Origin of the sequence: Natronorubrum amylolyticum, assembly GCF_052040145.1 — an archaeon.
In the GTDB taxonomy this organism is placed as follows: Archaea; Halobacteriota; Halobacteria; order Halobacteriales; family Natrialbaceae; genus Natronorubrum.
Map to the genome: position 1 here is coordinate 55,222 of NZ_JBPPFW010000001.1, position 55,984 is coordinate 111,205.

General features: G+C 64.1%; 56 protein-coding genes (2 of these 56 running past the window's edge). 28 read left to right on the plus strand and 28 right to left on the minus strand.

What is annotated here, in order from left to right; translation table 11 throughout:
• The 7 genes from ACSFDB_RS00280 to ACSFDB_RS00310 form a co-directional block, all read right to left on the minus strand.
• Positions 1–426 carry the 5' portion of a ribosome assembly factor SBDS gene (locus ACSFDB_RS00280; protein WP_440769069.1) on the minus strand. The gene continues 300 nt to the left of window position 1, outside the view, so 426 of the gene's 726 nt are visible here — the first part of the coding sequence; it begins with the start codon at positions 424–426; its stop codon lies off the left edge, out of view.
• A gap of 118 nt (positions 427–544) precedes the next feature.
• A complete protein-coding gene (gene psmA / locus ACSFDB_RS00285; protein ID WP_440769070.1) occupies positions 545–1,303 on the minus strand; it encodes an archaeal proteasome endopeptidase complex subunit alpha in 759 nt (252 codons plus the stop codon).
• A 4-nt stretch (positions 1,304–1,307) separates the two neighbouring features.
• Positions 1,308–1,793, minus strand: coding sequence for an Rpp14/Pop5 family protein (locus ACSFDB_RS00290; protein WP_440769071.1), 486 nt, complete (start codon positions 1,791–1,793; stop codon positions 1,308–1,310).
• A complete protein-coding gene (locus tag ACSFDB_RS00295; RefSeq protein ID WP_440769072.1) occupies positions 1,790–2,452 on the minus strand; it encodes a class I SAM-dependent methyltransferase in 663 nt (220 codons plus the stop codon). Before ACSFDB_RS00295 ends, ACSFDB_RS00290 begins: the two co-directional genes overlap by 4 nt.
• Positions 2,436–3,140 (minus strand): RNase P subunit p30 family protein, encoded by a 705-nt coding sequence (locus ACSFDB_RS00300; RefSeq protein ID WP_440769073.1) that lies wholly within the window; start codon positions 3,138–3,140, stop codon positions 2,436–2,438. The genes ACSFDB_RS00295 and ACSFDB_RS00300 overlap by 17 nt, the downstream gene beginning before the upstream one ends.
• Positions 3,141–3,549: 409 nt before the next feature.
• Complete coding sequence (gene tbsP / locus ACSFDB_RS00305) at positions 3,550–4,368, minus strand: transcriptional regulator TbsP (protein ID WP_440769074.1); 819 nt, start codon at positions 4,366–4,368, stop codon at positions 3,550–3,552.
• Positions 4,369–5,173: 805 nt separating this feature from the next.
• Entirely contained in the window at positions 5,174–7,288 is a 2,115-nt protein-coding gene (locus ACSFDB_RS00310; protein ID WP_440769075.1) for a hypothetical protein, read from the minus strand.
• Positions 7,289–7,502: 214 nt separating this feature from the next.
• Between ACSFDB_RS00310 and glyA the strand changes: the two genes are divergently transcribed.
• Positions 7,503–8,750: a serine hydroxymethyltransferase gene (glyA, locus tag ACSFDB_RS00315; RefSeq protein WP_440769076.1), complete on the plus strand. Its 1,248-nt coding sequence runs from the start codon at positions 7,503–7,505 to the stop codon at positions 8,748–8,750.
• 125 nt (positions 8,751–8,875) lie between these two features.
• On the opposite strand, the gene ACSFDB_RS00320 is transcribed toward glyA, so the two are convergent.
• Positions 8,876–9,577, minus strand: a complete 702-nt coding sequence (locus tag ACSFDB_RS00320; RefSeq protein WP_440769077.1) for a class I SAM-dependent methyltransferase — start codon at positions 9,575–9,577, stop codon at positions 8,876–8,878.
• Between the two features lie 208 nt (positions 9,578–9,785).
• Positions 9,786–11,234, minus strand: coding sequence for an APC family permease (locus ACSFDB_RS00325; protein WP_440769078.1), 1,449 nt, complete (start codon positions 11,232–11,234; stop codon positions 9,786–9,788).
• A gap of 147 nt (positions 11,235–11,381) precedes the next feature.
• Between ACSFDB_RS00325 and ACSFDB_RS00330 the strand changes: the two genes are divergently transcribed.
• Positions 11,382–12,194 carry an alpha/beta fold hydrolase gene (locus ACSFDB_RS00330; RefSeq protein WP_440769079.1) on the plus strand — a complete coding sequence of 271 codons (813 nt, stop codon included), beginning with the start codon at positions 11,382–11,384 and terminating at the stop codon, positions 12,192–12,194.
• Positions 12,195–12,315: 121 nt separating this feature from the next.
• The gene (locus tag ACSFDB_RS00335) at positions 12,316–13,209 is read left to right on the plus strand and encodes a bifunctional methylenetetrahydrofolate dehydrogenase/methenyltetrahydrofolate cyclohydrolase (RefSeq protein ID WP_440769080.1); all 894 of its coding nucleotides are present in this window, start codon (positions 12,316–12,318) and stop codon (positions 13,207–13,209) included.
• A gap of 27 nt (positions 13,210–13,236) precedes the next feature.
• Here ACSFDB_RS00335 and ACSFDB_RS00340 read toward each other — a convergent pair whose 3' ends face one another.
• The 3 genes from ACSFDB_RS00340 to ACSFDB_RS00350 form a co-directional block, all read right to left on the minus strand.
• Positions 13,237–13,749: a hypothetical protein gene (locus ACSFDB_RS00340; RefSeq protein WP_440769081.1), complete on the minus strand. Its 513-nt coding sequence runs from the start codon at positions 13,747–13,749 to the stop codon at positions 13,237–13,239.
• A 5-nt stretch (positions 13,750–13,754) separates the two neighbouring features.
• Positions 13,755–14,480, minus strand: a complete 726-nt coding sequence (locus tag ACSFDB_RS00345; RefSeq protein WP_440769082.1) for a DUF7117 family protein — start codon at positions 14,478–14,480, stop codon at positions 13,755–13,757.
• 110 nt (positions 14,481–14,590) lie between these two features.
• Complete coding sequence (locus ACSFDB_RS00350; protein ID WP_440769083.1) at positions 14,591–15,601, minus strand: lysylphosphatidylglycerol synthase transmembrane domain-containing protein; 1,011 nt, start codon at positions 15,599–15,601, stop codon at positions 14,591–14,593.
• 288 nt (positions 15,602–15,889) lie between these two features.
• On the opposite strand from ACSFDB_RS00350, the gene ACSFDB_RS00355 reads away from it, so the two are divergent.
• The 6 genes from ACSFDB_RS00355 (at position 15,890) to ACSFDB_RS00380 (ending at position 20,302) form a co-directional block, all read left to right on the plus strand.
• Positions 15,890–16,690, plus strand: coding sequence for a hypothetical protein (locus tag ACSFDB_RS00355; protein WP_440769084.1), 801 nt, complete (start codon positions 15,890–15,892; stop codon positions 16,688–16,690).
• A 566-nt stretch (positions 16,691–17,256) separates the two neighbouring features.
• Positions 17,257–17,403, plus strand: a complete 147-nt coding sequence (locus tag ACSFDB_RS00360) for a DUF8555 family protein (RefSeq protein ID WP_440765222.1) — start codon at positions 17,257–17,259, stop codon at positions 17,401–17,403.
• Positions 17,404–17,857: 454 nt separating this feature from the next.
• Positions 17,858–18,133, plus strand: a complete 276-nt coding sequence (locus tag ACSFDB_RS00365) for a PadR family transcriptional regulator (protein WP_076578009.1) — start codon at positions 17,858–17,860, stop codon at positions 18,131–18,133.
• A gap of 57 nt (positions 18,134–18,190) precedes the next feature.
• Positions 18,191–18,409, plus strand: coding sequence for a hypothetical protein (locus ACSFDB_RS00370; protein WP_440769085.1), 219 nt, complete (start codon positions 18,191–18,193; stop codon positions 18,407–18,409).
• 147 nt (positions 18,410–18,556) lie between these two features.
• Positions 18,557–19,852 carry an MgtC/SapB family protein gene (locus tag ACSFDB_RS00375; RefSeq protein ID WP_440769086.1) on the plus strand — a complete coding sequence of 432 codons (1,296 nt, stop codon included), beginning with the start codon at positions 18,557–18,559 and terminating at the stop codon, positions 19,850–19,852.
• 78 nt (positions 19,853–19,930) lie between these two features.
• Entirely contained in the window at positions 19,931–20,302 is a 372-nt protein-coding gene (locus tag ACSFDB_RS00380) for a hypothetical protein (protein WP_440769087.1), read from the plus strand.
• 41 nt (positions 20,303–20,343) lie between these two features.
• On the opposite strand, the gene purD is transcribed toward ACSFDB_RS00380, so the two are convergent.
• From purD to ACSFDB_RS00400, 4 genes are all read right to left on the minus strand, one after another.
• The gene (purD, locus tag ACSFDB_RS00385; RefSeq protein WP_440769088.1) at positions 20,344–21,636 is read right to left on the minus strand and encodes a phosphoribosylamine--glycine ligase; all 1,293 of its coding nucleotides are present in this window, start codon (positions 21,634–21,636) and stop codon (positions 20,344–20,346) included.
• A 75-nt stretch (positions 21,637–21,711) separates the two neighbouring features.
• The gene (locus tag ACSFDB_RS00390) at positions 21,712–22,131 is read right to left on the minus strand and encodes a universal stress protein (RefSeq protein WP_440769089.1); all 420 of its coding nucleotides are present in this window, start codon (positions 22,129–22,131) and stop codon (positions 21,712–21,714) included.
• A 78-nt stretch (positions 22,132–22,209) separates the two neighbouring features.
• Positions 22,210–24,996: a DEAD/DEAH box helicase gene (locus tag ACSFDB_RS00395; RefSeq protein ID WP_440769090.1), complete on the minus strand. Its 2,787-nt coding sequence runs from the start codon at positions 24,994–24,996 to the stop codon at positions 22,210–22,212.
• A 3-nt stretch (positions 24,997–24,999) separates the two neighbouring features.
• Positions 25,000–26,613, minus strand: a complete 1,614-nt coding sequence (locus ACSFDB_RS00400) for a ribonuclease H-like domain-containing protein (protein WP_440769091.1) — start codon at positions 26,611–26,613, stop codon at positions 25,000–25,002.
• 129 nt (positions 26,614–26,742) lie between these two features.
• On the opposite strand from ACSFDB_RS00400, the gene ACSFDB_RS00405 reads away from it, so the two are divergent.
• From ACSFDB_RS00405 to ACSFDB_RS00445, 9 genes are all read left to right on the plus strand, one after another.
• Positions 26,743–26,988 (plus strand): antitoxin VapB family protein, encoded by a 246-nt coding sequence (locus ACSFDB_RS00405; protein ID WP_440769092.1) that lies wholly within the window; start codon positions 26,743–26,745, stop codon positions 26,986–26,988.
• 29 nt (positions 26,989–27,017) lie between these two features.
• Entirely contained in the window at positions 27,018–27,377 is a 360-nt protein-coding gene (locus tag ACSFDB_RS00410) for a PIN domain-containing protein (RefSeq protein ID WP_440770160.1), read from the plus strand.
• A 48-nt stretch (positions 27,378–27,425) separates the two neighbouring features.
• Positions 27,426–28,442 carry a thymidylate synthase gene (gene thyA / locus ACSFDB_RS00415; protein WP_440769093.1) on the plus strand — a complete coding sequence of 339 codons (1,017 nt, stop codon included), beginning with the start codon at positions 27,426–27,428 and terminating at the stop codon, positions 28,440–28,442.
• Positions 28,439–28,978 carry a dihydrofolate reductase gene (locus ACSFDB_RS00420; protein WP_440769094.1) on the plus strand — a complete coding sequence of 180 codons (540 nt, stop codon included), beginning with the start codon at positions 28,439–28,441 and terminating at the stop codon, positions 28,976–28,978. Before thyA ends, ACSFDB_RS00420 begins: the two co-directional genes overlap by 4 nt.
• Positions 28,979–29,173: 195 nt before the next feature.
• Positions 29,174–31,900 (plus strand): aconitate hydratase AcnA, encoded by a 2,727-nt coding sequence (gene acnA / locus ACSFDB_RS00425; RefSeq protein WP_440769095.1) that lies wholly within the window; start codon positions 29,174–29,176, stop codon positions 31,898–31,900.
• A gap of 142 nt (positions 31,901–32,042) precedes the next feature.
• Complete coding sequence (locus ACSFDB_RS00430; RefSeq protein ID WP_440769096.1) at positions 32,043–32,642, plus strand: HdeD family acid-resistance protein; 600 nt, start codon at positions 32,043–32,045, stop codon at positions 32,640–32,642.
• 154 nt (positions 32,643–32,796) lie between these two features.
• Complete coding sequence (locus tag ACSFDB_RS00435) at positions 32,797–34,974, plus strand: thioredoxin domain-containing protein (RefSeq protein ID WP_440769097.1); 2,178 nt, start codon at positions 32,797–32,799, stop codon at positions 34,972–34,974.
• A gap of 104 nt (positions 34,975–35,078) precedes the next feature.
• Positions 35,079–35,309 carry a hypothetical protein gene (locus tag ACSFDB_RS00440; RefSeq protein WP_440769098.1) on the plus strand — a complete coding sequence of 77 codons (231 nt, stop codon included), beginning with the start codon at positions 35,079–35,081 and terminating at the stop codon, positions 35,307–35,309.
• Positions 35,306–35,698, plus strand: coding sequence for a PIN domain-containing protein (locus tag ACSFDB_RS00445; protein WP_440769099.1), 393 nt, complete (start codon positions 35,306–35,308; stop codon positions 35,696–35,698). Before ACSFDB_RS00440 ends, ACSFDB_RS00445 begins: the two co-directional genes overlap by 4 nt.
• A 94-nt stretch (positions 35,699–35,792) precedes the next feature.
• Here ACSFDB_RS00445 and ACSFDB_RS00450 read toward each other — a convergent pair whose 3' ends face one another.
• Positions 35,793–36,167 carry a TlpA family protein disulfide reductase gene (locus tag ACSFDB_RS00450; RefSeq protein WP_440769100.1) on the minus strand — a complete coding sequence of 125 codons (375 nt, stop codon included), beginning with the start codon at positions 36,165–36,167 and terminating at the stop codon, positions 35,793–35,795.
• 160 nt (positions 36,168–36,327) lie between these two features.
• Between ACSFDB_RS00450 and ACSFDB_RS00455 the strand changes: the two genes are divergently transcribed.
• From ACSFDB_RS00455 to ACSFDB_RS00465, 3 genes are all read left to right on the plus strand, one after another.
• On the plus strand, positions 36,328–37,380 hold the full coding sequence (locus ACSFDB_RS00455) for a Leu/Phe/Val dehydrogenase (RefSeq protein ID WP_440769101.1): 1,053 nt from the start codon (positions 36,328–36,330) through the stop codon (positions 37,378–37,380).
• 175 nt (positions 37,381–37,555) lie between these two features.
• Entirely contained in the window at positions 37,556–38,533 is a 978-nt protein-coding gene (locus ACSFDB_RS00460; protein ID WP_440769102.1) for a PLP-dependent cysteine synthase family protein, read from the plus strand.
• 122 nt (positions 38,534–38,655) lie between these two features.
• Positions 38,656–39,306 (plus strand): hypothetical protein, encoded by a 651-nt coding sequence (locus ACSFDB_RS00465; RefSeq protein ID WP_440769103.1) that lies wholly within the window; start codon positions 38,656–38,658, stop codon positions 39,304–39,306.
• A gap of 28 nt (positions 39,307–39,334) precedes the next feature.
• On the opposite strand, the gene ACSFDB_RS00470 is transcribed toward ACSFDB_RS00465, so the two are convergent.
• From ACSFDB_RS00470 to ACSFDB_RS00495, 6 genes are all read right to left on the minus strand, one after another.
• A complete protein-coding gene (locus ACSFDB_RS00470) occupies positions 39,335–39,973 on the minus strand; it encodes a DUF5804 family protein (protein WP_440769104.1) in 639 nt (212 codons plus the stop codon).
• A 70-nt stretch (positions 39,974–40,043) separates the two neighbouring features.
• A complete protein-coding gene (locus ACSFDB_RS00475; RefSeq protein WP_440769105.1) occupies positions 40,044–40,250 on the minus strand; it encodes a hypothetical protein in 207 nt (68 codons plus the stop codon).
• A gap of 82 nt (positions 40,251–40,332) precedes the next feature.
• A complete protein-coding gene (locus ACSFDB_RS00480) occupies positions 40,333–40,995 on the minus strand; it encodes a helix-turn-helix domain-containing protein (RefSeq protein ID WP_440769106.1) in 663 nt (220 codons plus the stop codon).
• A gap of 55 nt (positions 40,996–41,050) precedes the next feature.
• Positions 41,051–42,229 carry a tRNA sulfurtransferase gene (locus ACSFDB_RS00485; protein WP_440769107.1) on the minus strand — a complete coding sequence of 393 codons (1,179 nt, stop codon included), beginning with the start codon at positions 42,227–42,229 and terminating at the stop codon, positions 41,051–41,053.
• 102 nt (positions 42,230–42,331) lie between these two features.
• The gene (locus tag ACSFDB_RS00490) at positions 42,332–42,817 is read right to left on the minus strand and encodes an ester cyclase (protein ID WP_440769108.1); all 486 of its coding nucleotides are present in this window, start codon (positions 42,815–42,817) and stop codon (positions 42,332–42,334) included.
• A 149-nt stretch (positions 42,818–42,966) separates the two neighbouring features.
• On the minus strand, positions 42,967–44,355 hold the full coding sequence (locus ACSFDB_RS00495) for an MFS transporter (RefSeq protein ID WP_502260884.1): 1,389 nt from the start codon (positions 44,353–44,355) through the stop codon (positions 42,967–42,969).
• A gap of 83 nt (positions 44,356–44,438) precedes the next feature.
• Here ACSFDB_RS00495 and ACSFDB_RS00500 point away from each other — a divergent pair, with 83 nt between their 5' ends.
• Positions 44,439–45,122 (plus strand): DUF4336 domain-containing protein, encoded by a 684-nt coding sequence (locus ACSFDB_RS00500; RefSeq protein ID WP_440769110.1) that lies wholly within the window; start codon positions 44,439–44,441, stop codon positions 45,120–45,122.
• A 33-nt stretch (positions 45,123–45,155) separates the two neighbouring features.
• On the opposite strand, the gene ACSFDB_RS00505 is transcribed toward ACSFDB_RS00500, so the two are convergent.
• Both ACSFDB_RS00505 and cyaB read right to left on the minus strand, forming a co-directional pair.
• Positions 45,156–46,361 carry a methionine adenosyltransferase gene (locus ACSFDB_RS00505; RefSeq protein WP_440769111.1) on the minus strand — a complete coding sequence of 402 codons (1,206 nt, stop codon included), beginning with the start codon at positions 46,359–46,361 and terminating at the stop codon, positions 45,156–45,158.
• A 125-nt stretch (positions 46,362–46,486) separates the two neighbouring features.
• Positions 46,487–47,032 (minus strand): class IV adenylate cyclase, encoded by a 546-nt coding sequence (cyaB, locus tag ACSFDB_RS00510; RefSeq protein ID WP_440769112.1) that lies wholly within the window; start codon positions 47,030–47,032, stop codon positions 46,487–46,489.
• A 94-nt stretch (positions 47,033–47,126) separates the two neighbouring features.
• On the opposite strand from cyaB, the gene ACSFDB_RS00515 reads away from it, so the two are divergent.
• Positions 47,127–48,092: an FKBP-type peptidyl-prolyl cis-trans isomerase gene (locus ACSFDB_RS00515; protein WP_440769113.1), complete on the plus strand. Its 966-nt coding sequence runs from the start codon at positions 47,127–47,129 to the stop codon at positions 48,090–48,092.
• 333 nt (positions 48,093–48,425) lie between these two features.
• Positions 48,426–48,560 (plus strand): DUF7503 family protein, encoded by a 135-nt coding sequence (locus tag ACSFDB_RS00520; protein ID WP_281245266.1) that lies wholly within the window; start codon positions 48,426–48,428, stop codon positions 48,558–48,560.
• 21 nt (positions 48,561–48,581) lie between these two features.
• On the opposite strand, the gene ACSFDB_RS00525 is transcribed toward ACSFDB_RS00520, so the two are convergent.
• Both ACSFDB_RS00525 and ACSFDB_RS00530 read right to left on the minus strand, forming a co-directional pair.
• Positions 48,582–50,669, minus strand: a complete 2,088-nt coding sequence (locus ACSFDB_RS00525; RefSeq protein WP_440769114.1) for a hypothetical protein — start codon at positions 50,667–50,669, stop codon at positions 48,582–48,584.
• An 87-nt stretch (positions 50,670–50,756) separates the two neighbouring features.
• Positions 50,757–51,983 (minus strand): DUF7504 family protein, encoded by a 1,227-nt coding sequence (locus ACSFDB_RS00530; RefSeq protein ID WP_440769115.1) that lies wholly within the window; start codon positions 51,981–51,983, stop codon positions 50,757–50,759.
• A 188-nt stretch (positions 51,984–52,171) separates the two neighbouring features.
• On the opposite strand from ACSFDB_RS00530, the gene ACSFDB_RS00535 reads away from it, so the two are divergent.
• The gene (locus ACSFDB_RS00535; RefSeq protein WP_440769116.1) at positions 52,172–52,621 is read left to right on the plus strand and encodes a DUF7344 domain-containing protein; all 450 of its coding nucleotides are present in this window, start codon (positions 52,172–52,174) and stop codon (positions 52,619–52,621) included.
• A 27-nt stretch (positions 52,622–52,648) separates the two neighbouring features.
• Here ACSFDB_RS00535 and ACSFDB_RS00540 read toward each other — a convergent pair whose 3' ends face one another.
• The gene (locus ACSFDB_RS00540) at positions 52,649–53,275 is read right to left on the minus strand and encodes an RAD55 family ATPase (protein ID WP_440769117.1); all 627 of its coding nucleotides are present in this window, start codon (positions 53,273–53,275) and stop codon (positions 52,649–52,651) included.
• Positions 53,276–53,549: 274 nt separating this feature from the next.
• Between ACSFDB_RS00540 and pyrB the strand changes: the two genes are divergently transcribed.
• From pyrB to ACSFDB_RS00555, 3 genes are all read left to right on the plus strand, one after another.
• Positions 53,550–54,479 (plus strand): aspartate carbamoyltransferase, encoded by a 930-nt coding sequence (gene pyrB, locus ACSFDB_RS00545; protein ID WP_440769118.1) that lies wholly within the window; start codon positions 53,550–53,552, stop codon positions 54,477–54,479.
• Entirely contained in the window at positions 54,466–54,978 is a 513-nt protein-coding gene (pyrI, locus tag ACSFDB_RS00550; RefSeq protein ID WP_440769119.1) for an aspartate carbamoyltransferase regulatory subunit, read from the plus strand. Before pyrB ends, pyrI begins: the two co-directional genes overlap by 14 nt.
• Before the next feature lie 359 nt (positions 54,979–55,337).
• On the plus strand, positions 55,338–55,984 hold the 5' portion of the coding sequence (locus ACSFDB_RS00555) for a hypothetical protein (protein WP_440769120.1). The gene runs 193 nt beyond the window's last position; 647 of the gene's 840 nt are visible here — the first part of the coding sequence; it begins with the start codon at positions 55,338–55,340; its stop codon lies beyond the right edge, outside the window.

Consider the following 55,984-nt stretch of genomic DNA (forward strand, 5'->3'; position numbering starts at 1 on the left):
TTCCATCGGATCGACGGTGAAGCCGGCCTCCTCGAGCGCGTTCTCGATGCGCTCGGGCGGGTGTGGCGCGTTGTCCATCTGCGGGTTGACCGCGTTCCGCGTGATGGTGTCGATCAGCTGTCTGCGCTTCTGTTCTTGCATCTCGCGGCGTTGGTCGGCCGTGATCTGGATCTCCCCCTGCTTGATCACTTCCGGGATGATCTCGAGCGGGTCCGTCGTCTCGAAGACCTTTTCGAGATCCTCCTCGGCGGGGCGGTCGCCGCGTGAGGCGTCCTCGAAGACGTCTTCCGCGGCGATCACTTCCTCTAAGTCGCCGTCGAACTCGTCGCGTTTGATCGAAAGCGCCGCATCCGGGTCTACGAGCACTTCGAAGCGCGCCCCGTGTGACTCGAGTCGCGCCGTCACCGCCTCGTCGAGCGATATCATACCAGGGAGTACCCCCGGCCGCCTAAAAGAGCTTTTCCTGACGGCATCCGCCGCGACCGTCCGGCTTTACGCGGGCCGATCGGTACGAAACCGCGAGGAGTGCCGCCGTCTCGATTACTTACTCTTCGGGTTCGTCGTCCTCACCGTCGTCGAGGAGGCCGTTCTCCTCGAGGTGGGACTCGATCTTGTCGTGGTCGAACTGTTCGAAGGACTCGCTCTCGACGTCGATCGTCGCGAGACCGACTTCGTTGGGCAGCAGCGAGCCTTCGTTGACCGACGCGAGCGCGTCGAGGGCGAGCGCGATGCCGCCGTCGAGGTCGGCTTCCTCGTCGTAGTTCTCCTCGAGATACTCCTGCAGTTCACCGCGGTCGGAGCCGACGGCCAGAGCCTTCCACTCGTATGGAGTCCCCGACGGGTCGGTCTCGAACAGGCGCGGTTCGCCGTTGTCGATACCGCCGACGATCAGCGCGACGCCGAACGGGCGGGCGCCGCCGACCTGCGTGTACTGCTGAATGTGGTCGGTGACCTCCTTGGTCAGCGTCTCGACGCCGATCGGCTCGCCGTAGCGCAGTTGGTTGACCTGCGTCTGGCGACGGGCGAAGTCGATCAGCTGGCGCGCGTCGGCGACGTGGCCGGCGCTCGCGATGCCGACGTGGTTGTCGGCCTTGTGGATCTTCTCGACGCTCGAGTCCTCGAGCAGCGGGGAGGGGACTCGCTTGTCGACGGCGAGGACGACGCCGTCCTTCGTTCGGACGCCGATACTCGCTGTTCCTCGTTTGACCGCCTCGCGGGCGTACTCGACTTGGTAGAGTCGGCCGTCCGGCGAGAAGATCGTGATACCTCGGTCGTATGCCTGCTGTTGTTGTTGTCCCTGCATAGTCTCACACTAAATCGTAATCGAGGTCTGTCGCGCCCGCAAACGCCTCATCGAGTCGCACGTCTGCACCGCATTCCCGCAGGACGGCGACTCGCTCCTCGTTCCCGAACACGACGTTTCTCTCTTCCGAATCTTGCCGGCGTTTACCTAAATAGTTTTCTTCAGCGGCACGGATCGTGCCACTGATACCGCGGACCCGAATTCCGACCGCAGCGCCGTCGATACCGTCGATACAGGCGACGGCTGCGCGAGCCGGTTCGGTCTCCCCCCGTCGGACCCGAACGATCGCCTCGCCGAGTCCGCCGGCGAACTCGAACCTGACGACCGTCATATCCGCGCGTGCGCTTCCGGGATCGCCCAACAGGTTCTGGGCCGCGTACCAACACTCGCGCTGGAACGCGCGGCGATCGATCGACGCATCGGGCCAGCTCTCGATTTCGACGGCGAGGTATCGCCAGCGCGGCTGGAGATGTTTCGGGAGGTGTTTCATGCGTCCGCGGCGGTCTCGTCGTCCGCGTCGTCGCCGGAGACGGCGTTGGCCTCGGTCGGATTCCGCTCGGCGACCAGGACGCCGACCTGATCGTGGACGCGCTCGACCGCGGTGAGCGAGAAGCCGGCGTCGGTGAAGGCATCTGCGAGGGTGCCGACGGTCGCCGGGTCGTCGACCTCGGGTGAGTAGAACGGCTCCTTGGGATCCGGTTCGCCGAAGAACATCACGTCTCCGAGGACGAATTTCCGCGGCTCGAGAGCCGCGATGACCTCGATCGCCTCGCGTTTTTCCGCGTCCGAGAGGTGGTGAAGCGCGAAGTTCGAGGTGACGACATCGACGTCGCCGTCGTAGTCGGGCTCACGGAAACTGCCGGTGGCGAACTCGAGGTTCTCCAGACCGTCTTCCTCGGCCTTCGCTTCGGCTTCGGCCATCATGCCCTCGCTGATGTCCCGGCCGACGACGCGGTCCGCGTCGGGTGCGAGCGCGAGCGCAATGGCTCCCGTTCCGGTACCCAGATCGAGGACGACGTCGTCTTCCTCGGGGGCGGCGTGCTCGATCACGAGGCTCGCACAGGCGCGATACTCGTCGGAGTTCGAGTCGTCGTACTCGCCCGCTTGCTCGTCGAATCTGGCGGCGTGATCCTCAAGGCTCTTTTTCATATCTCCCCCGTTCGACCCCCGGCTCAATGAACGACTCGGACTGGATCTCTCGGTTGCGCTCGGCGAGTCGGCCCCACTCCGCGAGCCCGTCCTCGATAAACTCGCTCGAGAACCCCAGTCGCTCCCCCACCGCGATCAGTTCGCGGGGAGCGCGCAACTCGAGGTGCGAGGCGGGGTCCGCGCTCACGACGTAGGGGGCGTCGTAGTAGTCGACGATCTCCTCGAGCTTTCGCAGCGACTGGATCTCCCTGACTCGACGACCCCCGCTCTTGCGGAGGACTCCCGAGAGGGAGAACTCGAGGCGAACGCCGTTCTCGACGGCGGCTTTCACGAGGACGTGGTTAATATCGCCGCGGTCGGCCATCGGATGGGCGAGGACGTCGAGTTTGTCGTTTTCGACCGCGAACCGATTCATGTCGTTCGTCCCGCCGTGAAGCGCGACGATGGTCTGGTCGGTGCGATAGTTGCCGACGGAGCCGCCGGCCTGCTGCGGGCTGTCGGCCCGGATCTCGACGCCCTCGACGACGTCGATGTCGTACTCCTCGCGGATCGCAGCGGCGTCGTACTCGGCCCGCGAGCCGTGGTGGTTGCGGACGACCACGCCCTCGAAGCCGTAGTCGGCCGCCGTCTTCGCGAGTCTGGCGACCGTGCTCTCTCCGTCGGGATGGGCGTGGACGGCCTCGTACATACTCGAGTCGTCTCACGGCGGCGACTTGGGGTTTGCGCCATGTACTGAGAAAATTGGAACGGAGTCGAATGGCCGGGAGCACGCCCGAACGACTGTGAGGGCGTGCGACCCAACGGAAGACGCTGCGCGTCTTCCGAGTATCGCGGAGGCGAAGCCTCCGCTCAACGGGGGAGGGCAGGCCGTCACCCGACGCGCACCGCGAGCGAAGCCGTGCGCGGCGCCACGCGCCGCGAGAAGTCGAACGGCCGAAGGCCGTGAGACGGGGTGAGCGAGCGGGCCGACGACTGATGTGAGTGAGGACTGAAAGGACGAACGAACGGAAGGAGGAGTGCTTTTGATCGAAATTTTATCGAGGGACATCGCGGTCGCGGCGTTTCGCGACCGCGATAGACCGCAGAATAAAATTTCGTTAGTTGAGAATCGACTGTGCGACCGTTGCGAGCTGGCCGTTGTCGGCCTCGTTGAGTCGGTCGTCGCCGATCTTGAGGCGGAGTCGCGGTCGGCCGACGTCGATGGGGACCTTCTCGGTGTCGATGAGGCCCATGTCCTCGAGTTTGGTCTTCGTTCGGCTAAAGGTCGCCTTGGAGGCGATGCCGACGTCCTCGCCCCACTTGCTGATGTCGTACAGCAGCGCTTCGTTCTTGGCCGCGACGAGCAGCGAAATCGTCACTTCGTCGAGCCCGTCGCCGTCGCCGCGGGCGGTCTCGAGCGAGTTGAGAATCGCCGTGAAGTCCTCCTCGGCTTCGGGACTGATCTCGTCGGCGAGCGTCTCGCGAACGGCCGTGATCGGCGGCGTTCGGAGGTTGAACTTGGAAGCGTCCGCCCAGCGACCCGCGTAGGTGTCGAACGTGTCCTCGACGAAGCTGTCGTCGTCGGTGACGAGTCCGCCGACGCGGTCGCCGGCGTGGACGACGGCAATGACGCGGTCGTCGGTGACGAGCAGTGAGTTCTCGGGGGCTTCCTCGAGCGTTCGCAGGGCGAGTGCGTCCTGGCTGATGAGGTCGGCGGCGTTCGAGGCGACGATGAAGTCGTCCATGACGTCTTTCAGCGTCCGTTCGTCGGCGAGCATGTGTACCGTCGGCAGGTCACCGTCGAACGCGGTCGCGACTGAAACGAACTCTTCGATCGCATCTGCGGACGGGTTGACCATGTACACGTCGCCTGACGCGTCCTCGAGGATGGAGTCGAGGATATCGTCAATCTGGTGGTTGAGTAAATTCGAGGTCATGTCTATACAGAAGTAAGCGTTAGCGAAGCACTTAATTTTGTTGGCCGATTCACCGCTACAACTTGAACTCTGCCGATGTTTGCGGTAGGATTTGTCGATTCTTCCATCGAATTTTCAGTACGCTTTCAAGATACAATGACGATCGCGGAACACATTGCGGCGGAGTCGTGCGATGGGCGACCCCTCGGTCGACTGTGCAGTTCACGCTCGGTTCGTGCGGATTCCCAAAAGCGGTCAGTGTGCGATCCGTGTTAGGGTCCGCTGTACGTGCTGACTCGGTTGAGAACGTTGAAATCTCCGCCCAGTGATGCCGTGACTGTAACTGTCTCGTACAGCGCCGTACTAACCTCGAGTATGAGCATCGGTTCCATACGGTACCATAGTGCACGGCGTTCTATTTAACTATACTGGGCGAGTTAAAAAATCAGCAGACACTACAAATCAATTAACAGTGGTGGCGGGTTATGGGTCGGACGCGGTACGTCGCCGACGGACAGGGTTCGATCGGCCACTGCGAAACTATCGACGCGTTCGCCATCCACGGACGGAGACTCCATTTCCCCGTACACACGCGGTAGGATCGCAACTCGCGGAAACGTTCTCGGATACGGCGATAAATTGAGCACGAGCGCGCCTGTTACCGATCCACTACGTATATGAGCGCGTCGGCCAAAGGCGGTTGCATGCGTGACACGTACCCCTGTTCTCGAGATGTGCTGGTCGACGCCGTTGATCTGTCGTCGCAGGCGACGATGCGGTCGGAGCGGCTGGGGACGAAGGGGTCACGATCTACAGTGGACCGTGATCAGCGATCGAACCGGTCTGCGAGTTCTTTCGACCAGTAGAGATCGCCATCGTAGATGACCGACGCATCGGTTTCGCGGAGTAAGGAGTGGACGCCGGACTCGGAGAGCGTGAAGTTCGACGTCCCGCCGCAGAGATACGCGTACTCGTTGTCCTCGGTGTGGGGGAAGTAGTACGACCCCGTCACTCGCGTCGAGTAACAGTCGAACGTGGCCAGATACTGGTCGGCCTCGGAGTCGAGTTCCTCGAGCGTGATGGTGATCGGTAACTGGTGTTCGCCCTGCCCGAGCGAGTGGGTTCCGTCGCCGACGACCGCGTAGTCTTTCCCCATCATGATACGCCGGCGTGCGAGCCCCATCGCGCGCTCGATACTGAACCCGTGGACGAGCAGTTTGGCGAACGTCGACCCGACCTTGATCGCGTGATCGTTTAACACCTTCGTGAAGGTAACCGCGCCGGCGACACTCCCCTTCTCGATCAGCCCCATCCCCTCGTAGTAGGAGCCACACGCGTTGAGGAAGAACGTCTGGGCGTTACACCGACTCAGGCTGTCGGTCGAGAGGTAGCCGTCCGGACAGCGCAGTCCGTCGGTCTCGCAGTGACCGATGTAGTGGACGAAATCGTGGTCGTCCTCGAAGACGCGGGCGAGGTCGGCCGTCGTCAGCGACTCCTCGACGGTGACGTCCATCGTCAACTCCGTAGAGCGCTGGCGGTAGATTCTGGCGACGTCGTCGTGCTCGCCGGCCATCTCCGGATCGTTCAGGACGACGCAGATCGAGGTCGAGTCGCTCGAGCGCTCGATGAAGTCGAGTCGGTTGTGGTAGGCGTTCAGCGTCGTTTTGAAGACGTCGATGGGAACGCCGTCCGCCAGCCAGCCGTGGACCCGGCCGTTTCGGAGTTCAGGTTTGACGATATCCACCGACGCGACTTTGCCGGCGCTCGCCCTGTCGAGTGCGGCGGTTCCGGCTCCGGAGTTTTGCCCACCTCGGTAGAAGTCCTCTAGCGACCGTTCAACCAGCTCTCGCCCCTCGAGTTCGGAGGTTCGGGGGGTGTAGATCATACTCAGGCGATCGAGCAGGAAGGGAAGGGACTCGATGCTCTCGTACGTCGGCGAGACGTACGTCGAGAGGTGCCAGTCGGGGAGTCGGTGCTCGATCGCCGCGTAGGGGACGTCGAGGTAGGTCGCGAGGCGCTCCTGTGGGCTCGCCTCGTACAGTTCGTCGGCGTCGAGTTCGAGCACCTCGAGGACGCTCAGCTCCGCCAGATCGGTTCCGTACGGGCCGGCGTTGCGCACGAGACAGTCGAGGAAGAACACTTTGCGGAGCAGTCGCTCGACGTCGCGCTCGAGCCCGGGCATCGGCGAGAGGGGTTTTTCGATCGCGTGCTCCGGAACCCGAAGCGTCGGGCGGACGGGAGCGGTCCCGCGGTGATCGCTGGTCCGGACGGTCGCCTGAAGGTAGTAGGCGAGCGGCGCGGTCACGAACAGCGACTCGTACTCCGGCGGCACGACCAGTTCGATGCCCGAGTCGGTGAAGTCGTCGCGAATACAGTCGGGGATCTCGAGGGCGTCGCCACACTCGAGAAGCGACGGATGTCCGCGAAGCGTCGGATAGGTTCGATCCGGTCCGTCCGTCTTGTGCGAGGCGGCGAGGTGGGAGATCCCCGCCGCGAGTCCGTCGGGCGTATCCGGGACGGTGATCGTTCCCGCGGGGAGTTCGTGGTGGCTCCGGAAGCCGACGATAACGCGGATCCGATCCGGAAACGTGACGACAGTCTCCTCGAAGCCGTCGGTCTTTTCGATCGTCGCCGCACCGGAAAATCGGAGATAGGTCTTGATCTCCGTATCGATGTCGACGACGTACTCGCCGGGCGGGAGCGAGAGCGGCGAGCCGTCGGGGTCGAGTTCGTGTTGCTCGTCCGAACCGAGCGAGAACACGTAGGCGACGGCGTGGGGGAACCGGAGCTCGTTCGTCGTCACGACCGCAGTTTCGTCGACCGGGCGCTGGATATCCGGGCCGGGACCATCGACGACGAGTTCGCCACCCTGGACCGACAACTCGGTGTTATCAGCGTCCGTGACGCGGAGCGTCCCGTCGTCCATCGCCCACTCTATCATTCGGTACGCTGAATGTTCCTCCGGTAAGTTAGTTGTATCGGGTGGGGGAACGAACGGGGTATCGGTCGTTCGTCAGTTAGTTGAGGGCGGCCGTCACTTTCTGATTCCTGCGGCGGCTCTCGAGCGGTCTCTCGACCCGTTCGAGACGCGCGAGTAGTGGCTCCACTTGCCGAAGACGGGTACACTTATGCGGACGCCAGACCGCACATCGAACATGGACCACGAGCACGTTCGGGACGTCGATCCCGCCGTCGCCGATGCACTCGAGGGAGAGGTAGATCGCCAGCGGAACTCGCTGCAGATGATCGCCAGCGAGAACCACGTCAGCGAGGCCGTCATCGACGCCCAGGGAAGCGCGTTGACGAACAAGTACGCCGAAGGCTATCCCGGCTCCCGGTACTACGGCGGCTGCGAATACGCCGACGAGATCGAACAGCTCGCGATCGACCGCGCCCAGGACCTGTTCGGGGCCGAGCACATCAACGTCCAGCCCCACTCGGGTACGCAGGCGAATCAGGCCGTCTACTTCGCGATGCTCGAGCCGGGCGACAAGATCCTCTCGCTGGATCTGACCCACGGCGGCCACCTGAGCCACGGCCACCCGGCGAACTTCGTCGGCCAGTTCTACGAGGTCGAACAGTACGAGGTCGACCCGGACACCGGCTACCTCGACTACGAGGGACTCGCCGAACAGGCCGACGAGTTCGAACCCGACATCATCGTCTCGGGCTACTCCGCGTACCCGCGCGAAGTCGAGTGGGAGCGCATTCAGGAGGCCGCCGACAGCGTCGGCGCGCTCCACCTCGCCGACATCGCCCACATCACGGGGCTCGTCGCTGCCGGCGTCCACGATTCGCCGGTGGGAACCGCCGACTTCGTCACCGGCTCGACCCACAAAACCATCCGCGCCGGCCGCGGCGGCATCGTCATGTGCGGCGAGGAGTACGCCGACGACATCGACTCGGCGGTGTTCCCCGGCGGACAGGGTGGCCCGCTCATGCACAACGTCGCCGGCAAGGCCGTCGGCTTCAAAGAGGCCCTCGAGCCCGACTTCCTCGAGTACGCCGAGCAGACGATCGCGAACGCGAAGGCGCTCGGCGAGAGCCTCGTCGACAACGGTTTCTCGCTGGTTTCGGACGGGACGGACAACCATCTCGTGCTCGTCGACCTCCGCGAGAGCCACCCCGACACGAGCGGCGGCGACGCCGAGGAAGCGCTCGAGGACGCCGGCATCGTCCTCAACGGGAACACGGTTCCCGGCGAGACGCGCTCGGCCTTTGACCCCTCGGGCATCCGCGCCGGTACGCCCGCGCTGACGACCCGCGGCTTCGACGAGGACGACTGCCGAAAAGTCGGCGACCTGATCGCCCGTGTGATCGACGCACCGGAAGACGAGTCGGTCATCGACGAAGTCCGCGAGGAAGTCCAGTCGCTGTGTGACGCAAACCCGCTGTACGAGTAGAAACCAGCGACAGAACCCATCAGTCACGCGAAATCAGCTTTTAATTCTCCGGTTCGCGAACAACCGTTCGTGGGATTCCGATCGTTCGTCCCGCGACGGGAGTAAGACGTGGCGGCGACCCGATATCACCGCTTCTCGAGTATCGCTCGCCACTGGAGATCGCCGTCTCTAGTCGCGGCGACGTCCCACGGCGTCCCGATCGTCGCTTCCCGGAGCCGGTCGACGCTGAACACGCGAAAGAGCAGTGTTCGCCCGACATCGCCCTCGTACTCGCAGTGGTACACTCGGTGGGCGAGTCCGGGCGCCGGATCGTCCCGGTAGGCGAAGACGTCGTTCGCAGCGTCGTCCCTCGGGATGTAGTTGTCGAGGACCGCCGTCGCGTCCGGCGTCGTCACGTATGCGAGATCCTCGAGAAATGCACGGACCCCGTCCATCGATCCTGCCAGTCCGACCTGCGTCCCGATCGAGTGAACCGACCGGAATCGATCGCGGACGAAGTGGTCGCGGAGCGAAAACATGTCCGCCTGACGGACGTCGTTCACGCCGCGATCCCGCATCGTCTCGACGAGGTGGTCGCTGACGTCGATCGCGACGGTCTCGAACTGATCCTGGTAGTAGAGGGCGTCTCTCCCCGCGCCGGCTCCCAGATCGAGCAACGGCCCGTCCATCCATCGATCCCGCCACGCGCCGTCGTCGTGTTCGCCGAAGTACCAGTCTTCGATCGCGTGCTCGCGAACGGCGTCGCCGTCACGGTCGAAAAGCGGTGCCTCTCGGTCGCCGAGGTGGTGGTCGCGGATCGCACGACCAAACGGATCAGTCGGCGTCACAGTGTGTGACACACGCTCAGATATTATAACTCTACAATGAATTTCGGTACCGATCCACACCGTATTCGGACAGCGTCTGGGCCCGAGACGCTCGTCACGGCCAGGTTCGACGCTAGCAACTCAGAAATTCGAAGCCGGGTACGATCGATTGGAGAAACGGATGGCAACCGTCAACCGCGGGCGAGAAGACGGGGCGGGGAGATTCGCGTTAGTCGTCGCCGTCCGAATCGCCGCCGATCGACTCGTGTTTGTGCAACAGCGCCATCTTGTCGCGGAGGTCCTCGCCGTCCTTGTCGTACGTGCGGACGCGGTAGACGTACAGCAGCGAGACCAGCGCGATCCAGCCGAACTGAACCGCGAGTGCGCTCGGCGCACCGAGTGCGACGAACACCATGAAGATCGCCGAGACGATGACGTTCCCCACGGCAACGACCTTCAGCAGCGGCATCGGAAGCTTGTAGAACGAGTACTCGTACCGATCCGGGAAGATCTTCGGGAGGTTCCACAGGGCGACGCCGCTGATCATGAAGCTGATGAAGATGCCGGTGACGGTGATCGTCACGAGCCAGTCGAGCACGTCGACCGTGAGTATCCCACCGAGGGGACCGGTCAGTGGCGCGACCAGCAGTGGCGGCAGGGCGAGCAACAACAGCGCGCGATTCGGCGTGCCGAATCGGTCGTCGATCCCCGCGAAGAAGTTGGGGATAACGTCGTCTCGCGCCGCGCGCATGATCGTTCGCGAGTAGGACGTGTACAGCGTGTTCGTCGTCGTCGCGGCGGCGACGAGTGCGCCGAACGCGACGAACGCGATCGCCCAGCCGGGCATGATCCCTTCCGCGACGGCTGCGAGACCGCCTTCGACGGCTTCGCCGTCGTCGCCGACGATCTCCTGCCACGGCACCGCACCGATCAGCGCCACGATGATGCCGATTGTGAGGATGGCGACGAGCGTCATCCCGGCCGCGAGCACGCGCGGGATGTTCTTCGCCGGGTTCTCGAGTTCCTCGCCGATCTCGATGATCATCGCAAAGCCTTGGAACGGAATGTACAGAGTGACGGCGGCGAGGAAGAACGGTGCGTAGCCGTCGGCGTAGGGTTCACCCTCGCCCGACGGGAACAGCGGATCGAAGTTCGACGCGTCGAACGAGGTGAATCCGCCGGCGATAAACGTCAGCATCGCCGCCATCAACAGGCAGACGAGGACGATCTGAACGTTCGCAGCGAGCCGAACGCCGACGTAGTTGAATACCAGAAACGCTCCGAGCAGGAGGTAGACCGAGAGCAGCGTGGGCAAGTCGGCAAAGACGGGGACGTACTCGGCAAAGCCGAGCGCGGCGAACAGGAGGTACGCCCAGACGGACATCACCGGCACCGCAACCCCCAAGAACCCCCAGTACGGCCCGACGAGTCGCGATGCGTAGACGTACGCCCCGCCGGCGACTGGAATCGCGCCCCCGAGTTGTAACAGCAACAGGATGCCCAACACCATCGGGATGATGGATAACAAAATCGCGACGATGATACTCGGTCCGGCAACGACTGCCATTTGAGTCGGCACGATGAAAATGCTCATCCCCACCGCCGTCCCGATGAGCAGTGCAACCGCAGCAATCGGTCCAACCTTCTCGTTAATCAGCTTGAATTCGTCTCCCGACATCGATAGTCCGTCAGAGTATGACACCCAAGGGTTCTTTAAAATACTTATTTCTAGGGAAACACGTTCGGGCGGCTCGAGTCGGCGATCGAGATTATCGACTCTCCGGTTCGCGTACCTTTTTGTGGTCGTTCCGCGACACCGTGTCTCATGGTGGACACAGAAGCGACGGCGATGTATCGAACTAGAACCGACGCCGTCACGACCGAGCGCGGCGACGGACGGCCGGTCGTCTTCGCTCATGGGACGTTGATGGATCGAACGATGTTCCGGCCGCAACTCGAGGCGCTCGCTCCCGACTACCGGGCGATCGCGTACGATTTGCGCGCGCGGACGGACCGATACGCACCGGGGTACGACCTCGGCGACCTGGTTGAAGACTGTGACGCACTGCTGGACGGAATTGGGGAAGAGAGCGCCGTCATCGGTGGGATGTCCATGGGTGGCTTCATGGCGCTACGGTTCGCGCTCGCCTACCCCGAACGCGTCGACGGGCTAATTCTGATCGACTCGATGGCGGCACCGCACGAGGCCGAAGAACAGCAGACGTACGGCCAACTCGTCGACCCGCTCGAGGGCTCGACCGATTCCACCCCGCGGTCGCTTGCGGAGGGGGTCACCGGCTACCTTTTCGGGGAGACGACCCGCGGGGAGAATCCAGCACTCGTCGACGAGTGGGTCGATCGCTGGGCGACCTATCCCGGCGCGGCCGTGTACAACGAACTCCACTCCTGGCTCGAGCGACCCGACGTCACAGACCGGCTCTCTGCGATCGACGTCCCAGTCCTCATCGTCCACGGCGAGGAGGATCCCTCGATCGATCCCTCGCGGGCGGAACCGATGCTCGAGGAGCTTCCGGACGCCAGCATGGAACGGATTCCTGACGCGGGCCACACGTCGAACCTCGAGCGGCCGGAGCCGGTCAACGAAGCGATTCGATCGTTCCTCGAGGAACGGTTCTGAGCAGAAACCCACACACGTTCACGCGAATAGTATACACCTCCGTGCGTATTTGAACTGTTGTGATACTGATTCTGAGCACGAACCCGAGGGTTGATTAGCCTCGCGGTCGCCCACTCGAACAATGACGGAGATCATCGACGGCAACGCGGTCGCGAGCCAGATTCGTGACGATCTGACGGACGCAATCGAAACGCTCGCCGACGCGGGCGCACGGCCGGGGCTGGCGACCGTCCTGATGGGCGACGACCCGGCCAGTCAGACCTACGTGAACATGAAACAGCGCGACTGCGAGGAGGTCGGCATCGAGAGCATCCACGTCGATGTCGACGGGGACGCGCCCCCCGAAGAGCTGTACGAGACGATCGCCGATCTCAACGACGATCCGGAGGTTCACGGCTACATTGTGCAGGCGCCCGTTCCGGATCACGTCGACTACCGCGAGGTCATCCGTCGCGTCGATCCCGCGAAGGACGTCGACGGCTTTCACCCCGAGAACGTCGGTCGCGTCGTCGCCGGCGACGCTCGATTCCGACCCTGTACGCCCCACGGCGTCCAGAAACTGCTCGAGAGCGCCGGCGTCGAGACCGAAGGGAAGGACGTGACGATCGTCGGCCGGTCGGACATCGTCGGCAAGCCGCTGGCGAATCTGTTGATCCAGAAAGCCGACGACGGCAACGCGACGGTGACAGTCTGTCACTCCCGGACCGAAAACCTCGGCGAGAAGACCCGCAACGCGGACGTCGTCGTCGCCGCGGCCGGGGTTCCCGAACTGATCGACGGCTCGATGGTCGGCGAGGGGGGCGTCGTGATCGACGTCGGTGTCAATCGCGTCGATGCCGACACCGAGAAGGGGTACGAACTCGTCGGCGACGTCGAGTTCGAGAGCGCGAAAGAACAGGCCAGCGCGATCACGCCCGTTCCCGGCGGCGTCGGCCCCATGACGCGTGCGATGTTACTCTATAATACGGTCGAGGCGGCGAGCCAGCAGGCGGACGTCGACGTCGAGTTGCCCTGAGACACGGTCTATTCGACTCGGCTTCTCTTACCCGTGTCGAGTTCGCCGCACCCCTTCTTCGATCGCTTGCCGGAGTTCGTGTGGCCGTTCCGATCCGAGAAAGATCGCCGGGCCGTTCGTCCGGTGTATTTCGACGCCGTCGCTCGCGTTCGGTCGATACTCCCAGCCCCACCGCGTCCGCCGGAGCCCGTACTGATAGGCGCGACGCTCGCTCCGCCGGACGGCTTCGATCTCCTCGAACGAAATGTAGCGCTCCGACCAGTGGAACGGACTAAACCGGAAGTACACGCCGTCGTCGCGGACCGTCGTTCGGAGCGTCGATCGAAGAATCAGCGGAATCGGTCCCAGGACGGCCACCACGATCACGACGACGAGCCCGGCCCCCCGAAGCGTCGGCCCCCCGGCCTCGAGGACCGCGACGAGGGCGACCACGAGCGCCGGTACTGAGAGCGCGACCAGCGCCGGTCCGAGCCAGGAGGGGAGCGACTGATGCTCTTCGAACGTCGACTCCGTTCCGCTCAGTCCACGCTCGACCCCCACGCCGATCAGCTACTCCCATCGAACTCGAGCGCCTCCAGTCGGTCCTGTGCCTGCGAAAACGCCACCTCATCGCCGCGCAACCCGTTCGCGAGGTCGCGAGTCGCCTCGACCAGACGGTCGGCCGTCCGAGGGTCGATGTCGCCCTCGAGCATCCGAATTCGAGTGACGTGTTCGCCGAGCGTCTCGAGGGCGGTGCGCTCGGCGGTCGTCAGCTCGCGGTCCTCGACCCAGGTTCGAACGTCGCGCCGGTAGTCGCGGACGGCGTTCGCGTACGCGAGTCCGCGGGCTGCACGAAGGGAGTGCGGAACCTCCGCTGCGGGCAGCCGTTCACCAGTGTCAGCGTCGCGAAGCAGGGAGAGAAAGTAGAGTTCCTCGCGCTCCTCGAGACGCATATCCCGGGCGACGATATCGGCCACGTGGAGCAGTTCGCCGGCAGCCAGGTAGCTGTCGTCGAGGTCGCGGAGGTCGCCGGCGTTGACGAATCCGCGGCGGCGGATATACTCGCGGCACGCGTCGCGGGCGCGATCCGCGAGGTCGTCGTTCGAGACTTCGTCGATGGCGTTGCGGACCGCCGTGAGGTCGAACGCCACCGGCATATCGGTGTGTTCGGTTCGGTCGTCGACGCCGACGCTGCGGAGGCTGCCACAGGCCGGACAGCCGACGCTGCCCGTCTCGTAGTACGACCAGCGGGTCCCACACTCCGTACACTCTCGCTCACCCCGTATTTTCATGCGTGACCGTACGGACAGGACACCAAAAACCACACCGGAGTCGAGCGCTCGGACTTGCAGCGCGCTGGTGTGTGTCCGACGGACCGAGTCGAGCACCGCTCTCGAGGGCACTACGGCTTCCTGACGAACAATCCGGCCGCGGAGATGCCGCCGATCCCGATCGTGAGCCAGTACGTACTGAGCCGATAGATGAGCGCGACCGTCAGGGCAGCGGCTGGCTCGAGCGAGCCAAGCGTGGTGAGTCCGGCCGTCACGACCGCTTCGACACCGCCGGTTCCGCCGGGGGAGGGGACGACCGATCCGAGTTTCCCGAGCGCGACGACGATAGCAACGACGGGAAGGGTGAGGTGATAGCCCAGCGCGATGGCGCCGATGTACACCGGGAGCATCAGGAAGGCCATGCCGAGATGGGCGTAGACGGACGCGATTACGAGGGTCCGTTTGTCCGCGGTTATCGTCTCGACCGTCGTATAGAACCCGTCCAGTCGCGACCGAACGGCACCGGCGGAGAGCTGTTGATCGAACCGGTCGGTAAATCGGCCGACGATACGGCGACCGACTTCGGCAATCCCGAGAACGAGCCTGTAGACGACGATCGGTCGACGGACACCGACGAATACGAGCGAGGCGACGACGACGAACAGAACACCGAACGCGGCGAGCTGAGTGCTCATTCCGGTACCGATTGCACCACCGGTGGCGATCATCCCGAGCGCCAGAAAGCCGAACGTGTAGTAGGGGATGTAGTTCAGTAGGTCGGCGGAGATGATGCTCGCGAGTCCGTCTTCGTAGGCCATCTCACCGTCGCGCGAGACCAGATAGGCCACGAACGGCTCCGTCGCGAGCTGGCCGTACGGCGTCGCGTACTTGACGAACATCGCCGTCAAGAAGATCCCGGCGATCCGACTGCGGGGCATCGTGTCGTCTACCAGCGAGACGAACCGCCCCCAGACCAGGCCGCGAAAGGTCAGTGCGAGCAGTCCGGAGAGAGCCCCCAGACCCAGCAACCGAATGTTGGCCGTCGACAGTTCCGCGACGATGTCCTGACTACCGACGGCGCGAACGAGGAGGGCGAGGAGGGCGACGGCGAACACGAAACCGAGGGCGATCCGGCGCTTCACGACCCGAACATTGCACTGACCCTACAACTATGTTATGAATCCGTCGGCGCTCGTAATATACGTTCTCGATCGACGCCCAATCGATAGACGGCTCCGACGTCAGTCCACGAACGGAGGGCTCGCAAACGGTGTCTCTCGACCGACTATTTCACCGGTCCAGCCGGAGTTACTCGCCGAACGATTCTCGCTCGATGACGGTCACACGTTCTGTGGTTACGTTCAACACGTCATTAACGGGCGGCAGTTGCAGGCCGCACTGAAACCAACGGAAAGGTCCTATCCAGAGATATGTCCGATTCAGAACTGAACCGACGTAAGTTCGTTGCCGCAGCAGGTACCGCAAGTGCACTCGTCCTCGCCGGCTGTGCCGACGAGGGTCCCGGTGACGATGAGGAAGAAGAAGATCCGGGGATGGACGAAGAGGATCCTGATGAAGAAGAGCCGGAAGACGAAGAAGAGGATCCAATGGAGGATGAGGAAGACGAAGAAGAAGACGACGACGAGACCTACACGCTGACAGTCACCGTCGAAGATCAGGACGGCGAGCCCGCCGAAGGTGCGACCGTCGAACTCGACGAGGCCGACGACGACCTCCTGGACGACGAAGACGACGAGGAAGACGAGGAAGACGACGACCTGATGGACGACGACGAGGACGACGAGAACGACGAGAACGACGAAGCCGAAACCGACGCATCCATCCAGGACGACGACGAGGATGACGAGAACGGCCTCGACGACGAAGATGAAGACGAAGACGAGAACGGACTCGACGACGAAGACGACGAAGAAGACGAAGAAGACGACGACCTGATGGACGATGACGAGGAACACGACTTCCCGCTCGAGGAGGAGACCGACGAAAACGGGGAAGTCGAGTTCGACGACCTCGAGGATGGCGAGTACACGGTCACCGCCGAACACGACGGCGAGGAAGCCGAGGACGACGTCGAGATCGACGGCGACGACGAGGAACTGACGCTGACGCTCGGTGAGGACGAGGCTGATGACGACGAAGACGATGACGAAGAAGACGACCTGACGGACGACAACGGAGACGACGAGAACGGGGACGACGAAGACAACTGACTCTGGTCGAGAACGCCGTCGACACCCGAGTACACGTCGCGGAAACACGCGAATTCAGGCGGCCGATCGACTAATCGGCTGCCGCATCCCACTGATTTTTTCGCACGACAAACCGGCCAGCGGCTGCTGTCGGAAGGGCTCCTCGAAACAGACTTTAGGGGTCGAGACGTAAGTGAGCCTCCCGACGTTCGGGGCGTCATACGGTTTGCTGTACCGATTTGCCGGCGGGGCCGTTGGATGGGTTTCGGTCCCGCCGAAAATGACTTATAGCGGACAGTATCCGTCGTGGGCCACCCTGCGTGGAACCGTTCCCGTAAACCGTTTGTACAACTGTTACCGGATCGAAACCGGCGGCTTCACGCTGAAAGCGACGGGAACAGTCTCGAGGAACGATCCTAATCCGGTGTTGGTCCTTCGACACCCGCTGTTACTCCCCGTCTCGAACGAACGATGCTCGTCACCGGCGACAGCTGTCGAACCGTCGTCGAACGACTGCCGGTGGATTCCGGCCCAGCAAGCCCGATCACGGCGACCTTTTTTCCGTTCCGCACGCGTACTGACCACCCATGCGAGACGAAGAAGAGATCCGCGAGCAGTACGAGTTCCTCACCGAGCACCTCGAGAGCGAGGAGATGCGCCACGACGGCGTCAGAGAGATGTTTACCTACTACAAACGCGCGATCGGCTGGGTGCTCGAGGAAGAACACATCTGACTGTCCGGAGAACGGACGTATCACCAGTCCGGTCGGTGTCGTTACCTTTAAGTATACTCGGCAAAATCGTTCACCTGACGCTTCGCTTGGAGGGCCGAAGCGTCAGCGGGGACCAATTCAGGGCGGCAAGCGATCGCGTGGCATTTTTCCGCCACGCGATTTGCTTTCCTGTTTCGAAAACTACGAACCGAACAGCGCCAGCCACGTTCGTTGGCGAATCCAGAGAGTTCGAGCGGCGGCCTTCGCGTCCCACTATTATAATAATACCGAACTTATTTGGCTGGACTGTAAACATGAACCGCGCGTTACCTAACTCCATCCGAAAACTCATCATGGACGTTATCATTCGGTTTTGCTCCAGAAATCGATTCTCGACGGTAATATCCCGGTTTCGATCGAAACAACCCGATAGCCTTATTAAAATTCGACAGTAAGTGCAATTGGTACTTTCCCAATGTACGACCTGACAGGATTCCAGCGTGACCTGCTGTACGTTATCGCCGGCGAGGAGGAACCCCACGGACTGGCAATCAAAGAGGAACTCGAGCAGTACTACGAGAAGGAGATCCACCACGGCCGACTCTACCCGAACCTCGATACGCTCGTCGACAAAGGGCTCGTCGAGAAGGGGCGACGCGACCGCCGGACTAACTTCTACACGCTCACGCGTCGCGGCCGACGCGAACTCGAGGCCCGCCGCGACTGGGAAGGACAGTACGTCGAACTCTAGGCCGTGGTTCGGTCACGGACGATCACCGCGGTCGTCGGACTGCTGTGCGGACTGGTAGTGAGCGTCGCTGCCTGGGTGTACTTCGAGACAGTTCTGTTCTTTCTGTTCCTCCCGTTCGTTCCGTTCGTCTTCGGGTGGGGCCGGTCGAACGGAACGGACGAACGAAGCCGCCAGCGGACGGCGAAACGGTGTCCGGCGTGTTCGTTCCGAACCACGGACCCGTCGTTCGAGTACTGTCCGCGAGACGGGCGACGACTGCGCGAGGAGTCTGTGTAGCCCTCGAGCGGTCCTGCACGTGATCGCTGGCACAGTGCGACGCCGACGAGCGACCGTCACCATCGCTGCCGTCGATTTTCAGCGAGAGCCGCCCGCGCCGACGACTCCGGCAGGCCGCTTATGTGTGCTCGTGGTGAACGTTCGGGAGTGAACGAGGTTACGTTGCAGCTCGCGGACGCGCCGCTGGACGAGACCGTCGTCCGGCTCGCCCTCGCCGGAGCGCTCGGAATGTTTCTCGGCCTCGAGCGCGAGTGGTCCCAAAAGTCGGCCGGCATCCGGACGTTCTCGTTGATCAGTCTCCTCGGGGCCGTCTTCACTCTGCTGGCGTCCGAGACCGATATCGGCGAAGGACTGCTCGTGCTCGGCGGCATTCTCGTCATCGTTCAGGGCGTGTTGCTGGCCGTCCAGGGGCTGTTGGACGACGATGGCGAAACCGGGCTCTCGCTGACGACGTCGGTGTCGATGCTCGTCGCCTACGGAATCGGCGCGCTGGTCGCCGCCGGCTTCATCCTCGAGGGCGTCACGGTCGCCGTGCTCTCGTCGCTGCTGCTCGTCCTCAAGCGCGAACTCCACGAGTTCGCGTGGGGGCTCTCCCGCGAGGAGATGCGCTCGACGACCGAGTTCGCCATCCTCGCGTTCGTCGTCTACCCGCTGTTGCCCGCCGAGTGGAATCCCGAGGTCGCCGGAATCGTCATCCCGCTCGAGCCACAGGTGATCTGGCTGATGGTCGTCGCCGTCGCCGGAATCGGGATCGTCAACTACGCGATCGTCTCGACCTACGGCGGCCGGGGGATCGCGGTGACCGGCTTCTTCGGCGGGCTGGCCTCCTCGACGGCCGTCGTCGGGACGATGCTCGATCACGTCCGTCAGCGCCCCGAAGCGGCGTCGTACGCCGTCGCCGCGATCCTCCTCGCGAACGCGGCGATGGCCGCGCGCAACCTCGCCATCGCGGTGGGCTTTACGGTTGGCAGCGACACCGCCGTCCTTCTCGAGGCGATCATCCCGCTCGGGGCGGTCATCGTGATCGCGTTCGCCATCGCGGCCACGACCGCTGACTGGCGCGAATCCGGGCCGATCGAACTCGAGAGCCCGTTCTCGATGAAGAACGCGCTCGCGTTCGGGGCGGTCTTCCTCGTCGTGCTCGTCTTCGGATCGCTCGCCGAGACTTGGTTCGGCACGCTCGGCTTCTACGCAACCGCCGTCGCGAGCGGCTTCGTCTCGAGCGCGGGCGCGACCACCTCGGCCGTCGTCCTCTACCGCGGCGGGCAACTGGGCGCAGCGGAGGCGACGATCGCGATCCTGCTCGCGACGGTCTCGAGTATCTTGGTCAAAACGCTGCTCGCGTCGACGTCGTCGAACCACGACTTTCGAAAACAGGTCGCAGCCTACAGCGGACTGCTCCTGCTCGGTGGCGCGTTGGCGTCGGTTATCGTCGTCATATAGGGCTCGAGTCCCGCTTTGCTCCCGGTCGTCGTACGAAAGCCCCGGCCTCTTCTCGCTCCCGTGTGAACGCGTGGTACGATGCTCGGAGCACTCTCGGTCGGCAAAAAGGCGGTGTCGTTCGGCTACAAACGCTACGGCGTTCCCGGAGCGGTCGCCTCGGGCGGAGCCGTCCTGATCGGCTACGTCGTCGTTCGGCGCGCCCTGCAGGCGGCGACGGAGGCAGACGAGGACTCGCTCGGCGCGGCTATCGACGCCGAGTCGCTCGAGGCGGCGATCGACCAGAACGGGCTGCAAGCCGTCACGAACGTCGGAACCATCGACGAGGCGATCGATCGGGAACAGCTGCGATCGAACGTCGACATCGGCAACGTCCAGTCGGACGTCGAGTCGTCGATCGAGGAGACGGACGAGTTCGACGACGAGTACGAACAGGGGCCGGGCGCGACGTAGGACGCCCCCTCCCGACGAAACGCCGGCGCCGATCGATCGAGTTAGTCTCCGCGGAGTTCGTTCATGTGATCGATTCGCCGCTGGACGAGGTCCGGTTTGCCGATGTCGTGGCGCATGTGCAGGCCCTCGTCGCCGGCAACCGCGAGGGCGTCCTCCGCGATTTCTTCGGCCTCGGTGATCGAGTCCGCGAGACCGACGACGGCGAACGAGCGCGACGTCGTCGTGTAGATGCCGTCGTCACGCTCGTCCACGCTGGCGTAGTAGAGCAAGGCGTCTCCGGCACTCTCTTCATCGACCTGCACTTTCGCACCCGCCTCGGGATCCGTCGGATACCCTTCTGGCACCGCGTACTTACAGACAGTGGCCTGGGAGGCAAACTCGAGTTCGGGCGGGGCCTCACCGTCTCGAGCGGCCGTCAGCACGTCGAGGAACTCCGTCTCGAGGACGGGCAGCGTGTTCATCGCCTCGGGGTCGCCAAAGCGGGCGTTGAACTCGATGACCTTCGGGCCCTCGCTCGTGAGCATGAACTGACCGTACAGAATTCCGCGATAGTCGTCGAGGGCGTCGACGGTCGCTTCGATGATCGAAACGGCCTCCTCGTAGTCCGCTTCGGTCATGAAGGGCAACTCGTTCGTCGCGTCGGAGTAGCTCCCCATCCCGCCCGTGTTCGGTCCCTCGTCGCCCTCGTAAGCGCGTTTGTGATCCTGCACCGCGGGCGCGGTCTCGAAGGCCCCGTTGGCGACGAGCGCCTGAACGGTGATCTCCTCGCCGATCAGTCGCTCCTCTAAGACGATCCGGTCGTAATCTGAATCCCGGATGTACGCTTTGCCCTCCTCGGGCGTAACCTGATCGCCGATGACCTTCACGCCTTTCCCGCCCGTGAGACCGGCTGGTTTGATAACCAGATCGCCGTCGTAGTCGTCGATGAAGTCACACGCGGCCTCCATATCGTCGAAGGTCTCGAAGTCGGGACAGCCCGGAATACCGTGTTCTTCCATGAACCGGCGCTGGAAGGCCTTGTCCGTCTCGATCCGGGCGTCTTCCTCCTTCGGGCCGAACGGGTAGATCCCCGCCGCCTCGAGTTCGTCCGCGACGCCGGCCTCGAGCGGTGCCTCGGGACCGATGACGGCGATCGTCGCATCGACGTCCTCGGCGTACTCGACGACCGCCTTGGGGTTGGTCGTCTCGAGCGTCTCGAACTCGGTCGCGATCCGAGCGATCCCCGGGTTTCGGTTCCCCGCGCAGGCGTAGAGGTCAGCCTCGCTGTCCTCGAGCGCGCGAGCGATAGCGTGTTCGCGGCCACCGCCGCCGATCAGGAGCACGTGCTCTCGCATGGTCGATAGCGGAACGCACGAACCTGTAAGCGTTGCTCTTTCTACGAGCGAATTGTATCCACACCCGTGTATATCTTAGACGACGGTCACCGGAACGGGTGAATCGCGGACGACGTCGTCTGCGAGGGGGCGCTCGAATAGCTGGCTCGCGCCGTTTCGGTCGCCGACGACGATGAGGTCGATGTCGTGTTCGGCGGCGTACTGGTGGACTGCCTGCGGCGGATCGCCGGTTGCTTTCGCCGTCGACAGCTCTCGGTCCTGTTCGATCGCTCGTTTTCGTGCCCGTACGAGAACCGAGTCATCGTCCCCGCCGGAGGTCGTGTTCTCCGATTCGTCGTCGGCGACGACCGCCGTGTTCGTCCCGCCGTAGCCGTCAGCCGGTTCGACCAGGTAGAGGACCGTGATCGCTCCCGCAGCGTACTCGGTCAGCGCGTACTCGAGTGCGGCGCGGGCAAACTCCGAGTCGTCGTACGGAACGAGAACGTGAGTGGACATACGTTCTCTAGCGACAGGATCGGCAAGGCCGTACGCGTTGCAGTGGCTGGTGACAGGCAACTGGTGAGTGCGCCCCGGTCAGGCGTAGAACAGCGGCGGCCGCCGGTCGCCACCGTACTCCTCGTCGGGAAGATACGCCTCGAGTGCGTCCACATCCTCGTTCCCGAGCAACTGGTCCAGTAGGTCCACCGCGGCCTCGCGGTGCAGCGGCTGATTGTCGTTGCCACACTGCTCGTCCATCACGCAGGCCGGACAGCCGCCGACGTTCCCGCAGTCGCAGTCCGCGATGAGGTCTCGAGCCCGTGTTGCGACAGCCTCGTAGTTCTCGTAGATCGCTCGCGCGAAGCCCAGCCCGCCCTCGATGCCATCGTAGATGAACCAGCCGCTGGCGGGGGTTCGCTCGAGATCCATCGCGATCTCCCGCACCGTTGCCTCGGCGGCGGCGATGTTCTGCGGTGCGTCGTCCCCGCCTGCTGCAGTGCTGGCTCCGACCCCCGGCCCCGTCCCCGCATCCGTCTCGTCAGCGACGGCCGCCTCCTGATCCAGGTGTGAGTCGATCGTCAGCGTTGCCAGTCCACCGAGGTCGCGCTTGTCGACCATCAACTCGAGCGGGGCTACGCCGATCGTCGCGTGCTCGGCGGCGTGGAGCCCGCCCGCGTAACCGAGGTGGGCCGTCCCTGCGAGGCCGTCCTCGAGTTCCGGCACCGAGAACTCTCGATACTTTTCGATAAGCGCGTCTTCGACGGCCTGGGGCACCTCGAGCCAGCACAGTTGCGTCTCCATCGACAGCGGCGGGTTGTCGGTCGGGACCCCCTGTTCCCGCTTTTTCCCGCCGTGGATCGCGACCTTGTCGTAGGTGCCGTGATAGACGAGCACCCGGCCGCGCCCGAAGTGCAGCGTGAACTCGCCGATCTCGCGGGACTCCTCCGAGATCGCGTCGAGGACGGTCACGTCGGTTCGCGTGCGCGTGTAGTACTCTGCGTTTGTCGGCCGGAGCGTGACCGAGGGCCGCGGCGAGCCGTGGTCGACCTCGATAATTTCGTACTGCTGGCCCTGATGAAGCCGCACTGCGCCCTCGTGGAAGTCCCGGAGGACCCGTTCTCTCGCAAGCGGTTCCATCTCCGGGTCGTGGTGATCATCGACGCCGTCGGCGAGTACCACTTCGTACTCCTCACCGGCAGTCGCGTACAGCGAGATGGACTGCTGGGGTCGCGGCGGCCCAACGTAGGAGACGCCGGTCTCGAGCGCTCCCGTCAACTGTCCCGCGCGCCGCCACATCTCGACGGCGCGCTCGAGACGCTCGCGCTCGGCGAACTCGCCGGCGTCCGACTCGTCGAGCGCGAGTTCGTCGGCCGCACAGCGCAGGTGCTGAGCGAAAACGGCGTCGTTGTCGATGTCCACGACGGCGTCCTCGACGTCGTTCTCGAGCAGGTAGTCCGGATTGTTCACGACGTACTGGTCGAGCGTGCGGTGTTCGGCGACGAGCACCGAGAGCGCCCGCCTCGCGCCTCGGCCCGCCCGACCGATCTGCTGCCAGAACGACTGGCGCTGGCCGGGGTAACCGAGCTGGACCGTCGCGTCCATCGCGCCGATGTCGATCCCCAGTTCGAGGGCGTTCGTCGAGGCGACGCCGTCCAGAATTCCCGTTTTGAGCTGGTGTTCGGTGCCGTGACGTTTTGTTCGCGAATGGCCGGCGTGGTAGGGCTCGATGGCGCTGCCGCGGTCGGGGTTCGTGTAGTAGTGATTGTCGTCGCGATGTTTCGACGCGCGCTTGACCGAGAGTTCGGCGAGTTTCCTTGAAGGAGTAAACAGCAGCGTCTGGGCGTCCTGATAGGTCAGATGTGAGAGCAGCCGCGGGGCCTCGACGGTGGCGGGAACGCGCTCGAGGACGGAATCCTCAGCTTCCTTTTCGTCGTCCGCGTCCTCGTCGCGCCACTCGTCTCGGTCGTCGCTCGAGTCGTCCTCGCGGCTCACGTGTCGCTCGGCTCGCGTCGCTCCCGTTCGCGTCTCCGAGGACTCGCTTCGCTCGTCCTCGCGTGTCCGTACCGGCGGATTCCAGAGCACCAGATCCCGCGGGCCCGCCGGGGAGCCGTCCTCGTCGACCACGGTGGCGGGTTCGTCGATCAGCGCCGCGGAGTGCTCCCCGGGATTGCCGATCGTCGCACTCGTGAGGACGTATTGGGGATCGGCGTCGTAGTACGAAAGGACGCGCTTCAGCCGCCGGACGATCCAGGCGACGTGCATGCCGTGGACGCCGGTGTAGGTGTGGGACTCGTCGATCACCACGAGGTTACAGGAGGAGAGGAATCGCGCCCAGCGGTCGTGGTCGTGCAGGTACGTGTTCACGCCCGCGAAGTTCGTGATGATGACGTCGGCCTCCTCGCGAATTCGCTTGCGATTCTGGCCGCGTTCGGTGTCGCCGTCGTAGACCCGGACCGTGATCTCGAGGCCCAGTTCGTCGAAGAGATCGTTCAGACTCCGTTCCTGATCCCGGGAGAGTGCTTTGGTGGGATAGAGTAGGTACGCGGTCGACTCCTCGCCTCGAGCCCGCGCCTCGAGGTAGTTCCGTGCGATCTGGAGCGCGTAGACGCGGGTCTTTCCGGAGGAGGTACTCGTCGCGACGCAGACGTGCTCGTCGCGTGCGAGCGCCTCGAGCGCGTCGGCCTGATGGGTGTAGAGGTCGTGCTCGAGCGGTCCCGCGAGTTCGGGTCGGAGGACGTTCGCGCTCGGAACGGTCGATGCGGGCCGACCGGGCCGCTCGAGTAGCGAAATATCCTCGGGGTTCCGATAGCCGGGGAAGGTGTCGACCAGTTCGTCGCCGGTAACTGGAACGGCCGCCTGTTCGTCGTGGTCTTGGTCGCTCATGGGTTAGAAATCACTCAGTCCGGTCTGTTCGCCGCCATTCGCGTCGCTCGAGGGTTGCGAGTTCGGCGTTCGATCCGTCGAACCAGCGCTGGAGCCGTCTGTCTCCGTCCGACTCGAGTCCCCGCCGTTCGAGACCGAGGCCGACTGGGATTCGGCCTGCGCCGCATCCAGCAGTCGCTCGTAGACGTGCCACAGTGCTCGGCAATCGTCCTCGCAGTAGGCTTCGTGGCGAGCCCACTCGAGTGGTTCACCCGTTCGCATGAAGCGCTGGTACGCGGCAGCAGTCTGGGCTCCGTCGAGGCCGGTACCAGCGGCTTCGTAGCCGAGCGCGTCCGAAACGGCCTCGAGTTTGTTCGTCCGCCCGGGCAGGAGCGCGTTGTTGTTGCCGACGGCCCAGAGGTAGAGATCGAACTTGGGGATCGACTCCCATTCGTCGACGTAGTAAGGAACGTGCCGGGCGATGAAAGCGCCGAGGTGCCGGTAGTCGAACCGCCAGCCGTTCCACGTGAGCAGGGCACGGTTGGGGTGGACGCCCAGCAGCCAGTCGCAAAAGGCCTCGAGCACCGACCCAGGATCCGACGGATCGTCGCGCTCGACGAACGTGCGGTACTCGTCCGTCGCGGGATCGTAGACGCCGACCTGCCAGATGATCGTCGGCGAGAGGCCGTCGGTCTCGATGTCGACGCAGAGCGGCGGCGTGTGCCAGTTCTCGCCGGGTAGGGACTCGTTCGTGAGCCGTCGTGGCTCGCCCGTCTCGAGGACCGTCGCGTGCCGGTGCATCGTCCGCGCTCCCGTCTGGCCCACGCCCGGGAGATCGGCCAGCGTCTGAACGGGGATCTCGAGGAGTTCCGTGCGGGTCATCACCCCGCGTTCGGCGAGTCGTTCGGCCGTTTTCGGTCCGATTCCGGAGACGGCCTCGAGGCCGAAGTCAGTGATCTTGTGCGTCTCGAGACCTGCGACCCCGTCGACCGTGAGCGTCAGGCTCGCGATCGACTGCCGTCGGTTGTAGCCCTCGACGGGACCGGCTCCCTGCACGCGGACGGAGACGCAGTGCTCGTCGAGCGGCTCGAGACTCCCGATCAAATCGTGGTCGACGCCGCGGACCGCGCCCGTCTCCGCCTCGAGGTGCCACAACTCGTCGTATCCCGCCGGTTCGCTGCCCGTCAGCACGGTCGTGACTCGTCCAGTCGGAAGCGCGCTGGCGAGCGTGTCCGCGCCCTCGAGGGTCGTCTCGAGGGCCGTCGGACGCACGGTCGTCGTCACGTCGTCGCAGACGAGCGCGGCGATAGTGGGCTGTTCAGCGAGCGTGCTCGAGATCTCGTCCGAATTCGCACTGAGGGCCCTCATTCCTGCACTCACGGCAAGCTCGAGGTCGCCACCGGCGATCGCCTGCCGATGCAGCGGGCCGTCACCACTGGTCTCGAGCGGCGGGTGAAACGCCGGCGCGTCGAACGCGCTACGAGCCCGGGCGAACGCCTGCGGTTCTCGAGACGGGCCGAGTACCCAGACGGCGTCGGGTGCGAGCGTGGCGTCGAGATCCTCGAGCGTCGCGACGGGTCGGTCGGCGATCGCCGAGGGCGGGAGGGCGAGGAGGGTAACGCCGTCTCGAGCGGTCATCGCTCGTCGGAACGCGCGGCGTAATAAAGAGGGTTTGGACAGCGGAGTGAAAGTGAAATCGGCTGTGGACTGAGGAATCGACAGTCAACCACCACAACAATTAAGCAGATTCTGCACACATGTGTGTGCATGGGCGACACGGAGTATCGGAACGTTCGGCTTACCGAGGACGCGTATCAGCGACTCAAAAGTCGTAAACAGGCAGGTGAATCGTTCTCCGATACCGTCGAGCGGATCGCTGGCGAACGGTCGTTGCTCGATCTTGCGGGGATCATTTCCGATGGCGAAGCCGAAGAGATGCGCGAAGCGATTCGTGAGCAGGAGGACCGATCGCGCGACGAGCTAGACCGACTCACTGACCGAATGGACTCGTGATCGTCGACACAGACGTTCTCATCGACGTGATGCAGGACAACGACGGAGCGACGCGAAAGATACGCGAACTCGAGGATCAGCACGTCCCGCTTCGTATCTCAGCGGTATCACAATTCGAATTGTATCACAGCGTCGAACGTGTCGATAGTTCCGGGACGCGGCGTCGACGTATCGAAAACGTACTCGAGACGAAGCCAGCGTATCCTGCTGATGGCACTGTGATGAAGAAGGCTGGACGAATCGATGGCCGGCTTACTTCAGACGGGAAGGCGATTGGGATCGCTGATACAATCATCGGTGCAACGGCGCTCGTTCACGAAGAGCCAATCCTCACGCGGAACGTCGATCACTTCGGACGAATCGACGGTCTCGATGTCGAGTCGTACTGAATGGATAAAACTCAACGCTAAAGGAAGAGCACGCGAAACGGGGCCACAATGCAACAATACCTCGATCTCGTCGAGTCGGCTCTCAGCGGGGGCGCGTACAAGCCCAACCGGACCGGCGTCGACACGATTTCATCGTTCAGCGAGCACTACGAGGTCGATCTGCAGGAGGGGTACCCCCTCTTGACGACCAAACAGATGGACGGCTACCGTTGGAACTCGATGCTCCACGAGGTCTGCTGGTATCTCTCCGGCGAGGAGCACATCCGAACCCTCCGCGAGGAGACCAAGATCTGGGACGCGTGGGCCGACGAGGAGGGGAAACTCGACACCGCGTACGGCCGCTTCTGGCGACGGTATCCGGTTCCCGAACAGGGAGCGCAACTCGAGGGCGAGACGTGGCCCGATGAGAGCCACCAGTGGGTCACCGAGGAGGACGACGGTCGGCGGACGTTCGACCAGTTGCAGTACATCGTCGACACGCTCTCGGATTCGCCGAACTCGCGCCGACTCGTGGTCAACGCCTGGCATCCGGCCAACGCGGCCGTTTCGACGCTACCGCCGTGTCACTACTCGTTCGTCTTCAACGTGCAGGGTGACCAGTTGAACTGCCACCTTACGCAACGCTCGGGCGACATCGCGCTCGGCGTCCCGTTCAACATCGCGGCCTACGCGCTGCTGACGAAGGTCGTGGCCCAGCAGACCGGTTTCGAACCGGGGACGTTCGCTCACACCGTCGTCGACGCCCACGTCTACTGCGGCCGCGGCGCGCGCGGGGAGTGGTACGCCGACAACCTCGAGGCGCTCCAGTCCCGGCTGGTCAACGTCGACGACCGCGAGGACTACCTCGCGGTTCGGGAGTGGCTCGAGTCCGAAGCGCCCGCCGAAGCCGACGGCGATGAACGCCTCGACCACGTTCCCGGCCTGCTCGAGCAACTCTCTCGAGAGCCGCTCGAACGACCGACGCTCGAGGTCGCGGAGACCTCGATCGACGACCTGCGCTACGAGGACGTCCAGCTCGAGGGCTACGAGTCATACGACGGACTCGAGTTCGCGGTCGCCGAATGAGCGACCCCGAATCCCCCACTCTGGAGACCGGCCGCGAACTCGTCGGCATCGTCGCGGTCGCCGAAAACGGCGTCATCGGGAAGGACGGCGATATGCCCTGGCACATCCCCGCGGATCTCCAGCACTTCAAGGAGACGACGATGGATCATCCGATTATCATGGGTCGGGTGACCTACGAGGGCATCCTCGAGACCCTCGGCGAACCCTTACCGGGCCGGACGACGATTGTGCTGACGAGTCGCGATCTCGAGACGCCCGAGAACGCCGTGGTCGCAAGGGGTCTCGAGGAAGCCCTCGAAAAAGCCGACGCTGCCGCGCGCGAACACCACGACGACGCCGATCGACTCTTCGTCGCCGGCGGCGCGACCGTCTACGAGCAGTTCCTCCCCGCGCTGGATCGGTTGGTCGTGACCGAAGTGCACGACGACCCCGACGGCGACACGCGGTTTCCCGACTGGGATCGAGACGCGTTCGAGCCCGTCTCTCGAGACGAACGCGACGGGTTCGCGTTCCTCGAGTACGTCCGTCGTGAGTGACACCGCGTCCTGCGTCGACGCTGGACGGTCGGGGCACTCGTCCGAGTTCTTCGCTCCGATCGGGCGATCGGTTTCAGGGCCATAAAAGAATATTAAGAATACAACCACACACCAATACCGTCAAATACGGGGGTATTAGTATGTGTTACAGCGGATTCTCGGGAGATTCAAAACCCCCCGGTCCGAAGTCCTCCTATGGCAACTGATGAGTTCTCGGACGCAATCCGGGAGTTAGAACACGATGGCGAGACGTACAAGATGGCAGATCTCACGGTACTCGAGGAGCAGGGCCTCTGTGACCTCGAGAAACTACCGGTGAGCATCCGCGTGCTGCTCGAGGCGGTCCTCCGAAACGCGGATGGCGACATGATCTCCGCGCAGGACGTCAAAAACGCGGCCTCCTGGGAGCCGGACGTCCCGGATGTCGAAGTCCCCTTCCAGCCGTCCCGCGTGGTTCTTCAGGACCTGACCGGCGTTCCGGCGGTCGTCGATCTCGCGGCGCTCCGATCGGCCGCGGATCGTGCGGACAAGGACCCCTCGATCGTCGAACCCGAAGTCCCCTGTGACCTCGTGATCGACCACAGCGTCCAGGTCGACTATTTCGGCAGCGAGGACGCCTACGAACAGAACGTCGAACTCGAGTACGAGCGAAACGAGGAGCGATATCGTGCGATCAAGTGGGCCGAACAGGCGTTCGAGGACTTCAACGTCGTCCCGCCGGGAACCGGGATCGTCCATCAGGTCAACTTAGAGCACCTCGGTCGCGTTGTCCACGCCCGCGAGCAAGACGGCGAGCAGTGGCTCCTGCCCGACACCCTCGTCGGCACGGACAGCCACACGCCGATGATCAACGGCATCGGCGTCGTCGGCTGGGGCGTTGGCGGAATCGAGGCCGAAGCCGCCCTTCTGGGCCAGCCGATCACGATGACCCTCCCCGAGGTCGTCGGCGTCGAACTCACGGGCGAACTCCCTGAGGGCGCAACCGCGACGGACCTCGTGCTCCACATCACGGAGAAGCTCCGGCAGGTCGGCGTCGTCGACAAATTCGTCGAGTTCTACGGCGACGGGGTCTCGCAGCTCTCGGTCGCGGACCGCGCGACCATTTCGAACATGTCGCCCGAACACGGCTGTACGATCTCGATGTTCCCCGTCGACGACGCGACGCTCGACTACCTCGAGCTGACCGGTCGCGACGAGGACCACATCGAACTCGTCCGGGAGTACTTGGAAGCGCAGGGCCTGTTCGGCGACCACGACCCGGAGTTCACCGAAACGGTCGAGTTCGATCTCGGCACCGTCGAACCCAGCCTCGCGGGTCACAAGAAGCCCCACGCCCGCATTCCGATGGGCGATCTGGACGAGCACTTCCCGACGCTGCTCGCCGAAGAGGGCGTCATCGACTCCGGAGCCGCAGAGAGCGACGGCGGACTCGTCGCCAAGGAGCAGCCCGGACTCGACGAGAAGATCCCCGTCACGCTCGAGGACGGCACCGAGGTCGAGATCGGCCACGGGAGCGTCCTCGTCAGCGCGATCACCTCCTGTACGAACACCTCGAACCCGTCCGTGATGGTCGCCGCGGGCCTGCTCGCACGCAACGCGCTCGAGCAGGGACTCGACGTTCCCGACTACGTCAAGACCAGCCTCGCACCCGGCAGCAAGGTCGTCACCGAGTACCTCAAACAGGCCGACCTGCTCGACGACCTCGAGGGCCTCGGCTACCACGTCGTCGGCTACGGCTGTACGACCTGTATCGGTAACGCCGGTCCGCTCGCCGAACCGATCGAGGCTGCTATCGACGAACACGACCTCTGGACGACCAGCGTCCTCTCGGGCAACCGCAACTTCGAGGCGCGTATCCACCCGAAGATCCGCGCGAACTACCTCGCCAGCCCCCCGCTGGTCGTCGCGTACGGTCTCGCGGGCAAGATGGACATCGACCTCGAGAACGAACCGATCGGCACAAACGATGACGGCGAGGAAATCTTCCTCGAGGACATCTGGCCGGACCCACAGGAGGTCAAAGAGACGATTCACGAGAACGTCTCCGCCGAACTGTTCAAGGACAAGTACGCGAGCGTCTTCGAAGGCGACGACCGCTGGGAAGCGCTCGACGCACCCACCGGCGACGTCTACGAGTGGGATTCGGAGTCGACCTACATCCGCGAACCGCCGTTCTTCCAGGACTTCCCGCTCGAGGAACCGGGCGTCGAAGACATCGCGGACGCCCGCTGCCTGCTCACGCTCGGCGACACGGTTACGACCGACCACATCAGCCCGGCTGGACCGTTCAGCGAGGATCTGCCGGCCGGTCAATGGCTCTCCGAGCGCGGCGTCGAACCGTACGAGTTCAACACCTACGGCTCCCGCCGCGGGAACCACGAGGTCATGATGCGCGGCACGTTCGCGAACGTCCGCATCGAGAACCAGCTGCTGGACGGGAAGGAGGGTGGCTACACGATTCACCACCCAACAGGTGAGGAAACGACGGTCTTCGACGCCTCCGAACGCTACCGTGACGATGACACGCCGCTCATCGTCATGGCCGGCGAAGAGCTCGGGACCGGCTCGAGTCGCGATTGGGCCGCGAAAGGGACCGACCTGCTCGGCATCCGCGCGACCATCGGTCAGAGCTACGAGCGGATCTACCGCGACAACCTCCTCGGCATGGGCGTCCTGCCCCTGCAGTTCGAGGACGGCGAGGGCTGGGAAGAACTCGGCCTCGACGGCTCCGAGTACTTCGACATCAAGGGACTCGACGACGGCCTCGAGCCGAACGCCGAACTCACCGTCGTCGCCGAGGACGACGACGGCGAGACGACCGAGTTCGACGTCACCGCACAGGTCGGCACGCCCGCGGCCGTCAAGTACGTCGAGAACGGCGGCGTGCTCCACCTCGTGCTCCGCCGCATGCTGACGGAGTAAGGGCCGGTCGCCGCTCGGCGTTTTCGGTTCGTTTTGCTGCCGATCGATCGTCGCGGTACCTTACCGGTCCGTTTCCTGATTTATTACTAAATAGTGAGTGTAGTATATATCCTCTCGAAGCGTTCGTACTATCTGAGGAATAATGTCAACAGAAACTACTGAGGAGTCGTACGCCGAGTTCCCGCTCGACGTCGACTGGCAAATGATCGGGATCATCGGCGGTATCATCGCACTGATCGGCGTACTCGCAATCGCGTTTCCCCTCGCAACGGGGCTCTCCGTCACGTACGCGCTGAGTGCCCTCCTCATCGTGAGTGGGATCGTCCACGGGGTAGCCGCGTTCTCGAACCGCGGTTGGAGCGGCACGGTCTGGCAACTCGTGCTCGCCGTCGTCGCCATTCTCGCGGGTATCGTGCTCCTCGCGAACCCCGTCGTCGGGCTCGCCTCCCTCACCGTCCTCGTGATCGCCTACCTGCTCGTCGACGGACTGGTGGAGCTCGCCGCGAGCATCCGGATGGGCGGACAGGAGGGGAGAGGATACATCGCAGCCAGCGGAGTCCTCTCGCTCGTCCTCGCCGGACTGCTCTGGGCCGGATTCCCCGCCGACTCGGCCTGGGTCGTCGGATTACTCGTCGGCGTGAGTCTGCTCATGACCGGGTTCTCGATGGTCCTCGTCTCCATGTCCGGTCGCCGGACCGAGAAAGACCTCGATTCGGGCGTGGTCGAATCGAGAAAGGCTTGAATCGACACGTTTTAAACTACTTTCGACGTGCCGTTTCGCTCGCTCGTCAGTGGAACCGTTTTCTGGGGATCGACCGAACCGAAAATAGACGTCCCACTCCGTGACGGCGCTCGCGTACCCCGCGTTTTTACAACCGCCGTTCGTACAAGACCCTATGACCGACCCGACCCAGCGCAATCGGCTCGACGAGGAGGAGAGCCCCTATCTGCGCCAGCACGCGGACAACCCCGTCAACTGGCAGCCGTGGGACGACCAGGCCCTCGAGGAAGCCAGGGAACGCGACGTGCCGATCTTCCTCTCGATCGGCTACTCGGCGTGTCACTGGTGTCACGTCATGGAGGATGAGAGCTTCGCGGACGAGGAGGTCGCCGAGTTGCTCAACGAGAACTTCGTCCCGATCAAGGTCGACCGCGAGGAGCGCCCGGACGTCGACAGCATCTACATGACCGTCGCCCAGCTTGTCACCGGTCGGGGCGGCTGGCCGCTCTCGGCGTGGCTCACGCCCCAGGGCAAGCCGTTCTACGTCGGGACTTACTTCCCGAAAGAGGCAAAGCGAGGCCAGCCCGGCTTCCTCGACGTCCTCGAGCAACTCACGAACTCCTGGGAGCAGGACCGAGACGAGGTCGAGAACCGCGCCCAGCAGTGGACCGACGCGGCGAAAGACCGACTCGAGGAGACGCCCGACTCCGTGGCCCAGGCGGAGCCACCCTCGAGCGAGGTCCTCACTACGGCGGCCGATGCGGCCCTCCGAAGCGCCGACCGCCAGCACGGCGGCTTCGGCTCCGGCGGGCCGAAGTTCCCCCAGCCCTCGAGACTCCACGTCCTCGCCCGCGCGTACGACCGAACGGGCCGCGAGCAGTTCCGGGAGGTGCTCGAGGAGTCCTTAGACGCGATGGCCGCGGGCGGGCTCTACGACCACGTGGGCGGCGGCTTCCACCGCTACTGCGTCGACGCCGACTGGACGGTGCCCCACTTCGAGAAGATGCTGTACGACAACGCGGAGATTCCGCGGGCCTTTCTCGCGGGCTATCAGCTGACGGGCGACGAACGGTACGCCGAGGTCACCGAGGAGACCCTCGAGTTCGTCGACCGAGAGCTGACCCACGAGGAGGGCGGCTTCTTCAGTACGCTCGACGCCCAGAGCGAGACGGAAAACGGCGAGAAAGAGGAGGGCGTCTTCTACGTCTGGACGCCGGACGAAGTGAGCGACGTACTCGAGGACGAGACGAACGCGGACCTGTTCTGCGCCCGCTACGACATCACCGAATCGGGCAACTTCGAGGGGACGAACCAGCCAAACCGCGTCCGTTCGATTCCGGACCTCGCAGACGAGTTCGACCTCGCGGAAGACGATATCGAACAGCGACTCGAGTCCGCCCGCGAAGCACTGTTCGAAGCCCGAGAACAGCGCCCGCGACCGAATCGCGACGAGAAGGTGCTCGCGAGCTGGAACGGGCTGATGATCAACACCTGCGCCGAAGCGGCGCTCGTTCTGGGCGAGGACGACTATGCCGAGATGGGCGTCGACGCCCTCGAGTTCGTCCGGGAGCGGCTCTGGGACGCGGACGAGGGGCGTCTCGCGCGGCGCTACAAGGACGGAGATGTCAAGGTCGACGGCTACCTCGAGGACTACGCCTTCCTCGCGCGCGGTGCCCTCCGGTGTTACGAGGCGACCGGGGACGTGGATCACCTCGCGTTCGCGCTCGACCTCGCTCGCACCATCGAGGTCGAGTTCTGGGACGAGGAACGCGGAACGCTCTACTTCACGCCCGAGAGCGGCGAGTCGCTCGTCACCCGACCGCAGGAACTCGACGACCAGTCGACGCCGTCGGCGACCGGTGTCGCCCTCGAAACCCTGCTCGCACTCGACGGCTTCGCCGCCGACGAAGAGTTCGAGAAGATCGCGTCGACCGTCCTCGAGACCCACGCGAACCGAATCGAGGCGAACTCGCTCCAGCACGCTTCGCTCTGTCTGGCCGCGGATCGACTCGAGGCGGGCACACTCGAGATCACCGTGCCTGCGGACGAACTCCCCATGGAGTGGCGAGACCGCTTTGCAGGGGAGTACCGCCCCGACCGACTGTTCGCGCTCCGGCCGCCAACCGCGGAGGGGCTGGAGTCCTGGCTCGAGCAGTTAGGGCTCGCGGAGGCACCCGCGATCTGGGCCGGTCGCGAGGCCCGCGACGGCGAGCCGACGCTGTACGTCTGCCGGGACCGGACGTGTTCGCCGCCGACGCACGATATCGAGGACGCACTCGAGTGGCTCGGCGACAACGCCGACGCTGTCGAATCGGAGAGCACGTCGCTCGACGACCCGGAGAGTCCGTTCTAACGGACCCCACCGATCTCCGACGGTGGAATTCTCCGAACGAACCTGGCTGGTGCGTGTCACGTCCAAGCATTGATGCTGCTGTATACTCGAGTATACGGTAACGAATGAGCAAATCGGTTCGAATATCCGAGGAGTTCCACGAATTCATCGCCGCCCACAAACACGACGATGAAACGATGGAGGAGACGCTGCGTCGCCTCATTGGCGGACCGGATCCCGAAGCGGTAGCCGGAATACTCTCGTCCGAAACGGCGGACACGATGCGTGAACGACTGGCCGAAAAACGCGAACGCGACGTCGAAGGGAAGCGCGAGCTTCGGGAGCAGTTCGAGTGATCCTCGATACGTCGTTTCTCATCGATCTCTTCGACGGACGACGGAACGCGTTCGAAAAGGGGCAAGCGCTGGCTGATTCCGGGACCGTTCAGCGGGTTCCGACACCGGTAATAATGGAACTATCGTACGGCGCTACGTTTGGAGACGAGGACGAACGGCGAGCGGTCCAGAACGCCCTTCAGATGTATCCGACCGTCCAACAGCACGAGCAACACGCCCGGCGTGCCGGACAGTTACTGGCACAGGCCGATATCGACGCTGGCGGTCAGAGCGGAATCGACAAGGTAGACCCGATGGTCGCGGCCGTCGCTGATCGGTACGATGAACCAGTACTGACGGCGAATGTCCGGGACTTCGAAGCACTCGGGGTCGACGTCGAACCGTACTGATCGTCACACAGATGACCCGTTTCGATGCCCGTTGTATTGGATAACTGGACTCGTCTCTCGACTAATTGAAACCGTGAGCGGTGAGTAGACGGTGTTACGCGAGTGTTTCCTCGAGTCGCTCGGCTAACCAGATCGCCGGCGGAAGGTCTTCCGATTCGACGAACCGGCAGACTTCCTCGCCGTCGTCGGTCTCGACGACGACCGTCGGAATGTACTCAATATCGTACTCGGAGACGCCGGGGCCCTGCTTGTCCTCGTCGAGGGCGTACTCCTCGATGCGGTCGTCTGGGACGTCGGCGGCCTCGAGTGCGGCCCCCAGATCCGGCAGTAGTTTCCGGCAGTCCTTACACCAGTCACCGCCCCACACCTTGTATACCAGTTCGTCGTTGTGCGCTGCGAGCGTGTCGACAGCCGCCTGGTAGGACGCTTCGTCCCACGTGGGGTTCGGCTGCATGGTCTCGAGACTCATAGTCGGAGGTAGTGAGTCCGGGGGCTTAACGACGGTGTTTGTGGCAGACGTTTCGCTCGGGACGACGGCGCTCGTGCGAGATATCGTACCGGAAGAAACGGGTCAAAACCCCGATCGACAGTCCGAAGCAATTTTCACACTAACCACAAACATTATAACTATGGTATTCGACTCGACCGCTCACTCGGATCACGAGCAGGTATCGTACTTTACGGACCCCGAAACCGGGCTGCGGGCGATCGTCGCGATCCACGACACGACGCTCGGACCGAGCCTCGGCGGGACGCGAATGCTCGATTACGCCTCCGAAGACGCCGCCCTCGAGGACGTGCTCCGACTCTCCCACGCGATGACGTACAAGGCCGCCGCGGCCGACCTCCCGCTGGGCGGCGGCAAAGCGGTCATCCTCGGCGACCCCGGCGAGATCGAACGCGAGGCCCTGTTCGAGGCCTACGGGCGGGCCGTCGACTGTCTCGCGGGTCGGTACATCACGTCGGTCGACGTCAACTCCGGCGTCGAAGATATGGACGTCATCGCTCGAGAGACCGACCACGTCGTCGGAACGAGCGACGGGTTGGGCGATCCGTCGCCGATCACGGCCCACGGCGTCTTTCACGGCGTCCGAGCCTGCGCGGAGTCCGTCTACGGAACGCGGTCGATGGACGGCCGCCACGTCGTGATTCAGGGACTCGGCAAAGTCGGCCGATCGCTCGCCGAGGAACTGCTCGCCGACGGAGCCTCGGTGACGGTCTCCGACGTCAACGACGACGCCGTCGACACGTTCGCCGAGGAGTACGACGTCGAAACCGTCGGTCCGGAATCGGTCTACAGCCAGTCCTGCGACGTCTTCGCACCCTGTGCCGTCGGCGGCGTGGTCAACGACGAGACGATCCCCCAACTCGACTGCGACATCGTCGCGGGCGGGGCGAACAACATCCTCGCCGAACGGCGACACGCGGCCGTGCTTCGGGAGCGGGACATCCTGTACGCCCCGGACTACGTGATCAACGGCGCCGGGCTGATCACGGTCGCCAAGGAGTACCTCGGCGGCACCCGCGAGGAAGCCTACGAGGAGGCGGCCGCGCTCGGGGATCGACTGCTCGAGATGATCGAACTCGCCGAGGAGCGAGACACGACGGTGCTCGACGCGGCCGACGCGTACGCCGAAAACCGCATCGAAGGTGGCGAACGGACGCCGACGATTCTCTCGTAACTCAAGGGATAGGAACCCCCGCTGAGCGGACCTCCTTCCCGTACTCGATCCATCGAGTCTGCCGCTTGGTTCCGTGTTCGCGTCTCGTGACCGTATCGACGAGGGCGACCGATACACCGGCACGTCCTGCCAGTGTCCAGCATCGGTTTATGGCTCGAATCCTTACGGGTTGCCAATGAAAGGGAGCATCCTGGACACGATCGGCTCGCCGCTCGTCCAGGTCGACTCGCCGGAAGGCGCAACCGTCGCCGCGAAGGTCGAATCCTTCAACCCCGGCGGCTCGGCCAAGGATCGGCCGGCCCTCCAGATGATCCGGGCGGCCGAACGCGACGGCACGATCGAGCCCGGCGACTGGCTCGTCGAACCGACCAGCGGAAACACCGGAATCGGTCTCGCGTTGGTCTGTGCGGCACGGGACTACGATCTGACGATCGTGATGCCGTCGGACAAATCCGAGGAACGTCGCCGGATCATGGCCGCCTACGGCGCCGACCTCGAGCTAGTCGACGGCAACATGGAGACGGCCCGCGCTCGAGCCGACGAACTCGAAGCGGAGGGTGCGATCCAGCTAGGCCAGTTCGAGAACCCGGCGAACCCCGAAGCGCACTACCGGACCACCGGTGCGGAGATCGTCGAACAGGTCGGCGACCGAGAGATCGACGCCTTCGTCGCCGGCGTCGGCACCGGCGGCACGATTTCTGGCACCGGCCGCCGACTCCGCGAGGAGTTCCCGGAGATGGACATTATCGCGGTTGAACCGGCCACGAACGCCGTGCTCTCGACGGGTGAGGCCGGCGACGACGATTTTCAGGGAATGGGTCCCGGCTTCGTCAGCGACAACCTCGATCTGGACCTGATCGACCGCGTCGAGACCGTCGAACTCGCGGACGCCGAGAACGAGTGTCGTCGCCTCGCCCGCGAGGAGGGGGTCCTCGTCGGCCAGTCCAGCGGCGCGACGAGTCTGGTCTCCCAGAAAATCGCTCGCGAAATCGCCGAACCGACCCTCGACTGTCCGGAGGTACCGGGCGCGTTCGACGAATCCGTCGCAACGCCGGAGCCGGACGGCGGCGAACAACTCGACGACTGCCCGCTCGTGGTGACCGTCTTCTGGGACAGCGGCGAGCGATACCTCTCGACGGGCCTGTTCGATTGAGAGCGCCCCGAGCGGGGCGACACCCCCCGGTTGACCGACCGATGGAACCGCGAGCCCAACGCCAAAACGGCTCTTTCACCTTAGCCAACGTACTTTACCCGTCTCCGTCTATGTCTCCAGTAATGACGGCCCCCTCCAGACGAACGCTGCTGTGTGCCGGCGCCGGCCTACTCACCCTCTCAGCCGGCTGTCTCGACGAGTTCGGCAGTTCGACGAGCGAAGACAGTCCGACGGACGACGACGATTCCGATGGGAACGACCCGGGATCCAGCGGCGAGAAGACCGAATCCACCGCGACTGGGTATCTCGAGACCACGGACAGCGTGCGCTTCGACCACGCGGACGTGCCGATGGAGCCCGAAGCGACGCTCGTCACCAGCGCGGACCGCGCCGACAGATGGCTCGACGACCACGAGTTCGTCGACGACGTGATTCCCGAGTTCGTCGAGGAAACGTTGTTCGAGGAGTCGGTGCTGCTCGCCCTCGAGAGCGACGCGCCGAACCTCTGTTATGCGATGGCACTCGAGGAGGTAACGCTCGAGGGGGCCGACGACTCGGACGACGGCGACGCGCAGCTCTCGCTCGACGCAGCGGTGATCGACGAATCGGAAGATGACGAGATGTGCGGACAGCAGATGATCGCCGTCGGCCAACTCGTCCGCGCGACGTTCGACGGCGAGCCCGCGACCAGCGCGTCGGTGACGATCGACGATGCTAACGGCGAGACACACGAATTTAGTATCGACGTCGAGAGCGATAGCGACGAGTCCTGATCGACTCACCCACTTCTGGACGGATAGCTCAGGGTGCGTGTTCGGCTTCGGTGAGTCGAACGACCAGCGTCTCCTCGACGTCGCGAAGATCGTACTCCGGGAGGTCGCCGTCGGTCCGACGCACGTACAGCGGTTCGACGAGACGCCACTGGGCGCCGACGAACCCCGCAGTATCGCTCGAGTTGGCTCCGTCGTCCGCATCCAAGCCGGTCTCCTCGTCGACATCCGGTTCACTCGTCTCACCCGACTCGGCTGATGCTGTCGCCGCTCCGGCCGGGGTCCCACCGTCGCTCGCCGCGCTCGACCGTTCCGTCCCGTCCGGCTCCGGTCCGACTCGCTCGAGCCCGTAGATCTTGCAGAATTCGGCCGTCTCGGCTGATTCGACGGCGCCGTTGCGAAGGTCCGTAGCGAGCGGCCGCGAGAGCCACTCGTTGTCGCTGACGCTGGGCTCCTGGACGAGCGCTTCGTCGACGAAACGGGTGAGATACCAGTTCAGGTCGTTCAACAACGAGACGGCGGCGCCGACGCTGACCGTCCGGAGGGCGATCGAGTTCTCGAAGGGGCGCTCGAGATCGTACGTCGAGAGCGCCTCGCGGGACGTCTCCCGGGAGAGGAGTTCGTACTGGAGGTTACAGTCGGCCGTCCCGATGAGACAGACGCGCGTCACTGGTCTTCCCTCGGTGCGTCGGCGTAATGTGGGTTTCGCTCCCCGGCGGGAGTGAGCGGACGGAAGTCGATCAGTCGTCGCTTGCGAACCTGGCGATGTGGTCGACCTTTAGGTTACTAACTGGAACGTCTCGACCGATCGTGTACTCGGACGTCGCGCCACAGTCGTAGCATTCGATGACGATTTCGGTTTCGTGCGCGAGGATACCGGCGTCCGTGTCCCCGCTACACGTCGGACAGGAAAGCCAGTCCTGGAATCGATGATCGACTTCTGTCATGCGCTTCTATCGAGCGGGTACTCACTCCAGATCCGAATAGTCGGCCGTTGACCGGTCAATTCGTTTTTGTAGGGTGGGCTACTCAGTCGAAATCCGCGACAGACGATAACAAGACTCGTCGAAGGACCTTCTCGTTGCCGCGGCGAATCCGATCGGAGAGCGCTTGACGGGTGATGTCGAGCTCCGCCGCCAGTTCGTCGAGGTCGGCCTCGCTCGGCGTCTCGAAGTAGCCGTTTCGGAGCGCGAGGACGAGTGCCTCGCGCTGTTCTTCGGAGAGGCCAAAGCGGTGGCCGCGATCCGAGTCCTCGGTCAGCGTGTACGTTCGCTCGACGTGGACGGTGATCTCGTGATCCGTCAGATAGTTGTACAGCGTCGTGAGTTTCTCGTGATCGTTGAACCGCAGGCGAAACATCCAGACGCCGTTCGCGCGGCCCTCGAGGACGGTCGCCTCCGTGGCGGCGATGCCCGCCAGCAGGCCGTCGTCGTTGTGGTTCTCCCACTCGATGCGGTAGAGACCGCTCTCGCCGATCCTGTCGACGGCGTACAGCTCCTTGACGTGCTCGCTCTCTCGAACCGTCGCCTCGAACGACGGCAAGTCGTCGCCGGTCGCCCAGACGAACGGCATCACGTCGTTCTCGGTCGGGACGATGCGCTCGAGTTCGAGGACGACGTTCGGCGTGCTCGACAGGGCCTGCCCGAGAAGGAACTCCTCCGGTTCGATGGAAAACTCCAGAATAACGCTCATACCGACTCAACCCACGCCATCACCGTAGCCGTTGCTATCGTGGCGATACGTGAGACTACGGCTCGACCAGTTCGGCGTTTCGCGCGGCTGCTTCGGCCCGCTCGAGTAGGTCGTCGGGCTCCGCCTCCAAGAGTGGTTCCAACCGGGCGTTCGTCTCGACGCGGTCGGGAGCGACCCGGTTGCAGCCGGCGTTGATCGTCGAGTCAGTGTAGGTGTCGATTTCGCGGGCCTTCGCGACGATATCCTGCTTGTCCAGCGTGAGCAGCGGTCGGTGAATCGGCAGGCGAGCGGCGCGACTCGTCACGCCGAGGTTCCGGACGGTCTGGCTGGACTTCTGGCCGACGGCCTCACCGGTGACGATGCCGTTCGCGTCGACGCGTTCGGCCAGCGTCTCGGCGGCCCGGTAGAAGAAGCGTCGTAGGGAGAGCATCCGTCCTTGCTCCATCTCGCTGACCAGCAGATCGACGGTCTCGCCACCCGGAATCTTGTACACCTGCGTGTCGAAGTTGGGCGCGTACCGCGAGAGCGTTCGGACGGTCTCCATCGCGCGCGCCTCGTGGTCGATACCGCCGTAGGCCCCGAGATCGACGTACGCCGGCACGATGGGACAGCCGCGTTTCATCATCTCGTAGGCCGCGACGGGCGAGTCGATGCCGCCGCTGACCAGCGCGATCACCGGCTCTTGGGCACCGAGCGGGAGCCCGCCGGGTCCCGGGACGTGCTCGAGGTAGACGAACGCGAACTCCTCGCGTACCTCGATACCGAAGGTGATGTCCGGATCGTCGAGGTCGACTTCGGGCTGGAACTCGTCCTCGACGGCCTTCCAGATGGCCGTCCCGCCTTCGCGAGCCAGATCCTCGCTGTCGTAGGGGAGCGTCTTGTCGGCCCGTCGGGCGTCGACTGCGAAGGTGCCGCCGGTGTACCGTTCGCGCGCCGTCTCGACGAGGACCTCGAGGATACGCTCCTTTTCGGTCCCGACGGTCAGCGCGGGGCTCGCGGAGACGACTCCGAACGCGTCCGTTGCAGCGGCAGTCGCCGCCGCGACGGACTCTTCGGTGGTGTGGATCAGCGGTCGGTTCCACCGCCGTTCGACGTCGCCGGGGATCGAACGGTCGGCCAACAGGGCCTCGAGGTTCTCGACGAGAATCTCCTCCATGTATCGCTTGACGGTGTTGCTTTTGGTGTTGACGTCACCGTGACGAAGGAGGACGGTGTCGGCTCCCGGCGGGTGCATAGGCGGAATAGACGGGCGGGGCTATAAGGGGATTACGAGGGACGGACGCGAGCCGCGTCACGGGGTTGAGTCAGCTCGCGTCTCGAACGGACGCTCCGCGAGCTACCGGCGGCTAGTGAGCTTTCGGTAGGCCAGCTTCGGGAGCTGTCCGACGACCGCCGGGAACGCGAGTCCCAGCTGGGCGTTTCCGTCCGCCGTATCCCAGTAGGTTCGGCCGGTAGTCAGCTTGCCGTCTTCGAGCCGGACGGTGGACATCCCCCTGAGGATCAGCTGGCGACCCGTGGGCGGAATCCCATCGAGCGGCCCGTCGTGGGTCCCTGTGAGCGTCCACTCTACCAGCACGACGTCGTCGTCGGCGACGACCGACTCGGGGAGGACGTGAAAGTCCGGGAATGCCGTCTCGGTCTCCCGGAGATATTCGCGGAACTCGCGGGGCCCGCGAACCGGTTCCGAGAGGATTGGATCCGTGTACGTGAACGCGTCGTCGACGAACTCCGGGACCCTATCGAACTCGTGTTCCTGCCAGAGTGCGGTCACGTAGTCGCGGACGATGCGTTCGTTCTGCTCGGGGATGGCTTCTACTTCCATGATGGTTGTTCAGTGCTCGTTCGGGTTGCTCGCGGGCTCTCGAGGGAGGATAGTCGCTCGAGTGCACCACGAAGTGACGAGAACGTACACGCCTAGAAGCGCTTCGAAGCGTTAACCCTTCCCACCGTGATCCGTTCCCGTCGTGCCGGCTAGCTGACCGATTCGCTGATCGTCGGACTCAGGCGGCCGGTGTGGGAGTAGATGCCGACGAGCAGGACGACGCCAGCGAGCATCGGGACGACCGCGCTGACGCCGTAGATGATCTCAAAGCCGACGACGTCGACCAGCGGGAGCGAGACGAGCGGGCCGAGCCCGCCCCCGACGTCGCCGAGGACGTTGTTCGTCCCCATCGCGCGGCCGACGCGCTCTTCCGGCGTCAAATCCGCGAGCAACGCCGTCAGCGGCCCGCCGACGCCGCCCTGTCCGGCGCCGATCAGGAGACACGCGAGGACCAGCACCTCGAAACTCGAGCCGAACGCCAGGATCGCGAAGCCGACACAGGAGGTGATCAGAAAGCCGATCATGACGGGGACGCGCGCGCCGACCGAGTCGCTCAGGTAGCCGCCGCCGAGCGTGAACACCGCGCCGGCCAGCACCGTCAGTCCCATCAGCATCCCCGAGGAACCCTGCGCGTCGAGTCCGAAGATGGAGATCGCGCGAGCGTCGAGCAACAGGACGAGCGTCGAGAAGAGGACGCCGATGTACGCGAAGTAGAGCCCGAAGTTGACGAGGCCGATCGTCAGCGCCGGGACGCTCACGTCGACGTCCCAGGGCTTGACCGAGGTTTGTTCCTCCTCGACGTGGGTTTCGGGGACGATCAGATAGGCGATGACGCTCGCGAGACCGGCAAATGACGCTGCGAGGACGAACGCCTCGACGTTCCCCCAGACGTCGCTGACGACGCCGCCGAGGACGAGCCCGGCGGGGAAGCCGAAGGTGATGCCGGCCCGGACGATGCCCATGCTGGTCCCCCTCGAGTCGGCCTCGCTCACGTCGGCCGTGATCGTGTACGCGGTCGCGAAGACGAGTGCGCTGCCGATCCCCCAGAGGATGCGGGCGACCATGAACCAGAACTCGGGCATCGGCGAGAGGATCGCGACGACGTACATGAACGTCGCGACGCCCTCGATAGCCAGCCCCGCGACGAACGGTTTTCGGGTCCCGATCCGGTCGACGAGCACCCCCGCTGGCGCGTTGGCCACGAGCCGTGTAAACCGGTTCGCGCTCAGGATGAGCCCGACCATGAACGCCGAGATGCCCAGCACCTCGCCCAAATTCGGCAGGATCGGGAAGATGACGCCGCCGCCGAAGCCGACGAAGAAGGTACTCGCGACGACGGCGAGGACGATCCGGTTCGAACTGGCAGAGGGGGTGCTCACTGGCGTTCGCTCTCGAGTGCTGTTTCGATCCGTAACTCGCTCGGTTGTGCGAACGGGGCTGTGGCTAAAGGGCCTATCGAAACCGGTGATCCCTCGGTACGGAGCTGTCTCTCCTGTTGTGCTCTCTGTGCCCTCGAGAGAGAACGGCACTGAGCGCAGTGCTGGCGATCCAGCCGCCCGGTCCCAACAGCCCGGAGTCAACTCGCTGTTATATAAGTTAGCTTGGTGACAGAACAGATACGATGCTCACACAACGAGGCGACCGGTTCTGGACCTACGAGGAACCCCTCCGGTTTTTCGGCGTCGAACTCGGGCGGATCATGTCCGTAATGAAACTCTCGAGCGGCGGCCTCTTCGTCCAGTCGCCAGCCGAGTTGACCCCAGAATTGAAATTAGCGCTCGACGACCTCGGCGAGGTCCGGTTCGTCGCAGCGACGAGCAAACTCCACGGACACGTGTACATGGAGCAGTACCGGGCCGCGTATCCGGACGTCGAACTGCTGGCCGCCCCCGGCCTCGCCGCACGTCGGACCGATCTGCGGTTCGATCACCTGCTGGGCGATACGCCCGATCCGCGGTGGGGCACCGACATCGATCAGGTGGCCGTCGTCGGTCATCGATGGCTCACCGAAATCGCCTTCTTTCACCGGCCGAGCCGGACGCTCATCCTCGGCGATGTCGGCTTCCACATCGGCGAGCGCAGCCCGCTAAAGACCCGTCTTCTGGCCCGCGCCCTGCGCATCTACGAGCGGATCAGCCCGCCGATCGAGCTCCGGCTCACGATCACAAACGAGGCGACGTTTCGCCGGTCGATACGGGACGTCCTCGCGTGGGAGTTCGACCGCGTCGTGCCCGGCCACGGCGAGATCGTCGACTCCGGGGGAAAACGGGCGGTTCTCGAGGGCTACGACTGGCTGTTCGAGTAGCGATTCGGCGGAAAACGATTCTCCGGTGTCGCCTCAGAACGTCGTCAGTTCGCCGTCGATCACGCGACGCGTGATTCCGGTGACGTCGGCGAGTTCTGCGTCGACGATAGCTCTGACCTCGTCCTCGACGTCGCCGAGTGCGACGCCGTCTTCGGTGACGACGTGGACGTCGGCGACGTGGGGCTGGTCGATCGGGCGGCCGATCTGGGAGAGCAGTCGAACGCGCAGGTCGCGGATACCGTCGACCTCGCCGACGACCTCCTCGGCGATCTGCGTCGAGAGCAGGTTGTAGATCTTCCCGATGTGGTTGACCGGGTTCTTCCCGCTCGTGGCTTCCATCGACATCGAGCGGTTGGGCGTGATGAGTCCGTTCGCGCGGTTGCCCCGTCCGACGGAGCCGTCGTCGCCCTGCTCGGCGGAGGTGCCCGTCACCGTGAGATAGATCGAGCCTTCGTCGTAGTCGTCGGCCGTGTTGACGTGGACGTCGACCGTGCGGTCGGTGTGTTCGTTCGCGACCTCCTCGACGAACTCGCGGACGGACTCGACGGCGTCGATATAGGCGTCCAGATCGGCGATGTGCTCGTCGACCATCGCCGCGGCGACGGTGACGTCGATCTCGTCGCCCTCGCGTTTGCCCATGATCTTGACGTCCGAGCCGACGTACGGATTCTTCTCGGCGAACTCGCCGTTGAGTCGGTGTTCGGCCTCGAGGACGATCTGTTCGGTCTCGGTCAGGGGCGCGTGGCCGACGCCGAAACTCGTGTCGTTGGCCATCGGGACGCTCACTTCGTCCTCGCCGAAGACTTCCTGCAGGTCGCCGCTGCCTTCGCCCAGTTTGACGTCGACGACGATATCCTCGCCGAACGTGAGCTGTGGGATCGTCTCCGCTAAGTACTCGCGTGCGGCGCGCAGCGCGATGGTTTCGGCGGGGATGGCCTGGCCCTCGTAGTGTTTGGTCGCGCGGCCGACGATCAGCAGATAGATGGGATCGACGACTTCGCCGCCGCCGAAGGCAGGTGCGGCCTCGCCGGCGACGAGCTGTGTCTCGTCGGTGTTGAAGTGCAACACTTCGCCCACGCGGTCGATGTACTCGCGGGCCAGTGCGCCGGCGACGGCCTCGGCGATGCCGTCACAGATCGAGTCCGGGTGGCCGATTCCCTTCCGCTCGACGATCTCGACTTCTTGATCCTCTACTGCCTGACGGTCGATCGGCTCGACCCGAATGTTCCGCTCACTCATTACCGGGAATTGGGGGACAGGCGTTCTATAACTTGCGGAAACAAAACCGAAACGAAAATGTCTGGAGGTAATACGGGTCGGGCGTCCGAACGCCGGACACGTCCGTGGAGCGTGACCCAACGACGTCAGGACTCGAGCAACAGCCCCAGATACGACGTTCGAAGCTGCTCGTCAGGATCGAGATCGAGTCGCTCGAGGATGTCGTACGCCCCGTCACGCGCCGACTCGAGGTCCGCTTCCGTCTCCACGTCGGTCTCGACTTCGACGTACTCGCCGACGTCGTCGACCGAGTCGAGGGTGATCGTGTAGCCGTCGAGTGCGAAGCGCTCGCGCTCCTTGCGGACCGTCGCGGCGGGCTCGAAGCCGAGGTTCGTCAGGACGGCGTCCATCGTCTCGCCGTCGCCGACCGTCGTCTCGTGTTCCTCGCGGCTCTTGGACTCCTCGTCTAGCAGGGGACCCTTGTACGTGATTCTGGTCTCGTCGGTGCCAGCTTCGGGATTCGACTCCCGACGAATCCGCAGCGCCTCGTCGGTCTCGACGAACGAGCGGTGGGGCGCGTCGTAGTACGTATCCTTCTGGACGATGGCCCGCTCGCGGGTTCCATCGTTGGCCTCGAGTTGGTCCCGTACGGCGTCGAGGTCGGCGGGGACCTTCACTTCGACTTCGTACATGGCTGAAGCCACGAAAGGGGGTCGTAAGTATCGGTCGCTCTCCGTCTCGCGTGAAAACGTGTACCTTAAATGTAGACGGCGGGACGTACAACGTATGACCGAGGAACAGGAGGCCGAGCTCGAGGAGCAGGCCGATGACGCCGACGCAGAAGGAGACGAGAGCGCCGAGGAAGCCGAGGGGCTTCAACACGGCGACTTCGTCGAGATCGATTACACCGCCTACACCGCGGAGGGTGACCAGCTGGTCGACACGACCGACCCCGAAGTCGCCGAGGAGGAGGGTGTCGACGACCAAGGTCAGGAGTTCAAGCCGCGAACGATCGTCCTGGGCGAGGGTCACATCTTCGAGGGCGTCGAAGACGCGCTCGTCGGCAGCGAACCCGGCGATTCCGGTAGCGTGACGATCCCCGCCGAAGAGGCCTTCGGCGAGCACGACCCCGACGACGTCCAGACCGTCAGCGCCGAGAAGATCGACGAGGACGACCGCTACCCCGGTGCGAACGTGCAGGTCGACGGCCAGCAGGGCTACATCAGCACGATCATCGGCGGCCGCGCCCGCGTCGACTTCAACCACCCGCTGGCCGGCGAGGACGTCGAGTACGAGTACGAGATTCTCGAGGAAGTCGACGACCGCGAACAGCAGGCCGCCGGCCTGTTCGAGATGTACCTCGGGATGGAGCCCGAGCTCTGGATCCAGACGGACGAGGTCGAGGAGGAGGTTCCCGTCGAACCCGACGAGGACGCCGACGAAGACGCCGAACCCGAGTTCGAGACCGAGACCGTCGAGAAGGAGACGGTCTACCTCGAGGCCACGCCCCAGATGACCATGAACCAGCAGTGGATGATGGGCAAACAGCAGATCGGCCAGCAGATCATCGACCAGATCGGTGTCGATCGCGTCATCGTCCAAGAGACCATCGACGGGATGGGCATGGGCGGTATGGGCGGCATGATGGGCGGTATGGGTGGCATGGGCGGCGGCGACATCGAGGAGGCCCTCGAGGACGCCGACGTCGACGCCGACGAAATCGTCGAAGAGCTCGAAGGCGCCGAAGAGTAAATTCGCCCGTTCGGTTCGATTCTCGTATTTTTCGCTGCTCGAGCGCTGGCGCTCCCGATCCGATCGACGTTCGGACCGCAAAATCGGATCGGCTCGCGTCCCAGTTCCCGCGGCCAGCGGACCCTGTCACGACCTGTAAGCGCTGGTTACTCGGTAGCCACACGTAATGTCGTTCGGTCAGATCGCACAACCCGGCAGACCTACTGAAGTAACCTCCTTTTGTTCACGGAATAAACACTAAGTTGTTTCACCGGTACGTGTAAGGTCTAATTACTTCGGTGCCATATACCTTGAGTTAATTATATTATCTCCCTCGATCAAGGAACGGTCGCAATGTCCGAAAGCAAATCCCAGATTCGAGCGTTCTTCGCCGAGCATCCCCGACTGATGGGCGTCCTGTTCGCCGCGTGTGTGTTACTCTCACAGGCCGGCACCGCCGTTGCCGGAAACGGTGGCGGAACGTACTGAGAGTCGAAACGAATTTTGTTCTTATAGTAGCGTGAACCGATCGTCAGTCGACCAGCAGTGCTCACCGTCGAACTCGACCGCGATCTCCTCGAGTCCTAAAAACCGAGCGAGTGCGTCTCCCGAGAGATCGATCGGGGGCAGTTCCTTGCCCGCGAGATAGTGTCGATCGATGCCGTCGAGGTAGGGGATGTACTGCGCGCCGACGCCGCTGTCGACGTGGTAGAGCTGGACGAAGAGCCGGTAGCGCTCGTCGTCGATCGACTCGATACGGCAACTGTTCGGAACGATGCTCCCGGACTGGCCGACGGCCAGCCCACCGTCGCCGACGACGATGTACTGGTTGCCGACGAGTCGGTACGATCGCGCCATCGCGACCGCGGATCGAAGCGTGAACCCGTTGTTCAGGAGTCGGGCGACGAACTGTCCCACGGCGATCGCGTCCTGGTTCCCGACCTCGCTAAGCGTGACGATGCCTCCAACGCCGCCGCTCTCGATCACTCGCGCTCCGATCTCGTACGACCGACAGCCGTTGATGAGGAAGGCATCGACGCCGACGTCCGCGAGCGTACTCGGGTCGAGCGCGCCGTCGCGACAGACGAACGCGTCGTCCTCGACGTGGCCGACGTAGTGGAGGAAGTCGACGTCCGCGGCGAAGAGCCGCCGCAGTTCGTCCCCGCTGACGTCCCGGTGGACGGTGGCGTCGAACGGAAGTTCCTCGCGGTCGCCGTAGAGTCCGTCGTCGGTTGCCTCGAGTTCGGCGGCCATTCGCTCGTCGTTACAGACGATAGTTACCTCGACGCCGTCGCCTGATGGGGTGCCCTCGAGTCCGTTCTCGAAGCCGGCCTGGAGGAGTTTGTTCGCACCGATCGGAACGCCTTCGCCGAGCCACGCCCGTTCGAAGGCGTCGACCTCGGGGATCGAGACGTACGAATCGATGCCTCGATCGACCGACGACTCGCCGTCGCCGGAACGGGGAGTCGATCTGGTGAACGCCTCGATCTCGCTCGGAATCGTCGGCGGCGTGGCTGGCTCCGGGGTCGCTGGCAGCGACCGAACGCTCGCGAGTTCGTACGCCAGATACGGGAGCGCGGCCGCGTTCTCGGGAGCCGACGTCGCGTACGTGACCAGCCGCCACCGGGGAACGAGATCCGCGACGGCATCGAACGGGATCGAAAGCGCGGTGGCGAGTCGATCGGCCAGCGACTGCTCGTAGAGCTCGTCGAACGCCAACTCGAGGCGGTCCGCGACCTGCTGGCGTTCGTACAGTTCGACCGGATAGAACCCCTCCGTCCGGGTCACGCAGTCAATAAAGAAGACGTGCTTGAGAACGCGGTCGACCAGCCGGTCGAACGTGTACTCGGGGCGGTCCAGCGAGTACTCGAAGCCGCGGTCGGTCTCGATTCGCGGCCGGCTCCCCGTCTCGACCGTCGCGCCGAGGTAGTAGGCGAGCGGGCAGATCGTATAGAGGGCTGCCCGCTCCGGTGGGACGACGATTCTGACGCCGGTATCGGGGGTCTCGAGTCCGTCGGGAATTCGAACGTCGTCGGCCAGCGCGAGGCGGGGCGGGTGTCCCCGAAACGACGGCAACGAGCGCTCGGGACTCGTTGTTTTCAGCGCGGAGCCGAAGGTCGACACGGCACGAGCCAGATCGTTCGGATCGGCGGTCGTCTCGACCGTGGTCGCGGGCCGTTCGTGGCGCGACCGCGCTCCCAGTCGGACGGTCGTCGCTTCGCCGAAGTAAAACGCCAAGCGGTCGTCGGACGACGCGATGGTCAACTCGCCGTGGACGCGGATGTAGAGTTTGATCGGCGCCATCAACTCGACGAGGTACGTCCCGTCGGGCAGCGTCTCGTAGGCGTAGTGTTCGGCCTCGAGCAGCATCTCTCCCGCCGGATTGCGAACGTAGGTCGGGACGACGAAGGGGAGGACCAGCCGTTCGGTCGTCACCGCGACGGCGGCGTCGACCGGAAAGGAGAAGTCGTCCGTTTCGACCGCGGTCGGCGTGACCCGTTCCGACGTCTGGATCGGGCACTGTCGGTTCTCGATCGGGTCGACGACCGTGAGCCCCGGTCTGTCGTCGGCCGGCTGGAACGTGGGTGTCAGTGTCATTCGTCGAGGATCGTCGTCTCGTCGGCTTCGGATCGTTCGCTCCCGTCGATCAGCGACCGTCGACGGGCCGGTCGGGTCGTCACGTTGCTACCGCGAGTCGCGCAACGCGAACCAGTCGGTCGTGTAGTTGCTCTCGTGGAGGTGCCAACGCTGTTCGGCGCCTGAGTCCCCGACGCGGAGTTCGACCGTCGCGTCGAACGACGCCTCGAGTCGCCGGACGGCGTCCGACGATCGCTCGATCGGAAGGACGTAGTGTCCCAGCGCCGAGGTCGCTTTGACCGACCCGCAGACGGACTCGAGAAACCGCTCGGCGACCTCGATGTCTCGGTCTTCGATGATCGGACGCAACGAGTCGACGCAGAGACGGGTTGTCGCTGGGCCGGACGCCGTTTCGTCTGCCGTGATCGTTCGGAGCGTCGAATCGATGGCCTCCTCGAGACCCTCGACGTCGTCGGGCTCGGCGACGATACTGGGCGTCGTATTGGTATCGATGCTGGGTTGGGCGCTCGCGGCAGACCGGGCGGTTGCCGCGTAGTCGACGACGCGTGCGGTCGATGCGTCGTCGGGGGATAATCGCGTGCAAACGGCGTCGATATCACGGTCGAGTAAGGCGAAGAGGTGGCGGCGGTCGCGGCCCCGGTCGCCCAGGAGTCTGGTGCTCGCGACGTCGACGAGATCGTCCGGGACGGCACCGACGACCAGCACGTTGCCGCCGACCCGTTTCAGTCGCCTGAGCGTCGAGCCGGCCGCGATCGTTCCGTTCGGTCGCACGACGATGTCGTATCCGAGCGTCGAGAACGCGACGGTCGCACCCGATCGCGGTACGCCGTTCCGTCGGTGTGCGTTGAGTCGCACGACAGCGTCGAGATCGATGGTGTCCGCAATCGCCGACCGGACGTACGCCCGATCGTGGTCGGTGTGCGCGGCAATCGCCGAGACGATTCGGATCGTCGCGTCGTTCTCACGGGCGACGTCGACGTCGGAGACGTGGGCCCAGTCGTCGATCGCCGGCGGTTCGTCCGGGTCGGAGAGGGTCACTCGGCCGTCGGCGGTCAGCCGAACGCGCCGGTTCGCGTAGGAGAACGCGATCACCGGCCACGCGTCGCGATTCGATTGCTCGACGCTCTCGAGGAGGTCGTCGAGCGCGTCCGGATCGACGGTCTCGTTCAACTGCGGGAGGTCCATCGGTGAGACGCCGGTTTCGTCCGCGATCCGTTTCACCACCGCCACACCGGACCGCATCTGCACCCCCCCGTCCATCACTCGGCGACGGGAGAACTGGTCCCTCCCGTCTCGAGAGGTATCCTTCGTCATCTGAACCTGCGTAGGCGTGGCGCGTACGAATAGCTCGCGCATAGTTTCGTGCCAGAAATACACGGAGATAACCACAAAATGGGCAGAAATACTGTACGTCGTGTCGGCTCATCTCTCTTCCTTTCGGATACACCGACCCGGTATTCTCCTAGTACGTTTATTGCCGTCCCGCGACTGGCTACGAATATATGGTCGATTTCAGCCCGGAGGATACGGGCGGGCGATCCTCGACGCCTGACCGCCGCTTCGACCCCCCAACCCGGTCCGAACGCGAGTCTCCGATCGACGAGTTGCTCGTTCTCCTCAGTCACCAGCGCCGGCGCGACGTGCTGTACTACCTCAGCGACCACGAGGTCGCCAGCCTCGAGTCGCTAGCGGCGACGATCGCCGCCAACGAAGCGGGAGTGTCTGCGGAACGAGTCTCCGCCGAACGGCGCGAGTCCGTCCTCATCGATCTCTACCACAACCACCTGCCGAAACTGACGGATCGAAAGTTGGTCGAGTACGACCACCGAAGCGGAGCGATCAGGTGGTCTTCGCCGCCGGCGCTGTTCGACGAACTCCTCGCGTGCTGTCACTCCCTCGAGTCGACCGACGGGTCGGCGACGGACGACGAGTCCGAGACGAACGGCACCTGACGACCGCCGTCGTTGGCCCGCTCGCACTCAGGCGATATCCCGGCTCGTGTCGATCGCCACCTCTTCGGTCAACTCGAGTTTGATCGCCTCGGTCGGCTGTGCGCCGCCGCGGAACTTGGGGATCGTCAGGTGGTTCTCGAGTTCGCTGCCGGCGGTCTTGGTCCGGAGATCGAAGACGGCGTCGGCGGCGTGGATCGTCCGCGTCCGCCCGCCGGGTACGTCGTCGCCTTCCAGACAGTGTAACACCGCGATCGAACCGGTCTCGAGCATCTGTGACTTGAGTTCGTTGAGAAAAGTGACGTACTCGTCGGTGTCGGCGTGTTCCAGGACGTCCATCGTGTCGATGATGAGGTTTGCCCCGTCGGGGAGGGCGCCGATGAGACGGGTCGCCTCCTCGAGTGGGTCGTCGCTGGTGACGTGGCGGACGGTCGGACTGCCGACCTCGGATGGCGAGGCCTCGATCGCGTGACGGACGGCGTCGTCGGAGCGCTCGGTCGAGAGATACAGGGTGCCGCGGGCGGCCGTGAGTTCGTAGAGGAGAAGCTCCGACTGGCTGGCCGGCTGGGCGGTGTACGCGACGATACACCCCGGTGGTAACCCGCCGTCGAGTTTCCGATCCAGCACGTCGATCCCGGTATCCAGTCGACCGACCATACAATTGTGATCAGTAGCCACAGCGCCCGCATAACTCTTTGGCTTCGAATCAATTCTTAGAAACAAGTCAGTTCGAGCTGTAAATATACCGGTGGACAGCTCTTTGCCGACGGCCGAACGCGGCGATGTGTGGCGGCCACTGACGCGCTCTGCGGGGTCACGGTGTACGCCGAACCGATCGTCGGCTGGCTCTGAGAGTAGCTGGTCCGACCGGGGTCTGCCGGCGACGCCGAATGGAGAGATTCAAGGGGGCGCCAAGAGCTAACACGAACGAATGCGTCACGATCACCTCATCACGAGTAAACAACTTTCGCGAGCGGACATCGAGACCGTCCTCGACCGGGCGGCCGAGATCGACGCCGATCCGTCGGCCGTCGCCGACCGTCACGCGAACCGGTTGCTCGGCCTGCTCTTTTTCGAACCGAGCACGCGGACGAAGATGAGCTTCGAAACCGCGATGAAACGCCTCGGCGGCGACGTCGTCGACATGGGTTCGGTCGAATCCTCGAGCGTCAAGAAAGGCGAGACGCTCGCCGACACCGTCCGCGTCATCGAGGGCTACGCCGACGCGCTCGTCTTGCGCCACCCCAAGCAGGGCGCGGCGACGATGGCCAGCGAGTTCGTCGACGTCCCGCTGCTGAACGCCGGCGACGGCGCGGGCCACCACCCCACGCAGACGCTCCTCGATCTCTACACGATCCGCGAGAACGCCGGGCTCGACGACCTTACCATCGGGATCATGGGCGACCTGAAGTACGGTCGGACCGTCCACTCGTTGGCGTACGCGCTGACGAACTTCGACGCGCGCCAGCACTTCGTCAGCCCCGAGAGCCTCCAGTTGCCCCGCGAGGTCGTCTACGACCTCCATCAGGCCGAGGGCGCCGGCATCCGCGAACACGAGTCGCTCGAGGAGGTGCTCCCCTCGCTCGACGTGCTCTACGTCACCCGCATCCAACGCGAGCGGTTCCCGGACGAACAGGAGTACCAGAAGGTCGCCGGCGAGTACCAGATCGACGTGGAGACGCTCGAGGCCGCGAGCGACGACCTGACGATCATGCATCCGCTTCCGCGAGTGGACGAGATCGCGCCGGCGATCGACGAGACCGAGTACGCGGCCTACTTCGAGCAGGCGCACAACGGGGTGCCGGTACGGATGGCGCTGCTCGATCTGTTCTTACAGGAGGGAGGTGATGGCGATGAGTGACGGACGCGACGAGCGCGCGAACGGCGGCGATTCCCAGGGCGGCGACGACCACCAGTTGCGCGTCAGCAAGATCCGCAGCGGCACCGTGATCGACCACGTTCGCGGGGGGCAGGCGCTGAACGTGCTGGCGATTCTCGGCATCGACGGCAGCGAGGGTGAGGAGCTCTCGGTCGGAATGAACGTCCCGTCGGATCGCCTCGCACGCAAGGACATCGTGAAGGTCGAAGGACGAGAGCTCAGCCAGGACGAGGTCGACGTGCTCTCGCTGATCGCGCCGGACGCGACGATCAACATCGTCCGCGACTACGAGGTGATCGAGAAACACCGCGTCGACCGCCCCGAAATCGTCGAGGACGTGCTTTCCTGTCCCAACTCGGGCTGTATCACGACCGGCGACGAACCGGTCACCTCCCAGTTCGAGGTGCTCGACGACGGCGTGCGCTGTGCGTACTGCGGGACGATCGTCCGTGAGGAGATCGCGTCACTGATCGACACCTGAAGCGAGTACAGGTCGGCGACTGGAACCTGTCGAACCGTTCTTCATTTCTAGAAAATTATCCAGAATATCTAAGTGGGCTGCAATGTAGTGTCTACGTGTACATGTCTCGTACAGTCAAAATCCTGGTCGCCCTGTTCGTTATCGCCGTCCTCTGGAAAGTCGTAGTCAGCGGCTCCTCCGACGTCGATATCGAAGAGGTCGAGTACGACCCAGTCGAGTAAGGTACAGTAGCCACTGAACGTCAATGTACACCTGATCGCACGACGGCTGTGCGATCAGTGTGTGAATCGTTTCAGTTGTTCCTATTGAGAACCGTTCGATTCCGAACGGCTTACGGATGCGGCGCCGTACCCGACTGTATGTACGGCGTCGTCACGCGTAACGCAGAAGAAGTCCGCTGGCCGGAGTTCGACCGCGGCTTTTACGAGGTCAAAGACGTCACCGGCCGGTCCGCCGAACCGATCGAAGACGGCGTGAACATGGTGTCCTGTTTCGGCGACAACGCCGCCGCGGACGCCGACCCGTCGCTGGTCGCCGTCGACGATTTCGGTCGCCCGGCCACGCGCGATCGGACATACTTCGACTGGGCCTACATCTGCCCCTCCAGGCAGGACTATCGCGAAGGCCTGTTCGAGATCATCGACGACTGCGTCGCGGCCAACGAAGACGTTCGTCTCGACGACATCGGCTTCCCGCGCGCCGAGTACTGTCGCTGTGGCGTCTGCGAGGAGTCGTTCAAAGCGAGCGAGTTCGACGACCGATTCGAGTGGCGCGCGAGCGTTATCACGGAGTTCGTCGAGGAAGCCGTCGATCGCATCCCCGGCACCGTCTACATGACGCTCTACCCCGATCCCTACCCCGGTCACCTCTACGAGCGGGCGGGGATCGACCTCGAGGCCCTGGAAGAACACGTCGACGAGTTCGTCGTCCCGCTGTACGACATGGCCTACGAGACGACCTACTGGCTCGAGACGATCGCCCGGGGCTTCGAGAGCGCGCTCGAGAC

What these genes read in the sequence shown, in the direction of transcription:
- ACSFDB_RS00420 (WP_440769094.1), top strand. Translation starts at nt 28,439, where the DNA reads ATGAGCGACCCCGAATCCCCCACTCTGGAGACCGGCCGCGAACTCGTC.
- ACSFDB_RS00505 (WP_440769111.1), bottom strand. Translation starts at nt 46,361, where the DNA reads ATGAGTGAGCGGAACATTCGGGTCGAGCCGATCGACCGTCAGGCAGTA.
- ACSFDB_RS00295 (WP_440769072.1), bottom strand. Translation starts at nt 2,452, where the DNA reads ATGAAAAAGAGCCTTGAGGATCACGCCGCCAGATTCGACGAGCAAGCG.
- ACSFDB_RS00460 (WP_440769102.1), top strand. Translation starts at nt 37,556, where the DNA reads ATGAAAGGGAGCATCCTGGACACGATCGGCTCGCCGCTCGTCCAGGTC.
- ACSFDB_RS00355 (WP_440769084.1), top strand. Translation starts at nt 15,890, where the DNA reads ATGTCCGATTCAGAACTGAACCGACGTAAGTTCGTTGCCGCAGCAGGT.
- ACSFDB_RS00395 (WP_440769090.1), bottom strand. Translation starts at nt 24,996, where the DNA reads ATGAGCGACCAAGACCACGACGAACAGGCGGCCGTTCCAGTTACCGGC.
- ACSFDB_RS00365 (WP_076578009.1), top strand. Translation starts at nt 17,858, where the DNA reads ATGTACGACCTGACAGGATTCCAGCGTGACCTGCTGTACGTTATCGCC.
- ACSFDB_RS00290 (WP_440769071.1), bottom strand. Translation starts at nt 1,793, where the DNA reads ATGAAACACCTCCCGAAACATCTCCAGCCGCGCTGGCGATACCTCGCC.
- ACSFDB_RS00465 (WP_440769103.1), top strand. Translation starts at nt 38,656, where the DNA reads ATGACGGCCCCCTCCAGACGAACGCTGCTGTGTGCCGGCGCCGGCCTA.
- tbsP (WP_440769074.1), bottom strand. Translation starts at nt 4,368, where the DNA reads ATGACCTCGAATTTACTCAACCACCAGATTGACGATATCCTCGACTCC.
- ACSFDB_RS00475 (WP_440769105.1), bottom strand. Translation starts at nt 40,250, where the DNA reads ATGACAGAAGTCGATCATCGATTCCAGGACTGGCTTTCCTGTCCGACG.
- ACSFDB_RS00390 (WP_440769089.1), bottom strand. Translation starts at nt 22,131, where the DNA reads ATGTCCACTCACGTTCTCGTTCCGTACGACGACTCGGAGTTTGCCCGC.
- ACSFDB_RS00360 (WP_440765222.1), top strand. Translation starts at nt 17,257, where the DNA reads ATGCGAGACGAAGAAGAGATCCGCGAGCAGTACGAGTTCCTCACCGAG.
- ACSFDB_RS00410 (WP_440770160.1), top strand. Translation starts at nt 27,018, where the DNA reads ATGCAGGACAACGACGGAGCGACGCGAAAGATACGCGAACTCGAGGAT.
- acnA (WP_440769095.1), top strand. Translation starts at nt 29,174, where the DNA reads ATGGCAACTGATGAGTTCTCGGACGCAATCCGGGAGTTAGAACACGAT.
- ACSFDB_RS00540 (WP_440769117.1), bottom strand. Translation starts at nt 53,275, where the DNA reads ATGGTCGGTCGACTGGATACCGGGATCGACGTGCTGGATCGGAAACTC.
- thyA (WP_440769093.1), top strand. Translation starts at nt 27,426, where the DNA reads ATGCAACAATACCTCGATCTCGTCGAGTCGGCTCTCAGCGGGGGCGCG.
- ACSFDB_RS00435 (WP_440769097.1), top strand. Translation starts at nt 32,797, where the DNA reads ATGACCGACCCGACCCAGCGCAATCGGCTCGACGAGGAGGAGAGCCCC.
- ACSFDB_RS00500 (WP_440769110.1), top strand. Translation starts at nt 44,439, where the DNA reads ATGCTCACACAACGAGGCGACCGGTTCTGGACCTACGAGGAACCCCTC.
- ACSFDB_RS00515 (WP_440769113.1), top strand. Translation starts at nt 47,127, where the DNA reads ATGACCGAGGAACAGGAGGCCGAGCTCGAGGAGCAGGCCGATGACGCC.
- ACSFDB_RS00440 (WP_440769098.1), top strand. Translation starts at nt 35,079, where the DNA reads ATGAGCAAATCGGTTCGAATATCCGAGGAGTTCCACGAATTCATCGCC.
- ACSFDB_RS00380 (WP_440769087.1), top strand. Translation starts at nt 19,931, where the DNA reads ATGCTCGGAGCACTCTCGGTCGGCAAAAAGGCGGTGTCGTTCGGCTAC.
- ACSFDB_RS00530 (WP_440769115.1), bottom strand. Translation starts at nt 51,983, where the DNA reads ATGACGAAGGATACCTCTCGAGACGGGAGGGACCAGTTCTCCCGTCGC.
- ACSFDB_RS00300 (WP_440769073.1), bottom strand. Translation starts at nt 3,140, where the DNA reads ATGTACGAGGCCGTCCACGCCCATCCCGACGGAGAGAGCACGGTCGCC.
- ACSFDB_RS00335 (WP_440769080.1), top strand. Translation starts at nt 12,316, where the DNA reads ATGACGGAGATCATCGACGGCAACGCGGTCGCGAGCCAGATTCGTGAC.
- ACSFDB_RS00455 (WP_440769101.1), top strand. Translation starts at nt 36,328, where the DNA reads ATGGTATTCGACTCGACCGCTCACTCGGATCACGAGCAGGTATCGTAC.
- ACSFDB_RS00330 (WP_440769079.1), top strand. Translation starts at nt 11,382, where the DNA reads ATGGTGGACACAGAAGCGACGGCGATGTATCGAACTAGAACCGACGCC.
- ACSFDB_RS00430 (WP_440769096.1), top strand. Translation starts at nt 32,043, where the DNA reads ATGTCAACAGAAACTACTGAGGAGTCGTACGCCGAGTTCCCGCTCGAC.
- psmA (WP_440769070.1), bottom strand. Translation starts at nt 1,303, where the DNA reads ATGCAGGGACAACAACAACAGCAGGCATACGACCGAGGTATCACGATC.
- ACSFDB_RS00520 (WP_281245266.1), top strand. Translation starts at nt 48,426, where the DNA reads ATGTCCGAAAGCAAATCCCAGATTCGAGCGTTCTTCGCCGAGCATCCC.
- ACSFDB_RS00535 (WP_440769116.1), top strand. Translation starts at nt 52,172, where the DNA reads ATGGTCGATTTCAGCCCGGAGGATACGGGCGGGCGATCCTCGACGCCT.
- ACSFDB_RS00400 (WP_440769091.1), bottom strand. Translation starts at nt 26,613, where the DNA reads ATGACCGCTCGAGACGGCGTTACCCTCCTCGCCCTCCCGCCCTCGGCG.
- ACSFDB_RS00450 (WP_440769100.1), bottom strand. Translation starts at nt 36,167, where the DNA reads ATGAGTCTCGAGACCATGCAGCCGAACCCCACGTGGGACGAAGCGTCC.
- ACSFDB_RS00405 (WP_440769092.1), top strand. Translation starts at nt 26,743, where the DNA reads ATGGGCGACACGGAGTATCGGAACGTTCGGCTTACCGAGGACGCGTAT.
- ACSFDB_RS00325 (WP_440769078.1), bottom strand. Translation starts at nt 11,234, where the DNA reads ATGTCGGGAGACGAATTCAAGCTGATTAACGAGAAGGTTGGACCGATT.
- glyA (WP_440769076.1), top strand. Translation starts at nt 7,503, where the DNA reads ATGGACCACGAGCACGTTCGGGACGTCGATCCCGCCGTCGCCGATGCA.
- ACSFDB_RS00525 (WP_440769114.1), bottom strand. Translation starts at nt 50,669, where the DNA reads ATGACACTGACACCCACGTTCCAGCCGGCCGACGACAGACCGGGGCTC.
- purD (WP_440769088.1), bottom strand. Translation starts at nt 21,636, where the DNA reads ATGCGAGAGCACGTGCTCCTGATCGGCGGCGGTGGCCGCGAACACGCT.
- pyrB (WP_440769118.1), top strand. Translation starts at nt 53,550, where the DNA reads ATGCGTCACGATCACCTCATCACGAGTAAACAACTTTCGCGAGCGGAC.
- ACSFDB_RS00310 (WP_440769075.1), bottom strand. Translation starts at nt 7,288, where the DNA reads ATGATAGAGTGGGCGATGGACGACGGGACGCTCCGCGTCACGGACGCT.
- ACSFDB_RS00490 (WP_440769108.1), bottom strand. Translation starts at nt 42,817, where the DNA reads ATGGAAGTAGAAGCCATCCCCGAGCAGAACGAACGCATCGTCCGCGAC.
- ACSFDB_RS00480 (WP_440769106.1), bottom strand. Translation starts at nt 40,995, where the DNA reads ATGAGCGTTATTCTGGAGTTTTCCATCGAACCGGAGGAGTTCCTTCTC.
- cyaB (WP_440769112.1), bottom strand. Translation starts at nt 47,032, where the DNA reads ATGTACGAAGTCGAAGTGAAGGTCCCCGCCGACCTCGACGCCGTACGG.
- ACSFDB_RS00345 (WP_440769082.1), bottom strand. Translation starts at nt 14,480, where the DNA reads ATGAAAATACGGGGTGAGCGAGAGTGTACGGAGTGTGGGACCCGCTGG.
- ACSFDB_RS00485 (WP_440769107.1), bottom strand. Translation starts at nt 42,229, where the DNA reads ATGCACCCGCCGGGAGCCGACACCGTCCTCCTTCGTCACGGTGACGTC.
- pyrI (WP_440769119.1), top strand. Translation starts at nt 54,466, where the DNA reads ATGGCGATGAGTGACGGACGCGACGAGCGCGCGAACGGCGGCGATTCC.